The organism is Streptomyces sp. NPDC002138, from assembly GCF_040296485.1.
Classification (GTDB): Bacteria; Actinomycetota; Actinomycetes; order Streptomycetales; family Streptomycetaceae; genus Streptomyces.
The window spans coordinates 56,130-113,103 of the sequence record NZ_JBEOXE010000008.1; the positions used below are offsets into that span (position 1 = coordinate 56,130).

Consider the following 56,974-nt stretch of genomic DNA (forward strand, 5'->3'; position numbering starts at 1 on the left):
CGTCCGCTCCAGCGGCCCCGGCTCGGAGCCCTCGGCGAGGGCGGCGGCCAGCAGCGGGGTGGCGCCCGGCAGCAGGTGCTCCCGCAGCCCGTCGCGGACCATGACGGCCAGCTCCTCGAAGGCGAAGGCCGCCGTGCGGTAGCCCCGGTCGGCCGTCCAGGCGGCCGTGGTCCCGGAGCGCGCGCGGACCGCCGCGAAGGCGGCGCTGACGGCCGCGTCGGTACGGCGCAGCTTCAGCAGGTCGTGCCGCCACAGCCGGCGCACGTCGTTGGTGATGCGGACGTCGAGGCTGAACTTGGCGAAGAGGTCGGCCGCCGGCCCGGGCAGGTACACGGTCCGCAGCGAGGCCGTCGGATGACCGGGACGGGCGCCGTCGCCCAGCCGCAGCAGCCGCCCGTCGGCGAAGGCGGCCCGCAGCTCCGGGCTCGCGCCGGTCAGCTCCAGCTGCCAGGGGTGCGCCGGCAGCAGCACGTAGCCCGGGGGGACGGGCGGCGCCCCGGCGGCGTCGGCGAGCGCCTCGAACAGCCGGGCCGCGGGCGCGCCGCCCTCCTCGAGCAGCTGGTCCGCGCGCAGCCCGAGGAAGGCGAGCGGGAACCGGGCGTGCGCCTCGGGGGCGTAGGGCAGCCAGGACCGGGCCGGAGCCCCGCCGCGGGCCTTGGGCGCGGGGTGGTGGGGGTGCCCCATCAGCAGCGACTGCTCGGAGCGCACGTACGGATCGTCCGCCGCCGTCGCCCGCGCGCGGGCGGCGAGCAGCGCGCCGATCGCGGCGCGGCTGTCGGCGATCTCGGCGGGCAGCTCGTCGTTCGGGACGCCCGTGTACCGGCGCAGCTCGTCGGCGGTGAGTTTGACCAGGTCGGTGTGGCTCAGCGGGTGCCAGCCGTCGGCCGCCCGCAGCTCGGGCCCGGTGGGGCGGCGCCCGGCGCGCACGCGCAGCAGCCGCCCGCTGCCGCGCAGCCGGTAGGCGCCGTCCTCGTCCGGGTCGGGGTCGGCGGCCTCGCGCAGCAGGCAGTTCAGGAGCGGCGCCGCGGCGTACTCGTCGGCGGTGACGGCGGGGGCGGCGGGCGGCGCGGCGGCGGTGAATTCCAAGGGTCCACGGACTTCCCTCTAGGTCCGGCAGTGATCTTCAGTATCGACGATCCGAGCGGCCGCGGGGGCGTTCGGGTGATGATGGCCCCGGCAACCCGACGACCGGACACGTTCCCGTGACGTGAGGGAACGCGAGCGAAGGAGTACCGCCCTGTACCCCAGTGGCCATGCCCCCGGATCCGCCGCCGAGGACGCCGTCGCCGCCCGGCTGGACGACGTACGGCCGGGGCTCGGCCCCGTCTACGCGGCGACGCTGCGCGGGGCGCGGGCGGCCGTCCTGACCCGGCTCTGGCGGGCCCTCGCCCACGAACCGCTGCCGTGGGTGGTGCGGCGCGAGGTGTCCGGCGACGCGCTGACCGTGCTGCTCGCCGACGGCGCCCGGCTGCGCGGGCCGCTCCCCGACCCGTACGCGACCGTCGCCTACGTCCGCGAGCTGGACCTCGACGGCAGGACACACCACCGGGCAGCGGACCTGATGGCGGCGCTCCGGGTGCCGCACGGCGCCGCCTTCGCGGCTGAGCTGGACGGCAGTACGGCCTCCCTCGCGCTCTCCCGGGCCGGTCAGCGGGCCCACCGGGGCGAGGGGCCCCCGGTCGCGGTGTGGGAGTGGGAGCAGCGGGTGGTGGACGGGCACCCCTACCACCCCAACTGCCGCTACCGCCCCGGTTTCTCCGTGGCCGAGGAGCTGGCGTACGCCCCCGAGCACCGGCCGGTCGTGACGCTGGGCCTGCGGGCCGTACGGGCGGACGCGAGCCTGGTCACGGGCGGATGGCCCGCCGCGCTGCGGGACGGGGAGCGCGTGCTGATCCCGGTGCACCCGTGGCAGGAGGAGCACGTGCCCGGGCTCCCCGGGGCGGCGGTGCGGGACCTGCCGGGGATCGCGGCGCATCCGCTGATGGCGCTGCGCTCGCTGGCCCCGGTCGCGGGCGGTCCGCTGGACGGCTTCGCCCCGGCGGGCGCCGCCCCGCAGCTGAAGACCGCGCTGAGCACCCGGCTGACCTCGTCCGTGCGGGACATCTCGGCGTATTCGATCGAGACGGCGGCGGCGGTGTCGGCCTTCGCCGACGCGCTGGCCGCCCGGCTCGACGGGCGGCTGCACGTCACCCGGACCCTGGGCGCGGTCACCGCGCACAGCCCAGACCTGGCGGCCGTGCTGCGCGAGCCGCCGGAGCGGTACGCCGACACCGGCGCGGGCGAACGGGTCGTGCCGGTGGGGGCCCTCGTGGGCACCCTGAGGGCACGCTCACCCGCGTGGCGGGCCGCCTTCGCGCGGCTCGCGCTGTCGGTGTGCCTGCGGGTGCTCGACCTCGGCGTGGCCCTGGAGGCGCACGGTCAGAACCTGCTGGTGGTCCTCTCGGCCGACGGGGAGCCGCTGCGGCTGGTCTACCGGGACCTCGCGGACATCCGGATCAGCCCGGCCCGGCTGGCCGCGCACGGGATCCCGGCGCCGCCCCTGGCGGGCCGGCTGGTCACGGACGACGAGAGCGTGCTGCGCCGCAAGCTGTTGGGTTCGCTGGTGACCGGGGCACTGGCGTCGCTGGCGGGCTCGGCCCGCTCGCTCGCCGCGGACCTGGCCGCCGCCACCCCGGCGCTCGAGCGCACCCCGGACACGGCGGCGCTGCTGTCCGGGCCGCTGCCGACGAAGGCGCTCACCCTGATGCGGCTGAGCCCGGAGACCCCGGGCGACCTGTGGACCACCCTCGGCCATCCGTCGGAGTGCTCGGGGCTCGTCCCGCGACCCTGAGCCGGGAACCTCCGGCGGGCCGCGCGGGCGGTCCGCGGGCGCCGGGAAGTGGGCCGTTCGGGGGGAGCCGGGCCGGTGAGCGGCCCTGTCCCCCGGGCGATCGGGGGCGGCGATGGCACTAGTGGGACATGAGCCTCGATCGCCGTCACGTCCTCGCCGGTGCCGCCGCGGCCGTCCTCGCCTCCGTCGGCGCGACCCGGCCACCGGGAATCCGGGCCGGGCGGCGCGCCGCGGATTTCGAGGCGCTCGCCCGGGACCTGGACGGGCGGGTGGTGCTGCCCGGCCGGCCGGACTACGCCGAGGCGCGCCGGCTCTTCCAGCCGCGCTACGACGCGATCGCTCCCGGCGCGGTCGCCTACCCCGCGCATCCGGGGGACGTCGCGACCTGCGTGGCCTTCGCCCGCCGGTCGGCGGTGGCCGTGGTCCCGCGCGGCGGCGGGCACAGCTACGCGGGCTATTCGACGGGCCCCGGCCTGGTCATCGACGTCGGCGCGCTGGCGGGTGTCGAGACCGGGACCGGGGGCGCCAGGGTGGGCGCCGGAGCCCGGCTCGGTGACGTGAACGCGCGCCTGGCGGAGCGGGGCGTGGCCGTGCCCACCGGGCTGTGTCCCTCCGTCGGGATCGCGGGGCTGACCCTCGGCGGTGGTCTCGGGGTCACCAGCCGGGCCTTCGGGACGACCAGCGACCAGCTCACCGGGATCCAGGTCGTCACCCCTGACGCGGTCGTGCGCGAGGTGGACGCGCGGGCGGACCCGGACCTGTTCTGGGCGCTGCGCGGGGGCGGCGGCGGGAACTTCGGGGTGGTCACCGAGTTCCGGTTCCGCACCCGTCCGGCCGGTGACTGCGCCCTCGCCGAACTGCACTGGTCGTGGGCGGACTCCGCCGCGTTGCTGCGCGGCTGGCAGCGGTGGCTGGGCGCGCTGGCGGACCCGTTCTGGAGCCAGGTGGAGTTCGTGGCCGAGCCCGGTACGGCTCCGGGGCCCGCGGCGGTGCGGGTGCTGTGCCTCGACGGGCGCCGGGCGCTGGAGGAGCAGGTGTCGCGGCTGGCGGACGCGGTCGGGATCCGGCCCCGCGACAGCCATGTGGAGGTGCTGGGCTACGGCGAGACGATGCGGACGATGTCCGGCTGCCGGGACGAGACGCCGGCCGGCTGCCGGCTGCCGGGCCGGCTGCCCGGGCACGATCCGCTGGGGCACCTCGGCCGGGACGACTACGCGGCCCGCTCGGACTTCTGGCCCGCGGCGGGGCTCCCCGAGGACGCGGTGGCGGCCGCGCTGGACGGCGTACGGCGCTACGCCTCGGCGGTGCCCCCGGGCGGGCGGGGCGTGGTGCAGTTCGACGGGGTGTGCGGGGGAGCCGTGGGCCGGGTGGACCCGGCGGCGACGGCCTTCGTGCACCGGGGGGCCGGTTTCCTGGCCCAGTACCTCGCGTACTGGCCCCGGGCGGCCACGCCGACGGAGGTGGGGCGGCACCAGGCCTGGCTGGACGGGCTCTGGCAGCGGCTGCGGCCGTGGGCGGGCGGGCGCGCGTACCAGAACTACACGGATCCCCGGCTCGGAAACTGGCGCGAGGCGTACTACGGGGGCAACCTCGCTCGTTTGACAGAGGTCAAGCGCGCCTACGATCCCGGCCGTCTCTTCGACTTCCCGCAGGCGGTCTAGTGCGCGCGCTCCCCGAGGTACCCCGCTTCGGATCCGGTCAACAGCGAGAAGAGGAATTCAGCATGCGGTGTGGTGCGATGCTGCGTCGGACGCTTGTCGTGGTGGCCGCGGCCTCCGTGGTGGTGGGCATCGGGCAGGTGCCCGCCGGGGCGGGGGGCTCCGGGGCGCCCGCGCGGGGCGCCCGCCCCTGGACGGCCGGCGAGGCCCAGGCCTTCTGGACTCCGGAGCGGATGGCGTCGGCCACGGTCATGGGCCGCGACTCCGCCCTCCGCGGGGTGGCCGGGCCGGGTGACGGACAGGACTTCGACGGGATCCCGGTGGTCGGCCGGCTGTTCGTGATGAAGGAGGGCGGGGCCTACTTCTGCACCGCCAGCGTGGTCGCCTCCCCGCACCACGACCTGGTGCTCGGGGCGGCGCACTGCCTGTTGGGGGCCGACACCCGGCAGGTGGCGTTCGTCCCGCACTACACGGCCAAGACCCCCCGTCCGTACGGGATGTTCCCCGTGCTGAAGGTGCATGTGGACCCGCGCTACCAGCAGCAGGGACCCGATCTCGGGGCCACCCTCGACGTGGCCTTCGCCCGGGTCGGGCCGAACAGCCAGGGCGGCGTCGTGGAGGAGCTGGTCGGCGGGAACCGTCTGATCACGGGCGACGGGTACGAGCACGACGAGGTGCGGCTGATCGGCTATCCGGCGTCGGCCGACCGGCCCCGGGTGTGCGTCAACCGGACGACCCGGTTCACCAGCAACGACCCGGCCAGCCCCGGATCGTTCCTGCGGATCGACTGCACCGGGTACCCAGGCGGCACCAGCGGCGGCCCGTTCCTGAAGAACTTCGACCGGTTCACCAACACCGGTGACGTGGTCGGGGTCATCGGCGGCTGGAAGACGGGCGGCCCCGGACCGGACACCTCCTACAGCGCCTACTTCGGCACGGACGTCAGGAACCTGTACCGGTCGGCGGTCGACGCGGCGCGATGAGCCCGTACGGGCGCCGGGTGCGCCGCGGGTTCCCGACGGTCCGCGGGGTCTGCGGCAGACCCGGCGCGATCACGGTGTCCGGCGGCGGCAGCTCCAGGCGCCGCCGCAGGTCGGCGAGGGCCGCGTGCACCGGGGCGAGGATCACCTCGGCCCGGGGGTGGACGTTGCCCAGGGCGTGCGCGGTGGTCTCGATGGCCTCGGCGGCGTCCTCGGCGGCGGTCCGGCTCCAGCCGCCGGGGAAGGCGGCGTCGTACAGATGACAGGCCGCGTCGGCGACGGCGTCGGCCCGCTCGCCGAGCCCGGGCGCCGCGACCGAGGGCAGTTCCACGCCAGTGTCCATACCGGTCTCAACGACGGCGCCCCGTCCGGGGGAACGCGCCCGAGGGGCGGCCCGGGCGGATGGTTCGCGGCGTGACGGGGCGCCGGTCCCGCAGGGCCTCCTCGAACGCGGCGGCGGGGTAGGGGGTGCGCTGGTCCCCGGAGCGCAGACGGCGCAGGAACGCGTTCAGGAGCAGCGCGGTCGGAGCCTGCCGGTCGAGGACCGCGGCCACCTCCGGCGCGACGCCGGGCGGCCGGTTCCCCGCCGTCCAGTCCCTCAGGAAGTCCAGGTGGTCGCGGTCGCCGCGCAGGGACGCGGTCAGGTGGTAGCGGAGCAGCCCGCTGCCGGTGACGAGGGCGTCGTACCCGAGGTGGCGGGCGTGGAAGGCCCGCTCGCGGGCGCTGCGGGCTCTCGGGTCATGTGGCCCCACTCCAGGAGGGGCGGAAACCGGGTGGCCCGGGGGCCGGTGTGCGTGGTGGGGTGGGGCGGGTCCGGTGGGTGACGAAGGGGGCGCGATGACGGGGTTGCCGTTCGGGGACGGGCTGCGGGCGGAGTTGGGGGCGCCGCACCGGGCAAGGCGGCTGGAGAGCAGCCCGCGTTCACGGGTGTGGCGGGTCGAACTGGACTCCGGGCCCGCCGTGGTCAAGCAGCTCGTCGCCGGGGCCGGGGCGCGCGAGCGGTACCAGCGCGAGGTGGCCGCGCTGCGGCTGGCGGGGCGGCGGGGCGCCGGGCCCGTGGTGCCCGCGCTGCTCGGAGCCGACCCGGGCGAGCGGGTCCTCGTGCTGGAGCACCTCGAGCACGGGCGGCCCGGACCCGAGTGGATCGTGGCGTACGCGGCGGCGCTGGCCCGGCTGCACGCCTGCGGCGCGGACGGCGACGCGGGCCTCGGGGGGCTGCCGGGGTGGCGGGGGCCGGGCCCGGCGGACGTCGCGGCGTTCCTCGGGTTCGCCGGGGAGCTGGGGGCCGCCGTCCCGGCCGGGGCGGAGGACCAGATGTACGCCCTGGTGGACCGGCTCGGCGCCGCTCCGGCGGACTCGCTGCTGCACGGCGATCCGTGTCCCGGCAACGACATGCACACCCCGGCGGGGATCCGGTTCGTGGACTTCGAGCAGGCCTGCCTGGGCAGCGGTCTGATGGAACTGGCGTACCTGCGGATCGGGTTCCCCACCTGCCGGTTCGTGACCGCCGCGGCCGCGCCGCTGCTGGCGCGGGCCGAGGCCGCCTACCGCGCGGTGTGGCGGGAGGAGCGGGGGCGGGAACTGCCGGACGGCCTCGCCGACGCCTGCGCGGGCTGGCTGCTGCGCGGGGACGCGCTGGTGCAGCGGGCCGAGCGCGAGAGCGTGGACCACTTGGCGCGGGCGGTGCGCCGGGACTGGAAGTGGGGCGAGGTCACGGCCCGTCGCCGGCTGGCCCACCGGCTGGAGGTCGTCGCCGCGCTGGGCGCGGAGCACCCGGAGCTGTCCGCCCTGGGCACCCTGGCGGGCGCCATCCGGGAGCGCATGCGGGAGCGCTGGCCGCGCCAGGCCCCCCTGCCGTCGGCGCGCCCGTAGCCCTCCCGACCGCACGCCGGCCGCCTCAGCCCGCCCCGCCACCCCGGACGGCACCCCAGACGGCCCGCGCCAGCACCCCGGCGTCCCGGCGCGCGTCGACGACCAGGTCGCAGGCTGCGCGCAGGGTTTCCACGTGGCGCTCGTGCGCACCGCGCCGGTGGTCGACGTAGTTGGTCAGCAGGACGTCGAGGGGGAAATCGCCGTCCAGGCACTTGCGGCGGATCTTGCGGACCAGCCGCAGGTCGGCCGGGAGGTCCACGAAGACGTCGAAGCGGGCGCAGGGCTCGCCCGGGCTGACGTGCCGGGCGAAGAGGCCCTCGACGACGACCACGCGGGCCGCCGCGAGGGCGCGGGTCGTGTCCTCCTCGAGGCGGGGCGTGTCGAGCGACCGGGGGTCTCCGGTGTCCAGGCGGAGGGTGCCCGCGGGGTCGGGGCGCCAGAGCCCGCGCTCCGGGGTGGCGGCGTAGTAGTCGTCGCCGTGCAGCACCCGGACGGGACCCCGCGGCGCGGTGGCCGCCAGGGCGGTGGCCAGGGTGGTCTTGCCCGCCCCCGCGCCTCCGGTCAGGGTCAGCAGCAGCGGCCGCCTCACGCCGCCCACTGGATCCACAGCGGCAGCAGGAGCAGGGCCGCGACCGAGCTCTTGATGACCAGGGCGGCCGAGAGGTCGACGCCGATGTCGTAGCGCTGGGCGAAGATGAAGAGGTTCTGCGGGGTGGGCATCGCGGCGATCAGGACCAGGTACTTCAGCCAGTCGCCGCCGACGCCGAACAGGCCGCCGCAGACGGCCCAGGCGAGCAGCGGGAAGCCCAGGCACTTGAAGGCGATCAGCGCGATCTCCTCGCGGGTCGTGCCCCGGACGTCGAGGCCGAGCCCGCCCAGGTGCAGGCCGAGGGCGAACAGCGCGACCGGCGAGGCGCTGTCGCCGACGAAGGCGAAGCCGTCGAGGACCACCTTGGGGACCGGCAGGGAGACCAGGTTGAGCAGAATGCCCGCGTTGCAGGCGAGCACGAGCGGGGTGGTCAGCGAGGCGCCGACCGCGCGGGCGAGCCGCTTCCCGGTGCCGACGCCGGTGGTGGCCGCGCCGTCCTCCGCGTGGCCGTCCGCGTGGCCGTCCGCGAGGTCGTCCGCGCGCCCCAGCTCCATGATGGAGATGACGACCAGGGACAGCACACAGACCTGGAACAACAGCACCGGGAAGATCGGCGCCGCGTCACCGAACACCGTGATGAAGACGGGGACCGCGAAATAGGCGGTGTTGACCTGGACGCCCGCCATGATGCGCAGGGCCACCCCGCGCGGCTCCCGCACCCCCGAGGCCCGGGCGGCCAGCCCGACCACCAGCACGGCGAGCGCGGCGGTGGCCGCGTAGCCGGACAGCGCGCGCCAGTTGAACAGGGCGCCGAGATCGCTCGCGTAGATGTTGCCGAAGAGGTAGCAGGGGACGGCGAAGAGGAACGCGTAGTCAGCGAAGGCCTTGGAGGCCTCGGCCGGCACCACCTTCCGTCTGGCCAGCACCGCCCCGCAGCCGAACGCCAGCAGCACCGGCAGCAGTTTCTCCAGCGTGGCCACCGAACCCATGTGCCCCGACCCCCGGCGCTCGCGTTGTTCCTCGTGGGCGTCGGACCGCGGCGCCCCGGTGACCCTACTCTCCTCAAGATCGCGACGGGACGGCCTACCCTGGTCGGATCATGCGAAGCGAAGAGACGTCCGGTCCCCCGCGCGGGCTGAGCGCGGTCCTGCGGACCCCGGCCAGGGCCGCGGAGCCCTTGTTCGCACAGGCCCCCAGGCGCTGGCAGCGCCGGCTGCCGTACGCGGTCGTCGCGGTGGCCCTGCTCACGCTGCTGCCGGTGACGGTCGCCGTCCTCACCAACGACTACAAGGCGGGGGGCGGCTGGGCGGGCGCGCTGGGGGTGGCCCAGACCGTGCCGCTGCTGCTGGCGCTGACCCGGCCGCTGGCCGCCTGGGCCGTCGCCCTCGCGGCGGACACCGTCGGCGCGCTCGTCCTGATCCACGCGGACGGCACCGCCGGGCAGTCCTGGCCGTGGACCCCCATGGTCATCCTCGGCTACCTGCTGCTGATGGCCTGCCTGGGGCTGCGCGAGTCGATCCGGACGCTGGTGGGGGTGTGGCTGACGACCGGGGCGGTCGGGGCGCTGCTCGGCTTCCTCGAGCCGGGCGGGGTGACGAACACGCACGCCCTGCTGTTCGTCCTGGCCGGGGTGATGCTGGTGGTCACCGGCGCGCTGCGCGGAGTGGGCGACGCGCAGCGGCGGGTCGCCGAGCAGGAGAGCATCAGCGAGGCCGAACGCGCCGGGCGCACGCTGCTGGAGGAGCGGGCCAGGATCGCCCGGGAGCTGCACGACGTGGTCGCGCACCACATGTCGGTGATCACGGTGCAGGCCGATTCGGCGCCGTACCGGCTGCCGGACATGTCCGAGGACGTACGCCAGGAGTTCGGGGCGATCGCGGCGGGCGCGCGGGAGTCGCTGAGCGAGATGCGGCGGCTGCTGGTGGTGCTGCGGGGCGACGGTCCGGACGGCGAGCGGGCGCCGCAGCCGGGGCTGGCGCGGCTGCAGCAGCTGGTGGAGGCGACCGTGCGGGCGGGCCTGCCGGTGGAGCTGTCGATGACGGCGGAGGCGGCGCGGGCGGCGGAGGCGGTGCCCGCGGTGGACCTGTCGGCGTACCGGATCGTGCAGGAGGCGCTGGCCAATGTGGTGCGGCACGCGCCGGGGGCCACGACGCGGGTGGCGGTGCGCCACGACGCGGCCGGCTCGGGCGAGGTGCTGGTGCTGGTGGTCAACGGGCGGGCCCGGAGCGCGGCGGTGGAGCTGGAGAGTTCGGGCACGGGACACGGTCTGGTCGGGATGCGCGAGCGCGTACGGTTGACGGGCGGGACGCTGGACACCGGTCCGCTTCCCGACGGCGGCTTCCGGGTCGCCGCCCGCCTGCCGTTGCACTCCCCTGCCGAGGACTCCAGTTGACCATCCGCGTGATCATCGTCGACGACCAGGCCATGGTGCGCGCGGGGTTCGCCGCGCTGCTGTCGGCGCAGGCCGACATCGACGTCGTGGGCGAGGCTCCCGACGGGCGGCGCGGCATCGAGGTGGCGCGGACCACGCACCCCGACGTGGTGCTGATGGACGTGCGGATGCCGGAGATGGACGGGCTGACGGCGGCCCGCGCGCTGCTGGGCCCCGCGCCCGGGGTGGTGCACCGGCCGAAGGTGCTGATGCTGACCACCTTCGACATCGACGACTACGTGTACGAGGCGCTCCGCGCGGGCGCCTCCGGATTCCTCCTCAAGGACGCCCCGCCCGCCGATCTGATCGCCGCGGTCCGGGTGGTGGCCTCGGGCGAGGCGCTGCTGGCGCCGTCGGTGACCCGGCGGCTGATCGCGGACTTCGTGCAGCAGCGGCCCGCGCCCCGCAAGGATCCGGCGCTGCGGCTGAACGGGCTGACCCCGCGCGAGACCGAGGTGCTGGAGCTGATCGCGCGCGGGCTGTCGAACCAGGAGATCGCCGGGCACCTGGTGCTGGCCGAGCAGACGGTCAAGACCCACATCGGACGGGTGCTGGGCAAGCTCGACCTGCGCGACCGGGCCCAGGCCGTCATCTTCGCCTACGAGGCGGGCGTGGTCCGGCCGGGCGACGGCGTCTGACCGCCGCGCCGCGCCCGCCGAAGGACGGGCCCGGCCTCTCCTCCACCCCCTACCCAGGTATGACATCGCACTTGGCTCCCTGGTGCGATGTCCGGTTCGACACCTTCTTCCTACCTTCCTCCTCGAGACGAGGAGAGGTGAAGGGGCATGCGCCGCTTGGGGAGGACGCTGGTCGCCGCCGTGCTGACGGTGACCGTGATCACGGGGACCGCCGGATGGGCGTCCGCCGATACGCAGCGGGCGGTGACCGGACCGCTCCCGGGCACCGCCGCCTGGCGGGCGGAGCCCGGCCCCGCGGCCGGTGCGGGCGTACGGCCGGTGCGGGGGCTGCCCGACCCGGAGAGCGCCGGTCCGCGCGAGGTGGCGCGGTTCTTCGCCGCCCTGGATCCGGACGAGGCGCGGGCGCTGGTACGCCGTCACCCCCTGGTCGCCGGCAATCTGGACGGGGTACCCGTAGCCCTCAGGTATCTGGCCAACCGGATCGCGATCCTGGCCTCCGGTGAGGCCCGGTACCTCTCCCTCGCCGGGGCGGGCCGGCAGATCCTCGCCTTCGACCCGCGCGGGCGCGGCCAGGTCGCCGAGGTCTTCGGCGACCTGACGCACGCGGAACACGTGGCCGTGGTCGTGCCGGGTTCCGACAACGACGCGAGTACGTACGACCGCAAGCGCGCGCCGTACAGCGGGCCGGGCGGGATGGCGAGGGCGCTGCGCGCCTCCACCGGCGACACCACCGCCGTGGTGGCCTGGACGGGCTACACCACCCCGGTCGGGGTGGGGCTGGACGCGGCCCAGGGGCATCTCGCGGAGTCCGGGGCGGCCCGGCTGACCCGGTTCCTCTCCGGGCTCGACGCGGTGGGCGCGGCGGATCCCGCGCTGTTCTGCCACAGCTACGGCTCGGTGGTGTGCGGGCTCGCCGCCCGGTACGCGGATGCCAGGGACATCGTGGTGCTCGGCTCCCCCGGCATGCGCGCGGACAATGTGGCGGGGCTGCGCACCCGGGCCCGGGTGTGGGCCGCCAAGGGCCCCTCCGACTGGATCGACGACGTACCGAACGTCGAGTTCGCCGGGCTCGGGCACGGCGCCGACCCCACGTCGGCCGGATTCGGCGCCCGCCGGGTCCCCGCCGCCGACGCCGAGGGCCACACCGGCTACTTCGTACCCGGCACCCAGTCCCTGGCGGCCTTCGCCGCGATCGCGACGGGAGCGGCCCGATGAGCACCGGCGTGATCGCTCCCGCGCTCGGTGCGCTGCGGCGGACGGCCGGGCGGATCGAGCGGGACACCCCCGCCCACCGCGACCGCGCGATCGACGCGCTGCGCGCCCTCGCGCTGCTGGCCGTCCCCACCGGGCACTGGCTGCTGGGCGGGTTCACGCTGGACGGCGCGGGCGCGCTGCACAACGCGAGCCCGCTGTCCTCCTTCGCCTCGCTCGCGCCCGCCAGTTGGGTGCTCCAGATGCTCGGCATCTTCTTCCTGGTCGGCGGCTACGCCTCGGTGCTCTCCTACCACCGCCGCAAGGGCTCCGCGGGTGCCTGGCTGCGGGGCCGGCTCGCCCGGCTGGGGCGCCCGGTGCTGGGCGTCACCGCCGTGTGGGCGGTGGCGGCCCCGCTGCTGTACACGGCGGGGGTGCCCCTGACGACCCTGCGGACCGGGGCGACGCTGGTGGTCCAGCCGCTGTGGTTCGTCGGGGTGTACGCGGCGGTGACCGCCCTGACGCCGTACTGCGTGCGCGCCGCGCGGCGGCTCGGCGGCTGGGCGGCGGCGCCGCTGCTCGCGTCCGTCGCCCTGGTGGACTTCCTGCGGTACGGGCCGTTCGCGGACGCCGTGCCGTCCTGGCTGGCGCTGGTGAACATCCTGCCGGGCTGGCTGTTCGCCTATCAGCTCGGCGTCTCGTGGGGCGAGGGCCGGATCGGGCGGCGCGGGGCCTGGCTGCTGTGCGCGGGCGGGACGGCGCTGTTCGCGGCCCTGCTGGTGGTGTTCCACTACCCGGCGTCGATGGTCGGCGTACCGGGTGCGGCCCGCACCAACTCGCACCCGCCGTCGCTGCTGGTCCTGGCGCTGGCCGCGGCGCAGTCGGGGGCGGCGATCCTGGTCCGCGACCGGCTCGCGCGGCTGCTGGCCCGCCCGGCCCTGTGGGCTCCGGTGGTCGTCGTCAACCTGTGCGCGATGACCGTCCTGTGCTGGCACCAGAGCGCGATGCTCGCGGCGGCCGTGCCCGCGGCGGCCCTGGGCGCAATCCCGGGGCTGACCACGGCCCCGGACTCGCTGCTGTGGATCGTGCAACGCCTGGCCTGGATGCCGGTGTTCGCGGCCCTGCTCGTCCTGATCGCCCGGTACACGAGGCGGTTCGAGGCCCCGTGGACCAGGACGACGGTGGCGCGGCGCACGGCGGCGGGGCTGCTGTCGGCGGGGTTCGCCGTCTTCGCCCTCGGTCTCGCGTAGCCCTGCCCGCGTCCGCCGAGTCAGGGGGGGGCGGGCGGGCCGGGGTTCAGGAGATCGAGGCCGCCACGACGGCCGCGACCGCGAGGTTGCAGGAGGCGGTGACCCAGACGGCCGGGTGCGGCTGCGGGTCGACCACGATCGCGCCGAGCTTGCCGGGGGTGAACAGGTCGAGGACCAGGAAGGCCAGCCCCATGAGGATCAGGCCCAGCACGCCGAAGGCCGCGGTGTTCAGCAGGCCCTTGCCGAAGTCGTCGTAGGTGGTCCAGATCGAGGTGAACACGATCCCGCCGACGCCGAGCAGCGCGGAGCTGAGCTGCAGGGCCGCGTTGCGGTTGCGCTCCTCCCAGATCTGCTTGCGCAGCGCACCGGGCGTCAGGACGTCCACGAGGACGATGCCGAGGATCAGCAGCACGAGGCCGAGGGCGCCGAAGGCGCTGGTGCGGCCGAGGCCGTTGACGATGTCGCTCATGAGAAGGGCCTGTCTCCGCGTGGGTGGAAAGGGGATGCGAGGTGCCGCGTGGGGAAAGGGAAACCTATCGCACGGCTGTCCTGGCCGGGATGGGGAGGCGGGGATGGCTCGGGTACCGGTTCCGGCGCGGATACGGGCCGCGCGGCCGGGCGAGGCGGCGGCGCTCGGCGCGCTGGTCCTGCGCTCGAAGGCGTACTGGGGGTACGACGAGGAGTTCCTGGCCGCCTGCGCGCCGCAGATGCGGATTCGGGCCGGGGAGATCGGCGCGCGCCGTGTGGTGGTGGCCGAGGCGGAGGGGCCCGGCCGGGCCGTGCTGGGCGTGGCCTCGCTCGAAGGGCGCTCCCCCGTCGCGGCGTTGGGTCTGCTGTTCGTGGAACCGGAGGCGATCGGCCGGGGCGTGGGGCGGCTGCTGTACCGGGACGCGGTGCGCCGGGCCCGGGAGCTGGGCTGCCACACGCTGCTGATCGACGCCGACCCGCACGCGGCCGGGTTCTACCGCGCGATGGGGGCGCTGCCCCGCCCCGACGCCGATCCGCCGCCGGGGCTGGTGCGGTTCGAGGTGCGGCTCGGCGGAGCGCCGCCCTGGGTGGCGGCCTGGACCGGGGGCCGCTCGGCGGTACACGTGGGGAACGTCGCCGAGTACAACGCGCAGTTCGGCGACGCCTCCCTGGACGGGGAGCAGCTCGCGGCGCACCACTACGCGGCGCTGGCCGCCTTCTACGGTCCCCGGCCCGCCGCGCTGGTGCTGCCGCTGCCGGTGCCCGTCTGGTGGGTGGAGCTGGTCGGGCGGCAGCTGGACTGGGCGGGGGTGGAGGTCCACGACGGGCTGGCGCCGGACCGTACCGGTCTTTCGGCAGCCGTACGGGCGCGGTCCGCGCTGGCCGCCCGGCTGACCGGGTCGGAGGCGGCGCTGCTGCCGTGGGGGCAGAGCGCGGACTTCGCCCGGCTGGCGGGGCGCGGGCCGTGGCGGCCGGAAGTGCTGCGGTACGAGTCCAAGGCGGCCTCGCACGCGCTGTTCACCCGGATCGCGCAGGCGGGTGGCCACCCCGGTGTGGCGGTGCCCCGGCAGTGGCGGGTGGCGGGGCGCCTGGCGGCGGCCCGGCTGGTGGCGGCGCGGGCCCGGGCCGGTCGGGGCACGGTGCTCAAGTCCGCGCACGGGGTGGGTGGTTCGGGTACGCGGGTGCTCACGCCCGGGGACGTACGGGCGGCGGGCGGGGTGCTGGCGGCGCTGCGCGGGCTGCCGCGCGGGCCGTTGCTGGCCGAGGAGTTCGCGCACGATCCGGGCGGGGCGGTGCGCGATCTGACGTACGACGCCTTCGTGGACGCGGCGGGCCGGGTCCACGAGGTGGGCGGGGCGGTGATGGACGTGGCGGGCACCGGTTACCGGGGGGCCACGGTCGGGCCGGGGGTGGTGCCGGACTGGGCGGAGCAGCCGCTGTCGGCCTTCGGGGAGGCGGTGGGCCGCGAGCTGGCGGGGGCGGGCTACAGGGGCTGGTTCGACGTGGACTTCGTGGCCGCCGGGGAGGGCCGGATCGCGCCGACCGAGACGAACCTGCGGCTGACGGGGCCCTCGGCGGCCTTCGTCGTCAAGGCCCGGCTCGACGAACTGCGCGGCGGGGACCACCTGGTACGGATCGTGGACCGGGTGGAGCTGGGGGCGCGGCTGCCGGAGGCCCTGGCCGGGGAGCTGTGCGCCGCGCTGACCCGCGGCTGCGCGGCCCTCGGCGCCGTCTTCGTCCCGGCCATCCCGACGGCCGCCTTCGACCCCTCCCCCTGGCTGGGGGTCCTGGTGGCCGCGCACACCCGGGCAGCGGTGGACGCGGCCGAGGCGCTGGTCCGGGCGGAGGCGGCCGGGGTCGGGGCGATGTTCGACACCCCCTAGGCCTTCCCCTCACCCCCGCGCGCGGGGGTCCCGGTCGGCGGCGGCGGAGTCGGAGGGGGCGGGGGCGGGCGGGGTCCGGGTGGCGTAGACGGCGAGGACCGCGGCGGCGATCATCAGCGGGATGTTGAAGGCGTAGACGAGGGCGGCCTGGCGGGGCCAGTCCCGCTTGGCGGCGAGCCGGTAGAAGTTGTCCTGCGGCCACCAGGACACCAGCAGGTAGACGAGGGCCAGGTGCGCGGCCGTGGTGAGGGCGCGCCCGCGGCCCTGACGGAGCATCCGGGGACGGCCGCCGAGCAGGACCATCACCCCGAGGCCGAAGGACAGCCACTCGCAGACGTACAGCCCCGTGAAGAGGTCCGCGTAACCGTCGGGGACGCCGGTGAGGTCGGTCGAGCCGGGCCACAGGACGCCCGTGAGGGACAGGGCGAGCATGCCGATCAGGAGGGCCCCGCAGCCGACCCCGCAGGAGAGGGGCACTTCACCGCCGGAGCCGCCGGAGGCCGTGTACTTGCCCGTGCCGCGGGCGGCCCGCGCGGGGGCCGGGGTGACGGGCAGCGGGAGGGCTTCGCGGTCCTCCCGGCCGGCCCGGTCGCGCGGCAGGGAGCGCAGCCTGACCACCGTCCCCGGTATCTCCTCCGCGGGCAGACGGGAGGAGAGGAACCGGCCCAGCGCGGCGGCGCCCGGCAGCCGCGCCTCGGCGGACGCGTCGGCGGACGCCTCCGCGAACGGACCGGCGCCGGCCCGGTCCGCGGATCCCGCGGAACCGGACCCGGATTCGGCCGCGGGCGCGGGCACGGAGTCACCGGTGCCCGCGGGCGAGCCGGGGCCGGGCGGGGCGACGTACGCGACGAGGCGGACCTTCACCGGGCCGTCGGGTATGCCGCGCACCAGCACCCCGCCGATCCCCGGGTGGCGGCGGATGGCGGACTCGATCGGGTAGGGGTCGAGGGTGTCGCGGCCGACCGGGATCAGGTCCCGGATGCGGCCCGCGAACTCCAGCAGCCCGTCCCCGCGTTCGCGGGCCAGGTCCCCGGTCACGAGGGGCTCGCCGCCGTCCGGCGGGGTGAGCCGGATCTCGCCCCCGGCCCGCTCCACCCGGCAGCCCGGGAAGGGGGCGCCGAGCAGGCTGACGCCCTCGGGCCGCGCCACCGGCCGCGGCAGCCGAGACAGTTCGAACCACGTCCCCGCGCCGGCCGTCTCGGTCAGCCCGTAGACATTGACCACGCGGGCACCCGGCCGCAACAGGGCGTGGAGTGCGGCCTGTTCGTCCAGGTAGAGGCGGTCTCCGGTGACCGTGACCAGCCGTACGGACCAGGTGTCGGGGTCGAAGTCGGGGCCGGGCCCGCGGCGGGCGGCGGGCGCGCCCCCGGCCGTGAGCAGCCGGGGCGCGGTCCAGGGGTCGGTGTGGACGACGGAGACCCGCTCGGCGCGGATCACGGCGCGCAGCTCCTCGTGGCTCCAGGCCGGGCCCGGCGGCAGGACGAGGGAGCCGCCGGTGCACAGGGCCCGGGTCCAGCCGGTGGCGAAGCCGGTGAGGTCGGGGCGGGCGGTGATCAGGTGCCGGTCCTCGGGGGTCAGCCCGGCGATCTCGGCCCAGCCGTCGTGGGCGGCGAGCAGCCGGGCGTGGCCGAGGGCGACCGGGCGCGGTCGCGCGCCCGCGGTGAAGACGACCGCGGCCCGGTCGCCGGGGGCGGGGTCGGGCGACCGCTCCGGCCCGGCGGGCCGAGCGGCGATCCGCCCGGCCTCGGTGTCGAGGCAGATGACGTGCGGGCCGGTCCCCTCGTCGAACCGGGCCCGCAGCTCGCTGTGGGTGAGCAGGGCGAACGGCGCGGCCTGCGCCAGGTGGCGCCGCGCCGCGCCGGGGGCTTCGGGGTCGAGGAGCGTGTAGGCTCCGCCTGCCTTGAGTACGGCGAGCAGCGCGGTCACGGCTTCGGCCGGGTGGGCGGTGCCGATGGCGACGGTCTCCCCGGGCGGGAGGCCGGCGGCGAGCAGGTGGGCCGCCAGGCGGCTGGAGCGCTCGTCCAGGGTCCGGTAGTCGAGGACGGCCGGTCCGCAGACGACGGCCGGCGCGTCCGGGGTCAGCGACGCCCAGTGGCGGAAGCGGTGGAGCACGCTGTCAGCGGGTTCCCGATTCATGTCCCGATGATGCCATCGGGCACCGACGGCGTACGAGGGTCCGCGCACGGCCGCACGGCCGTCCGGGAGGAAAGGGAACGGCGAGAGAAAGAGGGGCGAAGGGTGCGAAACGCCTCGAACGAACGCCGAACTCCACCACCCCTTGACCTCAAGTTTGATTGAGGTCTTAACGTTCCTTCCATGTCTATGGAAATGACCGCCTGGTCCTCGCTGCACAACGCGCTCAACGCCCAGCAGGAACGCCGGGCCCCCACCCGCGAGAGCCTGCGCCGGGTCGTCGCCTTCGCCCGCCCGCACCGCCGCGGGCTGCTGCTCTTCCTCCTGCTGAGCATCGTCACCGCACTCCTCGCGGTCGCCACCCCGGTGCTCGCCAGCCGCGTCGTCGAGGCGATCGTCGGCGGCCGGGACAGCGGTACGGTCACCCGGCTCGCCCTGCTCATCGCGCTGATCGCGGTGGTGGAGGCGGGTCTGGGCCTGTTCACCCGGAGGCTCTCGGCCACCCTGGGCGAGGGGCTGATCCTCGATCTGCGCACGGCGGTCTTCGACCACGTGCAGCGGATGCCGGTCGCCTTCTTCACCCGGACCCGGACCGGAGCCCTGGTCAGCCGCCTCAACAACGACGTCATCGGCGCCCAGCGGGCGTTCAGCAACACCCTGTCCGGGGTGGTCGGCAATACGGTGACCCTGCTGCTGACGCTGGCCGTGATGCTGAGCATCTCCTGGCAGATCACCCTGCTCGCGCTGGTGCTGCTGCCGATCTTCGTGATCCCGGCCCGGCGTACGGGCGCCCGCATGGCGCGGATGCAGCGCGAGGCGGCGGCCCTGAACGCATCCATGGGCACCCAGATGACCGAGCGGTTCTCCGCGCCGGGCGCGACGCTGGTCAAGCTGTTCGGGCGGCCCTCCGACGAGTCGGCCGAGTTCGCGGCCCGCGCGGCCCGGGTCCGGGACATCGGGATCCGTACCGCCGTCGCCCAGTCCGCCTTCATCACCGCCCTCACCCTGGTCTCGGCGCTCGCGCTGGCCCTGGTCTACGGTCTCGGCGGGTACTACGCGCTGCGCGGCACCCTGGACGCCGGTTCCGTGGTGGCGCTGGCCCTGCTGCTGACCCGGCTGTACGCGCCGCTGACCTCACTCGCCGGGGCGCGGGTCGAGGTGATGAGCGCGCTCGTCAGCTTCGAGCGGGTCTTCGAGATCCTCGACCTCGAGCCGCTGATCGCCGAGAAGCCGGACGCCCGCCGGGTGCCGGAGGGCCCGGTGACGGTGGAGTTCGACGGGGTCTCCTTCGGCTACCCGTCCGCCGACAAGGTCTCGCTCGCCTCGCTGGAGGAGGTGGCGACGCTGGACACCCGGGGCGGTACGCAGGTGCTGCACGAGGTGTCGTTCCGCGCCGAGGCGGGGCAGATGATCGCACTGGTGGGTTCGTCGGGCGCCGGCAAGTCCACGATCGCGCAGCTCCTGCCCCGGCTGTACGACGCCGACGCGGGCGCGGTCCGGCTGAACGGGGTCGACGTGCGCGACCTGACCGCCGATTCGATCCGTGACACGCTCGGCATGGTCACCCAGGACGGGCACCTGTTCCACGAGTCGGTCCGCGCGAACCTGCTGCTGGCCCGGCCGGACGCCACCGAGGAGGACGTCTGGGAGGCCCTGCGCCGCTCGCGGCTGGACGGGCTGGTCGCCTCGCTGCCGGACGGGCTGGACACGGTGGTCGGCGAGCGCGGCTACCGGCTCTCCGGCGGCGAACGCCAGCGGCTGACCATCGCCCGGCTGCTGCTGGCCCGCCAGCGCGTGGTGATCCTCGACGAGGCCACCGCCCACCTGGACTCCACGTCCGAGGCGGCCGTGCAGGAGGCGCTCGGCGAGGCACTCGCGGGGCGGACGGCCGTGGTGATCGCGCACCGGCTGTCGACCGTGCAGGCGGCCGACCTGATCCTGGTGGTCGAGGAGGGCCGGATCGTGGAACGCGGCACGCATGCCGAGCTGCTGGCCGTGGGCGGCCGGTACGAGGAGCTGTACCGGACCCAGTTCGCGGCGGCGGACACCACCGCCGCGGGCACCGCCGCGAACACCCCCGCGGGCAAGGCCGTCACGGGCGCGTGAGCGCCACGGCCTACGCCTCCGCGGACGGCAACCCGGCCGCCACGGCGAGCTGTTGCTCGCCGGGGGTGCCGAGCAGCCGTACGGGGACCTCGTCCAGCCAGGCGTTCGGCGCGAGCCACCAGTCGGCCGCGCCCCAGGGGTCGTGGTCCGCGTCCAGCAGCCGGTTCACCTCGCGGACGACGGGGACGGGCTGCCCGTCGGCGGCGAACTGGAAGACCGGCAGCCGGACGAACCCGCCCGCCGCGCGCAGCCGGATGAGGCCGGGCGCGTAGGGGTCGCAGCCGCCCTCCAGCGCCTCCGCGTCGCCGATGGACGGCTCGGCGAGCAGCCGGTCGCGCACCTCGCCCAGCACCGGCCCGACCATGCGGTGCCCGTCCAGGACGAGGACGGCCAGGTCCTCCGCGCTGAATCCGAGGTGGCGGGCGGCGGGGGCGGAGGCGGCCGGGGCGAGCCGGCTCTCGCCCGGGAACCGGTCGGGCAGCTGCTCGCCCAGCAGCCGGGCGGCCAACAGCGCGGCGCGTTCGGCGACTTCGCCGGTGGCCAGCCGTAAGGAGGCCAGGAGCAGGGCGAGTTGACGCAGGGCCGGCGGGGCGAGGCGGGGATGGAGGTCATCCCATTCGGCGGCCGCGACGGCCAGCCGCGTATAGGGGTTCGTCACGTGGACATCCGTTCACTGATCGTTGGTCCCCGACCGCGGCGGGGCCGTACCGGCTCGCGCGGCCGGACCGTCCCGGCCCGCCGCTCGTCCCTCGCTCCCCCACGGACCGCCCCACGACCGGGCGGTGGAGTGAGCGACATGGCGGAAGGATCGCACCGCACGCGCACCCCGACAAGCCGCCCGCGCGCCACGTCCCGGCCACCTGTGGCTCATGGCTCGCCCTGGTGCGGACGGGCCCGCAGGGCGTGCCCGTGCCGGACCCCTTCCAGGAAGGCCGCCTCGTACGCCCGGTCGCCCAGGGCCCCGCGCGCGGTGCGCTCGTACTCCTCGCGCACGGCCCGCAGTTCGGGTGTGCCGCGCTGCGGGTGTCCGACCGCCTGCCAGTAGGCGTGGCCCGTTCCGTAGGCGCGGGCGGCGCCGAGGCCGTCGCCCTGGGCGGCGCGGGCGGCGGCGAGCAGGTCCAGGCCGAGGGCGGTCCCGAAGCTGTCGCCCAGTTCGCGCTTGCTCTCCAGCATCGCGCGGGCGTGCGCGGCGGATTCGGCCGGGCGGCTCTCCAGCAGGGAGATCAGGGAGAGCTGGTAGTGGGCGTAGGCCCGTGTCCAGTGCTCCTCGCGGGCGGCGCAGCCGGAGCGCAGCAGCTCGGCCTCGGCGCGGGCGTCGGTGAACAGGCCCATGCCGGTGAGGGCGAAGACGCGTACGAGGTGGCAGCGCAGCCGGGCCGGTGAGTCGAAGGGGGTGCCGGGGGCCACGTCGAGGGCGTTCTCGGCCACGATGCGCGCCGCGAGCGGCCGGCCGGCCAGGAGGTGGCTCAGGCCGAGCAGGTAGGCGGCGTCCAGGGCGAGCCGCGGATCGCCCTGCGGACCCCCGCTCGGGTCCTCGTCCGGGTCCTCGTCCGGGTCGGCGTCGGGATCGCCGTGCCGGCCGGTTGCGCCGCCGTCGCGCGCGGCTCCGTACGCGCCGCCCTCGGGATCGGGGAGACCGGCGGGGCCCGGGGTCATCGCCAGGGCCTCGCAGCCGACGGCGAGTTGGTGCGCGGGGTCCTTCTCCCCCTGAAGCAGCAGGGTGACCCCGAGGGCCCACAGGGCGCGCGCCCGCACCGCGCGGGTGACCCCCTCGGGGGGCGCGGCGGTCAGGGCCCGCTCCAGGTAGGCGCGGGCGGCGTGCAGGTAGCCGCAGCAGGCCCAGAAGAAGCCGAGCCGGCCCGCCATGTCGAGCGCCCGGGCGGGATCGGTGGCCAGGTAGAAGTCCAGGGCCGCGCACACGTCTCCGTGCGCCGCGCCGATCCGCCGGTATCCGGCGCGCTGCCCGGGGCCGAGCCACTCCCGCTCGGCCCGGCGCACCAGCGCGAGGAAGTGGGCGGCGTGCCGGGCCCGCAGGACGTCCCGTTCGCCGATCTCCACGAGCCACATCGCGCCGTACTCGCGGATGGTGTCGAGCATGCGGTACGAGCCGTCGCCGCCGCGCCGGACGACGGACTTGGCGACGAGGGCGGCCAGCAGCGGCGGTACGTCCGCCTCGGCGAGCGGGGCCGCGGAGCAGACGGCGCGGGCCGCCGCCTCGTCGAAGGGGCCGCCGAAGACGGACAGGCGCAGCCAGAGCAGGCGTTCGCGCGGCTCGCACCACTCGTGGCTCCAGCCGATGGCGGTGCGCAGCGCGCGGTGGCGCGGCGGCTGGACGGGCCGGCCGGTGGCCAGCGCGCCGATCCGGCGGGCCAGCCGGTCGGCGAGTTCCTCGACGGTGTGGTCCGTCAACTGGGCGGCGGCGAGTTCCAGCGCGAGGGGGATCCCCTGGAGGCGTCCGCAGATGAACCGGGCGGCGGCGAGCCGCTCCTCGGACCACGGGGTGGGCGTGCGGGGCGCGGCCTCGGCGGCCCGGGCGCGGAAGAGGACGAGCGCGTCCCCGGCCCCCGCCGCGTGCGGGAGCGGGCCGATCTCCATGACGTGCTCCCCCGGGAGCCCGAGGGGCTGGCGGCTGGTGAGCAGCAGCACGAGGTGCGGGGCGGCGGCGAGGAACTCGCGGGCGAGGGTGCGCACCGCGGGGACGAGGTGCTCGCAGCAGTCGAGGACGAGCAGCAGGCGGCGTTCACCGATCCACTCCCCCACGGCGTCCACGAGGGACCGGGACGTGTGGTCGGCGAGGCCGAGCGCCTCGGCGACGGTGTCGGCGAGCAGCCGGGCGTCGGGGATGGGCGACAGGTCGGCCCAGTGGATCCCGTCGGGGAACTCCTGGCGACCGCCGCCGCCGCCGAGCGGCGGATCGGGTGGCGCGTCGGGCCGGGTGGCGGCCGGGGGCTCGGGCGGTTCCCCCGGCCGGGGACCGGCCGCGGGCGCCTCGGCCGCTCCGGCCGTGGCGTCCCGCGCACGGCGGGTCAGGGCCTGCCGGGCCAGGCGGCTCTTGCCGACCCCGCCCGGCCCGGTCAGGGTGACCAGTCGGTGGGCACCCAACGCGTGGTCGAGCGCGGCCAGTTCACTGTGGCGCCCGACGAAGGACGCGGGCCCGCCCTCGGGCCCATCGGCTTGTGCCAGCACGGGGACAGTGTGGCCCACCGGAGGGGCCCCCGCGGCCGGTCGCGGCCCGGCGGCCCGCCACCGGCGTGGCGGGCCCGGGGGCCCGCCGCCTACGGGGCGAGCACGTCCAGCTCCTCCAGGGCCCCCGCGGCGATCTCCCGGGTCAGCGCCTCGGCGCGGGCCGCGTCCCCTTCCCGTACCGCCTCGGCCACCCGCACGTGCAGGGTGACGGCGGCCGGATCGGGGTCGTGGAACATGACCGCGTGCTGGGTACGGCCGGTCAGCACCTCGGCGACGACATCGCCCAGGCGCGCGAACATCTCGTTGCCGGAGGCGTCGAGCACCGTCCGGTGGAAGGCCACGTCGTGGTGGAGGTAGCCCTCCAGCTGGTGACCGCGCGAGGTGCGCACCATGCCGAGGGCGGCTTCGGTGAGGGCCGCGCACTGCTCGGGGGTGGCACGGACGGCGGCGAGACCGGCCGCCACGGGTTCGATCGCCGAGCGCAGCACGGTCAGGGAGCGCAGCTGGCGGGGCCGGTCGGCACCGGCCAGGCGCCAGCGGATCACCCGCGGGTCGTAGACGTTCCACTCCTCGGCCGGACGCACGGTGACGCCGACCCGGCGGCGGGATTCGACGAGCGCCATGGCTTCCAGCACCCGGACGGCCTCGCGGACCACCGTGCGGGAGGCGCCGAACTCCTGGGCCACCTCGTCGGTGCGCAGCACGCTGCCCGGCGGGTGCTCGCCCGCGGTGATGGCGAGGCCGAGGGCGTCGAGCACATGTGCGTGGAGTCCCCGCACGGGACCGCCCTCGGTTGTCATGGCGCAAGCGTACGGGGTGGGCGCGGGAGGCCGACGGTCGGGAAAAGATGTGATGTTTTACCGATGAACCCTTGAATAAGTACTACTTAATAGGTTTCAGTGGTGCCAGATGTCGATGAGGACATCGCCGAGAACAGCGAGGTACCCCCATGGGCTACGGAGTGAGCACCGCGCGCGTCATCGTGGTGATGGGTGTGGCAGGCACGGGGAAGACGACCGTGGGGCAGCTGCTCGCCACCGCGCTCGCCCTCCCCTACGCGGAAGGCGACGCCTTCCACCCGGCGGCCAACGTCGCGAAGATGGCGTCCGGTGTCCCGCTGGACGACACCGACCGGTGGCCGTGGCTCGACGCCATCGGCGAATGGGCCCGCTGCCGCGGCGACCGGGGCGGGGTGGTCTCGGCCTCCTCGCTCAAGCGTGCGTACCGCGACCGGCTGCGCGCCGCCGCGCCCGGCGCGGTCTTCGTCCACCTCACCGGCAAGCGGCCGCTGATCGAACGCCGGATGGCCGCCCGGACCGGGCATTTCATGCCCACCACGCTGCTCGACTCGCAGTTCGCCGCGCTCGAACCGCTCCAGGAGGACGAACCGGGCGTCGCCGTCGACGTGTCCGGCTCCCCCGAGGAGATCACCGCCCGGGCGCTGTCCGCCCTCCGGCCGATCGGGCTTCCCGGCCCATGGTCCGCCGCCCCCACCACCCGCCTCGAAAGCTAAGGAACCGTCACCGTGACCCGTCTCAGCGCCGAGACGCTGGCAGCGGCCGCCGCCCCGATCACCTCGGCGGGCAACGCACAGCTGGGCATCGCCGTCCTCGCGGGCATCGCCCTCATCATCCTGCTCATCACCCGCCTCAAGATGCACGCCTTCCTCGCGCTGACCATCGGGTCCCTGGCCCTCGGGGTCTTCGCTGGCGCGCCGCTCGACAAGACGATCACCAGCTTCACCGCGGGCCTCGGCTCCACGGTGGCGGGGGTCGGCGTCCTGATCGCGCTCGGCGCCATCCTCGGCAAGCTGCTCGCCGACTCCGGCGGCGCGGACGAGATCGTGGACACGATCCTCGCCCGGGCCAAGGGGCGGGCCATGCCCTGGGCCATGGTGCTGATCGCGTCCGTGATCGGGCTGCCGCTGTTCTTCGAGGTCGGCATCGTGCTGCTGATCCCGGTCGTGCTGCTGGTGGCCAAGCGGGGCAACTACTCGCTGATGCGGATCGGCATCCCGGCGCTGGCCGGTCTCTCCGTGATGCACGGTCTGATCCCGCCGCACCCCGGCCCGCTGGTCGCGATCGACGCGCTGCACGCCAACCTCGGCGTCACCCTCGCGCTCGGGGTGGTCGTCGCGATCCCGACCGTGATCATCGCGGGGCCGCTGTTCTCCCGGTACGCCGCCCGGTGGGTGGACATCCAGGCGCCCGCACACCTCACCACCGCGCCGTCCGAGGCTCCCGCGGACCGCGAGCACCGTCCGCGCTTCGGCGCGACCGTGGCCACGGTGCTGCTGCCGGTGGTCCTGATGCTGGTGAAGGCGCTCGTCGACATCGTGGTCGACGACAAGGCCAACGGGGTGCAGAAGGTCACCGACATCGTCGGTTCGCCGCTGATCGCCCTGCTCTCGGCCGTCCTCGTGGGCATGTTCACGCTGGGCCGCGCGGCGGGCTTCACCCGGGCCCGGCTGTCGGTGACGGTGGAGAAGTCCCTGGCACCGATCGCGGGCATCCTGCTCATCGTGGGCGCGGGCGGCGGCTTCAAGCAGACGCTGATCGACGCGGGCGTGGGCCAGATGATCCTGGACCTGTCCAAGAGCTGGTCGATCCCGGCCCTGCTGCTGGCCTGGCTGATCGCGGTCGCCATCCGGCTGGCGACGGGCTCGGCCACCGTCGCCACGATCTCGGCGGCCGGTCTGGTCGCCCCCCTCGCCGCCGGGATGTCCACCACCGAGACCGCGCTGCTGGTCCTGGCGATCGGCGCGGGCTCGCTCTTCTTCAGTCACGTCAACGACGCCGGGTTCTGGCTGGTGAAGGAGTACTTCGGGATGACCGTCGGGCAGACCGTCAAGACCTGGTCGGTGATGGAGACCATCATCTCGGTGGTCGGCCTGGGGTTCGTCCTGCTGCTGTCGCTGGTCCTCTAGCCGCTGTCGCTGGTCCTGTAGCCGCCCCGATCCCGCCCCGCGACCACCCCCGGCGGCCCCTCAGGCGAAGGCCGCCGCGCGGAAGGCGGCCCGGACCGGGGCGTCCGCGGTGGGCGCGAGCAGGAGCGCCCAGCGGTCCTGGCGCGGGGAGACCCACAGGTCGGCGCCGCCCGGGCCGTGGTGGGTCCAGGTGTCCTGTCTGCGGTCGGTGCCGGGCGCCGGATGCCACAGCAGCCCGCGGGCGGGGGTGATCTCCCCGGTGCGGATCCGCAGGGATTCGGCGATCCAGGCCCGGGTGAGCGGCTGGTCCGGTCCCGCGAGCAGGTGGCGCAGGAAGCGGCTGAGGTCCTCGACGGTCGAGTGCACCCGCCCGGAACCGGTGAGGGCGGTCCGGAGCATGCCGAGCGGGTGCCAGACGCGGGTGGCCGCCAGGTCGGCGAGCAGGTGGCCGGTGAGGTGTTCGGCGATGCCGCCGAGCGTGGCGCAGGAGCCGTGGTCCGCCGCGTGGGTGAGCAGGTGGTGCGCGGTGGCCCCGCCGGTGGCCTCGTCGCAGTAGCCGCTGAGCGGGGTGTGCAGGCTCAGGGCGCCCTCGGCCACCAGGGTGCCGATGACCGGCCAGAGGGCGAGGACGGGGCCGAGGCCGTCGGCCTCGAAGGGGGTCTGCGGCGGGCCGGAGCCCGCGAGGGTGCCGTCCCGGTCGCCGATCGCCCACACTGCGCCGGGTCCCGCGCCGGCCTCGGCGGCCGCCCGGAGCTCCTCCACGCGGGGCCGCGGCCGCTCGGCGTGTTCGGGCTGCTCGGCGTGCTGGTCGGACTGCGGCGTCAACGGCGTCGGACTCATCGGCTTCCCGGCTTTCCGGTCCTGGACGGCGGCGATCCGGTCACGTTAGCCACAGCCGGGTCGCGGTACGGGCGCGCCGCCCCGGCGTCCGCGCGAGCCACCCGAATGCGCGTACCGGCGGGGCGGGGTGCCGGGCACCCCGCCCCGCCGCCGGGCTCAGCCCTTGTCGGGGCGGTCGGTCACCCGCAGGGTGTTCAGCAGCGGCTTGCCGAAGCCGCTGTGCGTGACGAAGCGGATGTTCAGCGCTCCGTCGGTGACGGTGACCGTGTACGTCCTGGTCAGCGCCGTGTAGGTGCCCGCCTCCAGGGCGATGTCGAGCGAGGGCAGCACCTGGACGCCCTCGGCCAAGACGTCGAAGACGCGCTTGTCCGGCTTGGTGGAGGAGAGCTCGGCGAAGCCGAGTTCCACCGTGTAGGTGCCGTTGGGCACCTGGTCGAAGCGGTACTCGTACATGCCCTCGCGGGCGCTCCGGAACAGCCGCTGGTCCTCCGTGCCGAGGATGGCGCGGCCGGTGGACTTGACCGTCGAGGCGCCCTGGTAGCCGTAGGACCCGGCGGTGTACTTCCGGTCCGGGGACCAGGTGTCGCCGAGCGTGTCGGTGGCGGTGCGGTCGGAGCCCGCGTCCACGGCCGCCTGGTAGCGCGGCACGATCACCTTGACCGGGACGGTCAGCACCGGGGTGCGGCCGCTGGCCGAGCCGATCTTCAGGTCGGCGCTCAGCACCGTGCCCGGGGCCAGGCCCGTCGTGTCGACGGCGAGGGTCAGCCGCGCCGTCGCCCCGGTCGGCAGGTCGCCGGTGGCGGGCGTGGCGGTCAGCCAGGGCGCGTCCTCGGTCACCGTGAAGGCGGTGCCCAGGCCCGGGTTGGTCAGGTCGAGGGCGCGGGTCCGCTGCTGGTCCGGCGGGACCACGACCTCGACGGCGGCCTTGGCCGGGGTGACGCGGGCGGTGCGCAGGGAACGGTCCAGCAGGGTGACATCGGCGGCCTTGACGTCCACGGTCGCCCGCGCGCCCTCGTACGACGGGGCCGTCAGCGTGACGTCGGCGGCGCCGGAGGGACTCTGGACGACGTACCCGCCGTCCGCCCCGGTGGTCGCGGTGACGGCCGTGGCGCCGGAGCCGACGGTCACGGTGGCGCCCGCGACCGCGTTGCCGTCGTTGGCGTCGCGCACCCGGCCGGCCACCACGCCGCTCTTGGTGGTGCGGAACGCGACGGAGAGACCGTCGGTGAGGACCGCCGTGTTGTAGGAGTACCGGAAGGCGTCCGTGCCCGTCGCGTTCTCCACGCCGATGGTGGCGCTGGAGCCGCCCTTGATCCCGGCGCCGCCGGTGTTCTTGTAGGAGTAGGTCACCTGGCCGTCCTCACCGATCGCCGCCGAGAACGAGAACTTCTCGCCCTGCGCCGACCAGTGGGCGACGTCGCGCCACTCGATGACGTACGCGCGGTGCGGAGCGGCGCCGGTGACCCCGGTGAAGACGCCCGAGCCGGTGCCCGCCGCGCCGACGACCAGGTCGTCCCAGAAGGGGTAGAGGGCCGCGTTCGGCGTGCCGGCGCTCGGGATGTCGCCGTTGATGTCCCCGGTGTTGTTGCCGCCGAAGCTGACGGTTCCGTTGGTGCCGATCCAGACCTGCCCGTACGTCTTCCCGTACAGCGGGAGCGCGAAGGGCAGGTCGACGCGCTCGGTGGTGTTGTCCCCGGTCAGCGCGAGCTGGTGGTCCCCGGCGGCAAACGGGCGCCCGTTCGCGGCGGTGCAGGCGTAGCCGTAGGTGTCGGTGCGGTCGGGGAGGTTGACCGTCACCGTGGTGTCACCGGCGACGGTGACCCGGCTGGTGCCCCCGGTGAGGCAGCGCGAGGAGTGGGCCGCGCTCACGTCGTACGTACCGTGCGGCAGGGTGACCTGGAAGCGGCCCTGGTCGTCGGCGGTCGCGGTCACCGGGGTGTCGGCGATGGTGACGACGGCGCCCGCGGCGGGTCCGGCCGCGGAGGCGACCGTACCGGTGAGCGTGCCGGAGGGGGCCCGGCTGAGGGTGAAGTCGCTGGTGACGGTGGCGCTCTCGGTGACCTGCGCGGTGGCCGTGGCCCGGCCGAAGCCGAACTTCGCGGCGGTCAGGGCGTAGTCGCCGACGCTCAGCGAGGCGAAGCGGTAGGTGCCGTCGGCCGCGGTGGTCGCCGTACGGTCGATCGGGCCGTGCGCGGTGACCGTGACGCCCGCGACGGGGCCGCCGTCGGTGCGAACGGTGCCCGCCAGCGCGCCGACCGCGCCGCGCGGGGCGGCCCGGACGGCGGCGAGGGCGTCGAGCCGGCCCTCGCCGAAGACGTTGTTGTCGGCGGCGCTGCCGCCGCAGCTGGTGTCGCCGGTGTCCTGTGCGGCGCCGTCGAGCAGGGCCTCGGTCCGCGCGACGTCGCCTTCGAGGGCGGGCGCGGCGGACCACATCAGGGCGACGGTGGCCGCGGTGTGCGGGGAGGCCATGGAGGTGCCGGAGAAGGATTCGTAGGCGCCGCCGGGGACCGAGGAGCGGACGTTGACGCCGGGGGCGGAGAGGTCGGGCTTGGTGATGCCGCCGGGACCGGCGCCGCGCGAGGAGAACGACGCGATGGCGTTGTCGATGTCGAAGGCGCCGGAGCTGTAGGAGTGGGCGTAGTCACCGGGCGAGCCGCTGGTGGCGCAGCCGGGCCCGGAGTTCCCGTTGGAGAAGGCGGGGAAGATGCCCGCCGCGCGCCAGGTGTCGACGATCTGCTGGTACCAGTCGTCGTGCACCGCGCTGCCCCACGAGTTGTTCACGATGTCCGGGGCGAGGTCGGGCCGCGGGTTCCGCCCGTTCAGGTCGGTCGGGGCCACCACCCACTGGCCGGAGGCGAGGAGGGAGGCCTCGGAGCAGGAGTTGGTCTCGCAGCCCTTGGCGGCGATCCACCGGGCGCCGGGTGCCACGCCGATCCTGTTGGCGCCGCCGTCGTCGCCGACCATGGTGCCCATCGTGTGGGTGCCGTGGTCGTTGTTGTCGCAGGGGGCCGCGGTGGCGCAGACCCCGGCGGGGTCGTACCAGTTGTAGTTGTGGTCGTAGCTGCCGTCGGCGGCGCGCCCGCGGTACTGGTTGGCCACGGCGGGATGCGTGTAGTCCACGCCGCTGTCGATGTTCGCGATGACGATGCCCTCGCCGCGCACGCCGAGCTGGTCCCAGACCTGGGGGGCCTTGATCCGGTCGATGTTCCACTCGACGGCGTCAGCGGCGGTCTTCTCCCGCTTGCCCTCGGCGGGCTTGGGGAGGCCGACCGCGTCGTCGGCGTCGATCCGGGAGACCTCGGGGCGCTGGGCGAGGGTGCCCGCGAGCTTCTCGCCGCCGACGACGCGGACGGCGTTCACGATCCAGTACGAGGTGTACTCGGCCCCGGCTCCGTCGAGGGCCTTCAGCAGTGCGGCCTGGGTGCGGGCGGCGTGGTCCTTCTTGGCCTTGAGCACCGCCTCGGCCTTGCCGGTCCGGGAGGGCGCCTTCCCGGCTGCCGTCAGATCGGCGGCGCTGTCGAGGTAGACCCAGAAGGCGGCCTTGCCGCCGTCGAGCCGGGTGCGGAGCGTGGCCTCGATCTTCTGCTCGGCGGCGCTCCTGGACGGGCCGGGCTCGGGGGCGGCGGCCGCGACGCCCGCGCCCAGTGGAAGGAGCAGGAGCGAGGTGAGCGCGGCGAGTACCGCGCGTAAGGGCCTGTTCGGCTGTGCCACGTGGGGTCTCCTCGTACGACGTGTGCAGGTGTGTGCAGGGTGTGCGGGAAGGACGTGCGTGACGTGCGCGGGTCATGGTGATCCTGTCGCCATGTCCATTACAAGGGAGCGTTTTGCGCCGCTCCGGTGCGCCGGGTGGCCCGTAGGGCCGGGGCGCGTCAGCCTGGGAGGCATGGACTCGCCCGGCGCTCCCGACCCGAACGGCTCCCCCGGCCCGAACGTGCGCCTCGCCTCCGCGCGCGGGCGGTGGATCCTGCTCGCCACGGTGCTCGGCTCCTCCATGGCGCTGCTGGACTCGACCGTCGTCAATGTCGCCCTGCCCCGGATCGGGCAGGACCTCGGCGCGGATCTGGCCGTGCTCCAGTGGACGGTCAACGCCTACCTGCTCACGCTCGCCGGGCTGATCCTGGTCGGCGGGGCGCTGGGCGACCGCTACGGGCGGCGGCGGATCTTCGTGCTCGGCGTGACGTGGTTCGCCCTCGGCTCGCTGCTGTGCGGGATCGCCCCGAACGCGGGGATCCTGATCGCGGCCCGCGCGCTCCAGGGCGTCGGCGGAGCGCTGCTCGCCCCCGGCTCGCTCGCGCTGATCCAGGGCTCGCTGCACCCCGCGGACCGGGCCCGGGCCGTCGGCCTGTGGTCCGGGTTCGGCGGGGTGGGCGCGGCCGTGGGGCCCTTCGTCGGCGGCTGGCTGGTGGACGGGCCGGGCTGGCGCTGGGTGTTCCTGCTGAACGTGCCGGTGGCCGCGTTCTGCGTGCCGGTCGCGCTGCGGCACGTACCGGAGTCCAGGGATCCGCGGGCGCACGGGCGGTTCGACGTCGCCGGGGCGGTGCTGGGCGCGGCCGCGCTCGCCCTGGTGACGTACGCGCTGATCGAGGCCCGGACGGGCTCGGCCCTGGTGGTGGCGGCCGCGATCGCCGGGGGGGCGCTGGCCGTGGCCTTCGTCGTGCTGGAGCGGCGGCGGGCGGATCCGATGGTGCCGCCGGACATCTTCGCCTCGCGCCAGTTCACCGCCGTCAATCTGGTGACCCTGTGCGTCTACGCGGCCTTCGGCGGTTTCTTCTTCCTCTCCGTGCTCCAGCTCCAGGTGGTCGCCGGGTACTCGGCGCTGGCCGCCGGGGCCGCGCTGCTGCCGACGACCGCGCTGATGCTGCTGCTGTCGGCCCGTTCCGGGGAGCTGGGCGAGCGGATCGGGCCGCGGATCCCGCTGACCGTGGGGCCGCTGCTGTGCGCCACGGGGATGCTGCTGATGCTGCGGGTGGGCCCGGGGGCCTCGTACGTGGCGGACGTGCTCCCCGCGCTGCTGGTGCTCGGGGCGGGCATGGTCACCCTGGTGGCCCCCCTGACCGCGACCGTACTGGCCTCAGTGGACCCGGGCCGCGCGGGCCTGGCCAGCGGGATCAACAACGCGGCGGCCCGGGCGGCCGGCCTGCTCGCCGTGGCCGCGCTGCCGCTGCTGGCCGGGATGGGGCCGGACTCCTACCGCTCGGCCGGGCAGTTCGACGCCGCCTTCGGCCGGGCGATGCCCTGGTGCGCGGGGGTGCTGGTGCTCGGCGCCCTGGTGGCGTGGGCGACCGTACGCTCCCCCGCGCCCGGGTCGGCCCGGCCGCAGTGCCACACGCAGTGCGCGGTGACCGCACCGCCGCTCGAGCCTCCCCAGGCGGCCCGGCGGCCGGACTCACCAGCCTGACGGGGCGGGCGGGACCACGACCGGCGGGCGGTCGTCGCAGGTGATCGTGTTGGGCAGCTCCCAGGGCGCGAGCCAGGGGCCGGTGGCGCCCCCGCCGTCGTTGCCCCCGAGGTCGGTCAGGGAGAACTCCGATCCGGTGGCGGGGAAGTGGAAGGAGCCGCAGTTGTTGACGCCGACGGCGCCGACGTTGCGCGCGTCGACATTCTCGAAGGTCGCGGAGCCCGCCGCGCGGGCGCTGAGCACCGAGGGGTTGTAGAGCCAGGAGTACTGCGAGGTCAGCGTAGGGCGCCCGTACCTTCGCGGCAAGACTCCTGCCAATAATATTCAGGTGCCTGTTGCATTCTTGCGGGAATCTGTGGTGTGGCGGACCTCGGGATGGGCTCGTACGGTGGAGACTCCTGACCCACCTGCGCCAGGAGACCCATGTGCTGGAGCGCGACGGCCGATCTGACCGCCGGTGCGGCGATCACCGCCGCCGGGCTGGCCTGCCTGGCCCGCGCGCGCCGGGCCCGTGATCTGCCGGTGGCCGCGCTGCCGCTGCTGCTGGGCCTCCACCAGATGGTGGAGGCCGCGCTCTGGCACTCCGGCGGTGGCCGCGGGCCCGCCACCACCGCCTGGGCGGTGATCGCCCTGCCGCTCCTGGCGGTGTGGGTCCCGCTGGGCGTCCTGCTCGCGGCGGGCCCGGGGGCGGCCCCGGCGCTGCGCCGACGGCTCCTCGTACCGGCGGCCGTGGGTCTGGCCACCGCGGCGGTGCTCGCGTACGGCCTGGCCACCCGCCCGGTGACCGCCGAGATCCGCGGGCACGTCATCGGCTACGGGGTGAGCGTGCCGTACGCCCCGCTCGTGCTCGGCGGCTATCTGTTCGCCACCCTCGGGTCGCTCCTGCTGGCCGGGGACCGCCTGCTGCGCGTCCTCGGGGCGGTGATGGCCGCCGGGTCGGCGCTCTGCGCGCTGGTGTGGCGCCTGGAGTTCGCCTCCACCTGGTGCGCCTTCGCCGCGGCCGCCTCCCTGCTCGTGCTGGGCTGGGTGCGCCGCGACGACGGCGGCCGGGGTCACTGGTTCTTGGCGCCCAGGACGAAGAGCAGGTAGACGAAGAAGGCGAAGAGGTGACCGACGAAGAGGTACATGGTCAGCCGGATGATCAGGCCGCGCGGGAACTTCGACTCGATGCGCTTGAGGGCCGCGGGCCGCTCGGCGGGCACGGGCGGCGCCTCCGCCTGCACCGGAACCTGCACCGGAACCGACGCCGGCACGTCCACGGGCAGCTCTGACGAGACCTCTGACGACACGTTCTCTCCTCGGGACATGGTGCGACTCCTCTGCTCTCCGTGGCGCGTGGTGGTCGCGCTCAGTGGTGCGTGCCGGGCGTGCCGCCGAGGCACAGCCCGGCGAGGCTGCTCTGCAGCAGGGTGTGGACGAACAGCAGGTCGGCGCCGCCCTCGGCGGCCGCGCCGATCCGGTGCGGGGTGAGCGAATCGAAGTGCGCGCTGTCCCCCGGCTCCAGCTCGTGCCGGGTCTCCCCCAAGTGCAGCCGCAGCCGCCCCTTCAGCACGTACAGCCACTCCTCGCCGGGATGTACGCGGACCAGGTCGCCCTGCTCGCGGGCGTACGGCACGTGCACGCGCAGGGCCTGCATCCCCCGCCCCGAGCCGCCCGCCTGCCAGTACGTCCAGCCGTCGGCCTCGCGGGCACCCGGCCCCCCGGCCCGTACGATGGGATCGGCGACGGCGGGGGTCTCCCCGAGCAGCTCCGAGACCGTCGTACCGTAGGTGCGGGCGAGTTCCAGCAGCAGCGGCAGCGAGGGCTGCCGGCGGCCGGTCTCCAGGCGGGACAGGTGGGCGGGCGAGAGCCGGGCCCGCGCGGCGGCGGCCTCCAGGGTCAGTCCGGCGCGGCGGCGCAGATCGCGCAGCTGCGGGGCGACCGTGGTGGACGGCTCTTCGGGAGCGGCGGGCACCTCGTCGTCGGGGCCGGACGCGGGTCCGGGGCCGGGGTTCATGCCTCGATTGAGCCAGAAACTTACCTGGGTGGCAATTCTCTTTACCTCAGAGGCAAAACCCTGCTCAATCCGCCTCCTCCGCCCCCTCGTCGGCCCCCTCCCCTCCGTCCCGCGCCCCGGCCCCCACCGTCCCGACGCCCTGGGCCAGCACGTTCTCCAGCGTGTCCGCCTGCGCCGCCGATTTGTCAGGGCGGTAACGGACCACGCGCGCGAAGCGCAGCGCCACCCCGCCCGGATAGCGCGAGGACCGCTGGAGTCCGTCGTAGGCGATCTCCACCACCAGCTCGGGACGGACCCGCACCGTGTAGCCGTCGTCGTCGACGGCCAGCTCGCCCAGCTTCTCGGTCTGCCAGCGCAGCACCTCGTCCGTGAGCCCCTTGAACGTCTTGCCGAGCATCACGAACGCCCCGTCGGCGGCCCGCGCCCCCAGGTGCAGGTTCGACAGCAGACCGGTGCGCCGCCCGTTGCCGCGCTCCACCGCGAGCACCACCAGATCGAGGGTGTGCACCGGTTTCACCTTCAGCCAGTGTTTGCCGCGCCGCCCGGCCGCATAGACGGAATCGAGGGCCTTGACCATCACGCCCTCGTGGCCCCGGGCCAGCGCCGCGGCCGAGAACTCCGCGGCGGCCGCGCCCTGCGCCGCCGGATCCTCGACGGCCAGCCGGCGCACCCGCGAGGCCTCGGGCACCAGGGCGGCCAGCGCCGCGTACCGCTCGCGCACCGGCAGGTCCAGCAGCGGTTCCCCGTCGACGGCCAGCACATCGAAGAAACAGGGGGTCACCGGCAGGGCCAGCCGGGCTGCGGCCACGTCCATCCGGGAGCCGACCCGGCTCGCGACCTCCTGGAAGGGCACCGGCCGCCCGTCCGCCGCGAGCGCGATCACCTCGCCGTCCAGGACGAACCGGTCGCCCGGCAGCGACCGGGCCAGCTCCACCACCTCGGGCAGCCGGTCCGTGATCTCGTCCAGGGACCTGGTGAAGACGCCCACGTCGGCGCCGTCCCGGTGCACCTGCACCCGGATCCCGTCCAGCTTCTCCTCCACCGCGCACGGCCCGAGCGCCGCCACCGCCTCGGCCACCGACTTCGCGGTGTTCGCGAGCATCGGCTGTACGGGCCTGCCCACGCGGAGCGTGAAGGCGCCCAGCGCCCCCGCGCCGTCGGCCAACACCGCCTCGGCCACCCGGGGCAGCGACCCGTCCAGCATCACCGCCCGCCGCAGCGCGGTCTGCGGCACCCCGGCGGCCACCGCGACGGCGGCCAGGGCCACCGCGTCCAGCGCCCCCTGGCGCACCTCGCCGGAGAGCAGGCTGCGCAGGAACCGCTGCTCGTCGGGGGTCGCCGCGCCCAGCAGCTCCGCGAGGATCCGTCGCCGCTCCGCCTGCGCGCCGGCCCCCCCGACCCCGGCCAGCGCGGTCACCGCCGCGTCCACCGCGCGCACGGTCAGCGTGGCCTCCCCTGCGGCCCCGGTCTCGGCGCCCAGGGCCCGCCAGCCGACACCCGGACGGCCCTGCGGCAGCCGCCCGGCGAGGTAGGAGATCACCAGGCCGGCCTCGTCGGCGGGGGCGGCCGCGAAGAGCGCGGCCAGCAGCGCCACCTTCTCGGACCGGGCGGAGGTTCCGGCCACTTCCCTGGACACCCGTGCGACGTCGGCCAGCAGCATGGGGACATCCTCCCGCGGCCGGGCGTACTGCGCCCGCGGTACGCCCGGCGGGCGGAGTAGTCCTCGAGGAGGTGCGGAGGTCCGCCCGTGGGCGCTCCGGCCGGGCCGTCCGTGCGTTTAGGGTTCCCGTATGAAGCTCCGACTGCCCCGGCGCCGCCGAAGCCGCCTGCTCGCGGGCGCCGCCGCGCTCGCCGTCGTCGCGGGCGCCGGTACCTGGACCGCCACGGCCTCGGCCGACGACGGCCCGGCCGTGCACCGCCAGGACCGCGTGCTCGACATGCCCGGCGCCGCCATCGACACCTCGTACTTCACCGCGGGCGGCGGCGCCAAACGGCCCGCCGTGCTGCTCGCCCACGGATTCGGCGGCAGCAAGGACGACGTCCGGGCGCAGGCCGAGCAGCTCGCGCGCGACGGGTACGCGGTCATGACCTGGTCGGCGCGCGGCTTCGGCCGCTCCGGCGGCAAGATCGGCCTCAACGATCCCGAGTTCGAGGTCAAGGACGTCTCCCGGCTCATCGACTGGCTCGCCACCCGGCCCGAGGTCCGGCTCGACGCGGCCGGGGATCCGCGCGTGGGCGTGAGCGGCGCCTCGTACGGCGGCGCCGTCTCGCTGCTGGCCGCGGCCTACGACCAGCGGGTCGACGCGATCGCTCCGGAGATCACCTACTGGAACCTCGCGGACTCGCTCTTCCCGAACGACGTCTTCAAGAAGCTCTGGGCCGGGGTCTTCTTCACGACCGGTTCCACGGGCGGCATGCAGCCCGCGGGCGGCGCCGGGACCGCGACCACGGGAGCTGCCGGGGCCGCCGGGCCGGCGGATCCGCTCGCCACGCCCGGCTGCGGCCGCTTCCAGCCGGACCTGTGCGCGATGTACGAGCGGGTGGCGGTGGCGGGCAAGCCCGACCAGCAGGCCCGTGAACTGCTGGAACGGCGCAGCCCGTCCGCGGTCGGGGACCGGATCAAGGCGCCGGCCCTGCTCGTGCAGGGGCAGGCCGATTCCCTCTTCCCGCTCAGCCAGTCCGACGCCATGGCCACCGCGCTCGCGAAGAACGGCGCGCCCGTCGCGGTGGACTGGGCGGCGGGCGGTCACGACGGCGGGATGCCGGAGCAGGACCGGATCCAGGGCCGGGTCACCGCCTGGTTCGACCGCTACCTCAAGCAGGACGCCTCGGTGGACACCGGCCCGCAGTTCCGGGTCTCGCGCACCGGAGGAATCGATTCGACGGACGGCACGGTCAAGCTGCGCGGCGCGTCCGACGACCGTTACCCCGGGCTGATCTCGGGCGGACGGAAGATCGAGCTGACGGGGACCGAACAGTCCTTCGCCAACCCGGCGGGCGGCGCGCCCCCCGCGCTCTCCTCACTCCCGGGCTTCGGCGGCCAGCTCGCCGGGCTCGGGGCGAGCTTCGCCCTGGACTTCCCCGGGCAGTACGCGCGCTTCGAGTCGAAGCCGCTGGAGAAGGAACTGCGGATCACCGGCACCCCCACCGTCACTCTCAAGGTGAGGTCGAGCGCCGCGGACGGTTCGGCGGTGCTCTTCGGGAAGGTGTACGACGTCGGGCCCGACGGACGGCAGCAGGTGCTGCCGAGCCAGCTCGTGGCACCGGTGCGGGTGCAGAACGCGGGGCAGGGCGCCGAGGTGAAGCTGGCGCTCCCGGCCGTCGACCACGGCGTCCAGCCCGGCCACCGGCTGCGCCTGGTCGTCGCGGCGACCGACCTGGGGTACGCCACCCCGGTCGCCCCGGCGACGTACACGGTGTCCACGGCGGACGGGATCCTCACGGTGCCGGTCGCGGCGGACGTGCGCACCGCGTCGGCGGGGCTGCCCGCCTGGACCTGGTGGCTGCCGCTCGGCGCGGCCGCGCTGGCCGCCGCGCTGCTCGGCATCCGGCGCCGGGGCGGCGGCTCCGGGACCCCGGGCGGGGCTCCGGCTCCGGCGCCGAAGCACGAGGCCGCGCTGGCCGACGTACCGCTCGAGATCACCGGACTGACCAAGCGGTACGCGAAGGCGAAGGACCGCTACGCGGTCCGGGACCTGTCCATGCGGGTGGAGAAGGGCCAGGTGCTGGGGCTCCTCGGGCCCAACGGCGCCGGAAAGACCACCACGCTGCGGATGCTGATGGGCCTGATCTCGCCGGACGCGGGCGAGATCCGGGTCTTCGGACACGCCGTGCGCGCCGGGGCTCCGGTGCTGTCGCGGGTCGGCGCGTTCGTCGAAGGCGCGGGTTTCCTGCCGCACCTGTCGGGTCGCGCCAATCTGGAGCTGTACTGGCAGGCCACCGGCCGTCCGGCCACGGACTCCCACATGGCGGAGGCCCTGGAGATCGCCGGGCTGGGCGACGCGCTGGAGCGCGCGGTCCGGACGTACTCGCAGGGCATGCGGCAGCGGCTCGCCATCGCGCAGGCCATGCTCGGCATGCCGGACCTGCTGATCCTCGACGAGCCGACGAACGGTCTGGACCCGCCGCAGATCCGCGAGATGCGGGACGTGATGATCCGTTACGCGGCGGCCGGCCGGACCGTCATCGTCTCCAGCCACCTGCTGTCGGAGGTCGAGCAGACCTGTACGCACCTGGTGGTCATGGACCGGGGACGGCTCGTCCAGGCCGGGCCCGTCGCCGAGATCACCGGCGGCGGGGACACCCTGCTGGTGACCCTGGCCGGGCCGGTCGCCGACGCGGCCGTCGAGAAGGTGGCGGCCCTGGAGGGGGTGGAGTCCGTGGTCGCGGCCGAGGACGGCCTGCTCGTCCGGCTGGACGGCGCCACGGCCACCGCGCTCATCACCGAACTCGTCCGGCTGGAGGTGCCGGTGACCGGAGTGGGCCCGCACCGGCGGCTCGAGGACGCGTTCCTGACCCTGATCGGAGGTGCGGCGTGAGCGCGGTACAGGAGGTGGGCGCTGCGCGGGAGGTGGCGCCCGGATACCAGGCGGGGCGGACGCTGCCGCTGCGGGTCGAGGCCCTGCGGCAGTGGCGCAGGCGCCGCACCCTGGTGATGGGCGGGGTGCTGGCCGCACTGCCCTTCATCATGATCATCGCGTTCGCGGTGGGCGGCTCCCAGGGCGGCGGGGGCCGGGACGGCCGGATCACCCTCATCGACACGGCGACGGCGTCCGGCGCGAACTTCGCCGCGACCTGCCTCTTCGTCTCGGCGGGCTTCCTGCTGGTGGTCCCGGTCGCGCTGTTCTGCGGGGACACGGTCGCCTCGGAGGCGAGCTGGTCCTCGCTGCGCTACCTGCTGGCCTCGCCGGTGCCCCGGGCGCGGCTGCTGTGGAGCAAGCTGGTGGTGGCGCTCGGGTTCAGCCTGGCGGCGATGGTGCTGCTGCCGGTGGTGGCGCTGGCGGCGGGCACCGCCGCCTACGGGTGGGGGCCGCTGAAACTGCCGACCGGCGGTGAGCTGGCGGCCGGTGACACGCTGCCGCGCCTCGCCCTGGTGGTCGCCTTCATCTTCGTGTCGCAGCTGGTCACGGCCGGGCTGGCGTTCTGGCTCTCCACCCGGACGGACGCGCCGCTGGGCGCGGTCGGCGGGGCGGTCGGGCTGACCATCGTCGGGAACGTACTGGACGCGGTGACCGCGCTCGGATCGTGGCGGGAGTTCCTGCCCGCGCACTGGCAGTTCGCGTGGGCCGACGCCCTGCAGCCGCACCTGGAGTGGGGCGGGATGGTGAAGGGGGCCGCGGTGTCGGTCTCGTACGCGCTGGTGCTGTTCGCCCTCGCCTTCCGGGGGTTCGCCCGCAAGGACATCGTGTCCTGAGGCCGCGGCGGGCGCGCCCGCCGGCCCCTCGTCGCCCCGCGTACGCCGTCTCCCCCGCCCGGGGGAGGCGGCGTACGAGCGTCCGGCCTCATCCTGGACACCTCGGCATCCTGGACACCTCGGCGAGCCCGTCACTCGTCGAGGGTGACGACCTTCCGGCGGCCGAGGTCGGGCATGTCGCGCAGGGGCAGGCCGTCGCCGGGGCGCTCCAGTTCGAGCACGACGACCTCGTTCTCGCCGGTGTGCCAGAGGGGCCCGGGGGCGTAGAGGGTGCGCTGCGGGCCGCGCGGGGTGTCGTAGTGGCCGAGCAGGAATCCGTTCAGCCAGATCAGGCCGGTCCCCCAGGAGGAGAGGTCGAGGAACCCGTCGGCGGGGGCGGGGATGGTGAACGCGAAGCGGTGGAAGGCGGGGTCGTGGAAGGCGGGGGCGGGGAGGGCGGCGGCGGGGGGCGTCCGGCTCGGGGACTGCTCCGGCGGGGTCCAGTCCAGGGCGGTGAGGTCGGTGAGCGGCAGCGGCCTGATCTCCCACTCGAACAGGTGCTGGTGGCCGTGCCGCACCCCGCGCCAGATGCCCTTGCGGTCGTCGAGCAGCGGTCCGTAGTTCACCCGGCCCTGGGCGCGGACGAGCACGTCGAGGACGACTCCTGCCTCGCCGACCGGGAGGTCGAGGCCCTCGTCGGGGGCGTTGCGGTCCAGGATGCCGAGCGGCACGCCGTCGGCGAAGACGTACGCGCGGTCGCCGAGCCCGTCGATCCGGACGGGCATCGCGGGCCGGGGCCCTGTGAGGGTGGTCCGGTAGTGGATCAGGCCGAAGTCCTGGCCGAGCTTCTCCATGGGCTCTGGCGCCGGTCGGTGCACGACCGTGGAGAGCGCGTCGAGGTGGGCGGCGAGCGGGGCACGGCCGGACGGCGCGGCGAGGGCGGGCGCGAGCCGGGGCGGGGGTACGGGCAGCGGGCCGTCGGGCAGTGGCGCGTACCTTCCGATGACCTCGCGGAACGCGTGGAACTTGGCGGTCAGTTCACCGGCCTCGCCGATGGGGGCGTCGTAGTCGTAACTGGTGACGGTCGGCTGGTAGCCGGGTTCCCCGGGCCGGGATCCGGTGTGGTTGGCGCCCGCCCAGAAGCCGAAGTTGGTACCGCCGTGGGCCATGTAGAGGTTGACGGAGGCGCCGGTGGCGAGGAGTTCGTCGAGGGAGGCCGCCACCTCCTCGACGGCGCGGACGTGGTGGTCCTCGCCCCAGTGGTCGAACCAGCCGAGCCAGAACTCCATCGCGGCCAGCGGTCCGGTCTTCTGGTAGCGGCGCAGCACCTCCAGGCGTTCGGCCGGGCGCGCGCCGAAGGTGGCGGTGGCGAGCCGGCCGGGGACCATGCCGCCCTGCAGCATCGCGTCCTCGGGGCCGTCGGCGGTGAACAGCAGACAGTCCACGCCGCGTGCGAGCAGAGCCTCCTCGATGTGGGCGCGGTAGCGGCGGTCGTCGCCGTACGAGCCGTACTCGTTCTCGATCTGTACGGCGACCACGGGGCCGCCCCGGCTCGCGAGCAGCGGGCGCAGTTCGGGCAGCACGAGGTCGAACCAGCCGTCCACCTCGGCCTCGAAGCGCGGGTCGGAGCAGCGCAGGCGCAGCCCGTCCTGGGCGAGCAGCCGGGCGGGCAGGCCGCCGAAGTCCCATTCGGCGCAGATGTACGGGCCGGGGCGGACGATGGCGTCGAGGCCGAGGCCCTGGGCGATGCGCAGGAAGCGGGCGAGGTCACGGGGGCCGGTGAAGTCGGCCTTGCCGGGTGCGGTCTCGTGGAAGTTCCAGGGGACGTAGGTGTCCACGGTGTTGGCGCCCAGGCCGCGCAGCCTGGTGAGGCGGTCCTCCCACAGGTCCGGGTGGACCCGGAAGTAGTGCAGGGCCCCGGAGATGACGCGGTGGGGGCGCCCTGCGCGCCGGAATCCGTCCTGGTCGTGCGTGAGCATGCGCTGACTCCCGTGCGGTGCGGTGCGAGGGGTGCCGGACGCTGCCGAATATATGAACGTGTCGCGCACGCCGTCAACGTCGAGTTGATCGCAATCGATCGAATCGATCGTTCCGGCGCTCTGGGTTCCCTATGATGACGGGAGCGTGCGGGCCGACCGAGCCTGCCGGGCAGAGCCCAGGGGGACCCCTTGAGACCACATGTAGACCAGCGCCAGGCGCAGGTGCTCGCGCTCGTCCGGGCCCGGGGCAGCGTCCGGGTGGCGGACGTGGCCCGGGAGCTGGACGTCTCCCCCGTCACGCTGCGCCGGGACATCGAGGCGATGGCCGCCCGGGGCGAGATCCAGCGGTTGCACGGGGTGATCAGCCGGGTCGAGCCGACGGGCCCGGAGGGGCCGGTTCCGGGGCACGCGGCGGAACCCGGGGCGCGGGGTGCGGGGGGTGCGTCCGGACCGGGTGACGGCGCGGGGCTGGTGGTCGGGATGGTCGTGCCGACCACCGAGTATTACTACGCGGAGGTGGTCCGCGGCGCCCGGGAGGTGGTCGAGGCGCGCGGCGCGCGGCTGACCGTGGGGCTGACCCGATACCTGCCGGGCGAGGACCGGACCCAGGCCGACCGGCTGCTCTCGACGGGGGCGGACGGGCTGCTGCTGACACCGAACTGGGACACCGGATCACCGGGGCCCGGCGAGGGCGCGTGGACCGCCGAGCTGCCGGTTCCCACCGTCCTGGTCGAGCGGTGGGCGCCGCCCGGGCATCCGGCGGCGGCGCTGGACCGGGTGGTGTCGGACCATGCCCACGGGGCGGCGCGGGCGGTCCAGCACCTGGTAGAGCTGGGGCACCGGCGGATCGCGCTGGCCTGCCAGGAGACGCCGACGAGCGCGCGGCTGCGGGCCGGGTACGAGGCGGCCGTCGCCGCCCTGGGCCTGGAACCGGCGCCGCCGTGGCCGCCGGCCGGACCGGGTACGCCGCCGGTCGCGTCCCTGTCGGTGGCGGACCGGTTCGCGCGGACGCTGGAGTACCTGTGCGAGGCGGTCGCCGCGGGCGGGGCCACGGGCGGGGTCACGGCCGCGCTGATCCACAGCGACACCGACGCGATCATGCTGATCCCGCGGCTCCAGGCGCGGGGGGTGCGGGTACCGGAGGACCTGGCGGTGATCACGTACGACGACGAGGTGGCGGGGCTGGCGGACGTACCGCTCTCGGCCGTCGCCCCGGCCAAGCGGGAGGTCGGGGCGCGGGCGGCGGAGCTGCTGCTGGACCGGCTGTCGGGGGCCGACGAGACGGCGTACGGGCCGCACGGCAGCCCCCGGCAGCATCTGGAGCTGCTCCCCCGGCTGACCATCCGCTCATGAAGGACGGGATTGAATGATTGTTTCGATCGAGTTGTGCGTTCGCTCTTGACGGTGTGCGTATTCGCACAAAAGATGGGCCGCGTTCTCCCATCCGCCGCCCGCAGCGGTCGTCCGTAGGAGTCGAACCATGTCGCGCAGCCTGCCTTCCCGCCTGCCCTCCTCCCGCTTGTCCCGCCTCGCCCTCACCGCCTCTGTCGCCTCGCTGGCCGTCCTCGCCACCGCGTGCGGCGGCACGGCGGGGTCGGAGTCGGGGTCCGCGGCCGAGCCGGTGGGGTCGGCCGATCAGCCGGTCACCCTCACCTACTGGTCCTCCAGCGCGGGCGCCCAGCAGACCGCGGACGCCTTCAACAAGACGCACAAGAACATCCGGGTGACGTTCTCGGCCGTCCCCGGCGGCCCGGACGGGGCGGCCAAACTCTCCAACGCGGTCAAGGGCGGCAACGCACCGGACGTCGCGACGATGGACTACTCCTCGCTCCCCGAGTTCGCGAGCGGCGGCAACCTGGAGGACCTGAGCGCGACCTCCGGGAAGCTCGTCGCCGAGAAGTTCCCGAAGGCGGTCCAGTCGCTGGTGAGCCTCGGCGGCAGGACGTGGGCGGTGCCCTTCGACGTCACCCCGCTCGAACTCTTCTACCGCAAGGACATCTTCGAGAAGCACGGCGTGGCCGTGCCGACGACCTGGGAGGAGTACAAGCAGGCCGCGGAGAAGCTCAACAAGGCCGATCCGTCGGTCCGGATCACCAACTTCGGCGGCGGCGACCCGGCCGTGCTCGCCGGGCTCTCCTGGCAGGCGGGCGCCCAGTGGTACGGCACGGAGGGCGACAAGTGGAAGGTCGCCATCGACGACCCGGCGTCGCGGAAGGTGGCCTCGTACTGGAACGGCCTGCTGACCTCGGGCCTCGCGTCGAAGACCCCGCTGTGGGGCGAGGGCGAGGCGAAGGAACGCTCCTCCGGTCAGGTCGCGACCGTCATCGGCGCCGCCTGGACGGCCGGGACGTTCCTCGCGAGTTACCCGGACCTCACGGGCAAGTGGGGCATCGCCCCGCTGCCCACCTGGGACGGGAAGCCCGCCACGGGCATGTACGGAGGCACCTCCTACATCGTGCCCAAGGGCAGCAAGCACACCAAGGCCGCGGCGGAGTTCATCGCCTGGGTCACCACCGACCCGGAGGCCGTCAAGGCACGGCTCAGCTCGCTGAAGGCTCCCAGCAGCGCCCTGCCGGCCAACCCGGAGATGCGGGTGGCGGCGGCGAAGCTGTTCGACGCCTCGTACTTCGCCGGGCAGGACCCGTACGCCCTGGCCGGCGCGGCGGCCGACACCATCGTGCCCGGCTGGACCTGGGGCCCGACGCACCTCCAGGTCAACGCGGCTCAGAACGCGGCCGGGGCGGACCAGCTCAAGGCCCTGAGCGAGGGCCAGGCGGCCGCCGAGAAGGCCATCAAGGACCGCGGCCTGGGCCTGGTCGGCTGATGCCGCGGCCCACCACCCCGCGCCCCCACCCCACCCCGGACCACCCACCCGGCCCCAGAGCCCCCGAGCCCCCGGCCGGAGCGCACCCGGCGCCTCCTCCGGTCCGGCCCCAGGCGACCACCCACGGTCACGGGGGCCCGGACGGGGCGGGCGGGGCGGACGGGGCGGACGGGCCGGGCAGGACCGACGGGCCGAACAGGCCGGACACGCCGGCCGGGCCGGACGTCATGAGAACGGCCACCGGGAGCCGGTCCGCCCCCGCCCCCGTGCTCTTCATGGCTCCCTTCTTCCTCCTCTTCGCCCTCGTCACCGTCGCCCCCATCGCCTACGCCGCCTGGCTGAGCCTGTTCCACGACGAGCAGTCCGGCCTCGGCTTCGGCGGTACGCGGCGCGTGTTCAGCGGATTCGGGAACTTCACCAAGGCCCTCACCGATCCCCTCTTCCTGGCCTCGTTCCGCCACGTGGCCGTCTACTGCCTGCTCTACATCCCGGTCATGGTCGGCGGCGCCCTGCTGCTCGCCCTCCTGCTGGATTCCTCCCTCGCCCGGGCCAAACGGTTCTTCCAGATCGCGTTCTACCTGCCCCACGCCGTCCCCGGCCTGATCGCGGCCATGATCTGGCTGTACCTCTACACCCCTGGGCTGAGCCCCGTACTGGACGTGCTCGACGGCGCCGGGCTCTCCTGGAACTTCTTCGGCCGCGACGAGGCCCTGCTGTCCGTGGTCAACATCTCGGCCTGGCAGTGGATGGGCTACAACATGATCATTTTCTTCGCCGGGCTCCAGGCCGTGCCGCGCGAGACCCTGGAGGCCGCCACCATGGACGGCGCCGGAGCCATCCGTACCGCTCTCCAGGTCAAGGTGCCGAGCATCCGCCCCACCCTCATCCTGACCGTGCTGTTCACCTGCGTCGGCGCCGTCCAGCTCTTCGACGCACCGCAGTTGCTGCACCTGCGGGCCAACGAGATGGGCGAGTCCTGGTCGCCGACGATGTACATCTTCAGCGCCGCGTTCAAGAGCCACGACTACGGCCTCGCCGCCGCGGGCGCGCTCCTCCTCGCCCTGGTCGCGGGAGCCGCTTCGTACGTCGTCACCACGCTCGGCAACCGCTGGAGGGACGCATGACCGACACGCTCACCCGGGCTCCCGCACGGCGCGGGCCCTCCGGGCTCCTCTCCAAGGCCGCCGTCAACGCCGCCCTGCTGCTGGTCGCCGCCTACACCCTGATGCCCCTCGCCTGGCTGGTCACGGCGGCCACCAAGAACCGGCGCGACCTGTTCGCCACCGAGCCCTACTCCTTCGGTGACTTCAACCTCCTCGCCAACCTCCGCGACGTCTTCGCCTACAACGACGGCATCTTCGGCCGCTGGCTCGGCAACAGCCTGCTCTACACGGTGGTCGGGTCCGTCCTCTCCGCCCTCATCAGCGTGGCCTGCGGATACGCCTTCCACGCCTACGACTTCCGGCACAAGGAACGGCTCTTCGGCGTCGTCCTCGCCGGGGTCCTGGTGCCCGCGACCGTACTCCAGCTCCCCCTCTACCTGATGGCCTCGGCCGCCGGAGCCGTCAACACCTACTGGGCCTATCTGGTGCCCGCCCTCGTCAACCCCTTCGGCGTCTATCTGGCCCGGGTGTTCGCCGAGGGCTACGTGCCCGACGAGGTGCTCGCCGCCGCCCGGATGGACGGGGCGAGTGAACTGCGGGTCTTCGCCCACGTGTCGTTCCCCATGCTCTGGCCCGGGTTTGTGACCATCTTCCTGTTCACCTTCACGGCGATCTGGAACAACTTCTACGGTGCGCTGACCATGCTCAACGACGAGCGTCTCTACCCGGTCAGCCTCGGCCTGTTCATGTGGAACCGCAGCGTCTATCAGCAGCCCGAGCTGTACCCCCTCGTCATCACCGGTTCGCTCGTCGCCGTCGTCCCGCTGGTGCTGGCCTTCCTGGGTCTCCAGCGGTTCTGGCGCTCGGGTCTCACAGCGGGAGCCGTCAAGTGATCCACCGCCCCGTCACCCTGCTCGCCATGAGCGCCGGCACCCGGGCCGCCGTCCTGGGCGATCCGGGCACCCTGTCCGCACTGCACCGGGTCGCCGACGTCGACCCCGACCTCCTCCTCACCGACTTCGCGGACGGCTCCGCCCTCCCGGCGCACCGGCTGGGCGAGACCGAGGTACTGCTCACCGGCTGGGGCTGCCCGCCGCTGGACGCGGCGGCGCTGGCCCGGATGCCCCGTCTCCGCGCCGTGGTCCACGCGGCCGGCAGCGTCAAACACCATGTGACCGAGGCCTGCTGGGAACGCGGGCTGCTCGTCTCCAGCGCGGCCGCCGCCAACGCGGTGCCCGTCGCCGAGTACACGCTCGCCGCGATCCTCTTCGCCAACAAGCGGGTCCTGGAATCGGCCCACCTCTACCGCGCCACCCGCGGCCACATCGACCTGCTGAACCGCTATCCGGCCATCGGCAACTACCGGCGCACGGTCGGTCTGGTCGGCGCCTCGCTGATCGGCCGGCGGGTCCTGGAGCTGCTCCGCCCCTTCGACCTGCGGGTGCTCGTCCACGATCCGTACGCCGACCCGGCCGAGCTGGAGGCGATGGGCGCCGAGGCCGCCGCCCTGGACGAGCTGTTGTCCCGCAGTGACGTGGTCAGCCTGCACGCCCCCGCCCTCCCCCAGACCCACCATCTGCTGGACGCCCCCCGGCTCGCCCTGATGCGGGACGGGGCCACGCTCGTCAACACCGCCCGCGGCTCGCTGGTCGACACCGCGGCCCTGACCGAGGAACTGGTCGCCGGCCGGCTGCACGCCGTCCTCGATCACACCGAGCCCGAAGTACTGCCCGGCACCTCCCCCCTGTTCAATCTGCCGAACGTCCTGCTCACCCCCCATGTCGCGGGGTCGCTGGGCGGGGAGCTGGACCGCCTGGCGGCCACCGCCGTCGAGGAGTTGGAGCGGTACGCCCTGGGGCTCGGCTTCCGCTACGCCGTCGATCCGGGCCGTCTGGCCTACTCGGCGTGAACCGCCTCCTTCCCCGCCGCTCGCACCAGCCCGGCCAGGTACGCGCGGCCCGCGGCGAGCCGGCCCGGCAGTTCCTCGGCGCCGGGGTACCAGCGTCTCTCGTACTCCCAGCAGAGCCAGCCTCCGGGCGGCGCGGTGGCCACCGCCTCGGCGAGCGGCAGCGCCCCGCGGCCCAGCCCCAGCGGGGTCAGATCCTCCGCCGACGCCACGTCCTTGACCTGTATGTATCCCAGGTGCCCGGCCAGTTCCCGGCTGGAGCGCGCCGGGCTCTCACCGCCGAGCCAGGTGTGCAGTACATCCCAGAGCGCGCCCGCGCCGGGATGGCCGACCCGGTCCAGCACGCGCGCGGCGGCGGCCCCGGTGCGGTGGGAGTCGTGGGTCTCCAGCAGGATCCGGACGCCCTGCCGCTCGGCGAGCGGCGCGGCGGCGGCGAGCCGACGGACCGCGATCGCATCGGCCTCGACGGCCGCCAGGGTGCCACCACCGGGGAAGACCCGGACGAAGGGGGCACCGAGGTCGGCGGCCAGGGCAATCAGCGCGCTCAGTTCCGCCAGGACGGGTTCGTCGGGGCCCTCGGCCGCGACCCGGGCGTAGCCCGCGACCGTGAGGATCCCGACCCCGGCGGCGGCGAACGCGCGGACCGCGGCGGCCCGGTCGGTGGCCGGGGAGCCGGGGTGGAGGGGCTCCTCGGGATGGGTGCGGAGCTCCACTCCGTCGTATCCGTGCGCGGCGGCGAGGGCGGCGGCTTCCGCGAGCGGGGTGCCCGGCAGCCCGAGGGTGGAGAAGGCGTATTTCATGGCCGGCTCCCGGCGGGTGGGGGCGCGGTGGAACCGCGCACCATCAGTTCGGTGGGCAGGGTGGTGATGCCGCCGGGCGGGGGCAGTCGGCGGCCGGTGACCAACTGCGCGGCGAGCACGCCCGCTTCACGCAGCGGCACCCGGACGGTGGTGAGGGCGGGGGCCGTGTCCACGCAGAAGGGCAGGTCGTCGAAGCCCGCGACGGACACGTCCTCGGGAATCCGTATGCCCTCTTCCCGCAGGGCCGCGGCGACTCCGGTCGCGACCGTGTCGTTGGCGGCGACGACCGCGGTGAAGGACGCTCCGCGGCGGAGCAGTTCGCGGGTGGCGTCATAACCGGCGGGGCGGTCGAAGCTCGCGTGGACGGTCAGCGGCTCGCAAGCCGTCGCGAGCGCGGGGTCCTGTCGGTGCAGGGCGGCGCGGTGGCCGGCGAGCCGCTCACGCGTGGTGCTCAGTCCGGGCGGTCCGGCGACATAGGCGATCCGGCGGTGGCCCAGGCTCAGGAGGTGCTCCGCGAGGCGGAACGCGCCTCCGTGGTCGTCGAACATGACGGTGGCGACGGGCAGGGCGGCCGGTACGGGGAGCGGGGGTCGGCCGCACAGCACCACCGGGGTGCCGGCAGCGGCGATCCGGGTGACGCGGGCGGTCAGCGCGGCGGTGTGGGCGGCTTCCTCCACCGCGCCGCCGGTGAGCACGACGCCACCGGCCCGCTGGCCTTCCAGCAGCGTCAGGTAGGCCAGCTCGGCCGCGGGCTCGCCCTCGGTGTTGCAGACCACCGCGAGCCGACGGTTCCCGGGGTGGCCGCTCTCGGGGCCGAGCGCGCTCTGGAGGGAACCGGCGAGGATGCCGAAGAAGCTGTCGCCCACGTCGTGGACGAGGACGCCGACGAGGTCGGAGGTGGCCGCGGCGAGGGCGCGCGCCGGGCCGTTGGCCACATAGCCGAGCTCCTCGATCGCCCGCTCCACCCGGGTCCGGGTGCCTCCGGCCACCGGATAGCCGCCGTTGAGTACGCGCGAGACCGTCGCGGGCGACACGCCCGCCTGCTCCGCGACCTCTGCCAGGGTTACCGCCATCGTCCCGCCCCTTTCGTCCTGCCCGGGTCATCGTCTCATCCGGTGTGTGGATCTCCATGGTCGCAAATTTAGAAAGCGCTTTCTATCACCCGAAAGAGTCTTGTCGCGGCGAGATGTGGAGCCCTAGCCTGGTGGCAGTGAAAGCGCTTTCTATCGCGTCTTCCCACCAGCATCCGATTGACGAAGGAGGAGCCACCGTGGAGCGCAGGACGATCAAGATCGCCATGAACGGCGTGACGGGGCGGATGGGGTACCGCCAGCATCTGGTCCGTTCCCTGCTCGCGCTGCGCGAGCAGGGAGGCCTGGACCTGGGCGACGGCACCGTGCTCTGGCCCGAGCCGGTGCTGGTGGGCCGCCGGGAGGCGGCGCTCCGGTCCCTGGCGGAGAAGCACGGCCTGGAGCACGTCAGCACCGACCTCGCCTCGGTCCTCGCCGATCCCGAGGTCGAGATCTACTTCGACGCCCAGGTCACCAGTGCTCGCGAGGCGGCGGTCGGCCGGGCCATCGCGGCGGGCAAGCACGTGTACTGCGAGAAGCCGACCGCCCTCACCTACGCGTCCTCACTGCGCCTGGCCCGGCTCGCCGCGGCCGCCGGGGTCAAGCACGGCGTGGTCCAGGACAAGCTCTTCCTGCCGGGGCTGCTCAAGCTGAAGCGGCTCATCGACGGCGGGTTCTTCGGTGAGATCCTCTCGATCCGGGGCGAGTTCGGCTACTGGGTGTTCGAAGGGGACTGGCAGCCCGCCCAGCGGCCCTCCTGGAACTACCGGTCGCAGGACGGCGGAGGGATCGTGGCCGACATGTTCCCCCACTGGGAGTACCTGCTGCACGAGCTCTTCGGGCGGGTCCGCTCGGTGCAGGCACTCACCCGCACGCACATCGGCCGCCGCTGGGACGAGGACGGCAAGCCCTACGAGGCCACGGCGGATGACGCCGCGTACGGGACCTTCGAGCTGGAGGGCGGCGCCGTCGCCCAGATCAACTCCTCGTGGGCGGTGCGGGTCCACCGGGACGAGCTGGTGGAGTTCCAGGTCGACGGCACGCACGGTTCGGCGGTGGCCGGTCTGCGCGACTGCCGCGTCCAGCACCGGGCGGCGACCCCCAAGCCCGTCTGGAACCCGGATCTGCCCCAGACCGAGCCGTTCCGTGCCCAGTGGCAGCAGGTCCCGGACAACGCCCCCTGGGACAACGCCTTCAAGGCGCAGTGGGAGCTGTTCCTGAGACACGTCGTGCGCGACGAGCCCTGGCAGTGGGACCTGCTCGCGGGAGCGCGGGGGGTGCAGCTGGCCGACCTGGGCCTGCGCTCCTCGGCGGAGGGCCGACGCCTGCCGGTTCCGGAGGTGACGCTGTGAGCATCCGGCTGCCCTCGGCGGACGGCGGGCTCCGCGTCCACGAACCGTGTACCGATCCGCTGCGGCCGCTCACCTTTCCCCCGGCCCGCAGCCGCAGGTTCTACTCCGCCGCGCACGTGGTCGCCGATCCGACCGCCACCCGCGCGGGCACCGGCACCGGCACCGGTCCCGTGGTCGACTGGGAGGCCACGCTCGCGTTCCGTCACCGGTTGTGGGCGCAGGGGCTGGGCGTGGCCGAGGCCATGGACACCGCCCAGCGCGGGATGGGGCTGGACTGGCCGGCCGCCGCGGAGCTGATCCGCCGGTCCGCCGCGGACGCCCTGGCGGCGGGCGGCCGGATCGTCTGCGGCGCGGGTACGGACCAGCTCCCGCGAGGGGAGCACACCCTCGCCGTGATCATCGCCGCCTACGAGGAACAACTGGCGCACGTCGAGGCGTGCGGCGCCCCGGCGGTGCTGATGGCCTCGCGGGCGCTGGCCGGCGCGGCCCGGGGTCCGGAGGACTACCTGGAGGTGTACGGGAGGCTGTTGCGGCAGAGCGCCCGCCCGGTCGTCCTGCACTGGCTGGGGCCCATGTTCGATCCCGAGCTGGCGGGCTACTGGGGGCACCACGGTCTGGACGAGGCCACCGAGGTGTTCCTGAAGATCATCGCCGAATATCCGGACAAGGTGGACGGCGTCAAGGTGTCGCTGCTGGAAGCCGACCGCGAGGTCGACCTCCGCCGACGGCTCCCCGCCACGGTCCGCTGCTACACGGGCGACGACTACCACTACCCGGAACTGATCGCGGGGGACGGGCAGCACGCGAGCGACGCGCTCCTCGGCATCTTCGATCCGATCGCGCCCCTGGCCGCGCGGGCGGCGGCGGCCCTGGACCGGGGGGACAGCGCGGGCTTCCGGGCGCTGCTGGACCCCACGGTGGGGTTGTCGCGCCACCTGTTCGCTCCGCCGACGCGCTACTACAAGACCGGGGTGGTCCTCCTGGCCTGGCTGGCCGGGTATCAGGACCACTTCGCCATGGTGGGCGGCCTCGAGTCGGCGCGCTCGCTCCTCCATCTCGCCACCGCCTACGCACAGGCGGACCTGCTGGGCCTGTTCCCGGATCCCGCGAGAGCCGAAGACCGGATGAGAAGCCTTCTCGCGCTCCACGGAGTGGCGTCGTGAAGGGGGCGCCGGCCCGGCTGAGCCTCAATCAGGAGACGATCCGGCAGTGGTCCGTGCCCGAGCTGGTGGCCGGATGCGAGGCCGCCGGGGTGACCGCCGTCGGGCTGTGGCGCGATCCGGTGCGGGCCTTCGGGGTGCGGGAGACCGCGAAGCTCGTCGCGGGGGCGGGGATCCGGGTCAGTTCGCTGTGCCGCGGCGGATTCTTCACCGCCGCCGATCCCGAGGGGCGGGCGGCCGCGCTCGACGACAACCGCCGGGCCGTGGCCGAAGCGGCGGAGCTGGGCGCCGACACCTTGGTGCTGGTCGCGGGTGGACTACCCGAGGGGGACCGGGACCTGGCCGGGGCGCGGCGGCGGATCGCCGGGATCCTGGGTGAGCTGGCGCCGTGGGCGGCGGCGCACGGGGTGCGTCTGGGCATCGAGCCGCTGCACCCGATGTTCGCCTCGGACCGCTGTGTGGTCTCCACCCTCGGCCAGGCCCTGGACCTCGCCGAGCAGTTCCCGGCCGAGCAGGTCGGGGTGGTGGCGGACTCCTACCACCTGTGGTGGGACGAGCGGCTCCCCGCGGAGCTGCGCAGAGCGGGGGACGGCGGGCGGATCGTCTCCGTGCAGGTGGCCGACTGGGTCACCCCCCTCCCCGAGGGCGTACTGATGGGCCGGGGGCAGCTCGGTGACGGGAGCATCGATCTGCGGGGCTTCCGCGAGCTCGCCGACGCGGCCGGGTACCGGGGGCCGGTCGAGGTGGAGATCTTCCAGCCGGGCCTGTGGGCCCGGGACGGCGCGGACGTGCTGCGGGAGGTGATCGAGCGCTACCGCGCGCATGTCGAGTGACCGGTCGGTCGATGGCCCCTGGAGCGACGAGTCGATGGATCCACGGGCCGAAAGGAGTTGGCGATGACGGATGTGTGGAGTCGGCGTGCCTTCCTCTCCACCGCGGGCGGTGGGGCGTTCCTGCTCGGGACTCCCGCCGGGCGGCCCGCCGCCCGGGCCTCGGGGGACGTTCATGACGGCATGCGGGCGGTGTGGCGCGGTCTCGTGCTGGGAGGTGAACTGCCCACCGAGGAAGAGCCGTTCCGTTCTCGACTGGTCGCCCTGGGCGACCTGAGCGGCGGCTGGCTGACGGCCATGAACCCGGGTGATTCATCGCTCTGGCCCGATCTGGGATTCTCCACGGATCCCGAGATGCTGATGCAGAGCTACTACCGGCTGCGGACGATGGCGGAGGCCTATGTCCGGCCCGGGACCGGGATGACGGGCTCGGGGGCCCTGCGCTCGGCCCTGCTCACCGGGCTGGACCATCTGCACGCGCGGGCCTACCACGCGGGCGGGACGCCGTACGGCAATTGGTACTGCTGGCAGATCGGTGCGCCGCAGGCGCTGCTGGACCTGTGCGTGCTGCTGTACGAGGAGCTGTCCGCGGCGCAGCTCGCCGATTTCTGCGCGGCGGTGGACCACTTCGTGCCGGACACGGTGGTCGGTGCCTACACGGGGACGAGTACCGGTGCGAACCGGGTGGACCTGTGCCGGGTGCTGGCGGTGCGCGGGGTGGTCGGCAAGCAGTCGGCCAAGATCGCGCTGGCCCGGGACGCCCTCGCTCCGGTCTTCCCCTACGTCACCTCGGGCGACGGGCTCTACCGGGACGGGTCGTTCATCCAGCACTCCTGGGTGCCGTATTCGGGTACGTACGGCGCGGTGCTGCTCGGCGGTCTGGGCCTGCTGTCGGGGGTGTTGAAGGGGACGCCCTGGGCTCTCACCGATCCCGGGGCGCAGATCGTGTTCGACGCGGTGGAGCGGGCCTGGGCGCCCTTCCTTTTCAACGGTCTGATCATGGACTGCGTGTCCGGCCGGGCGATCAGCAGGGGGCTGGCCGCGGCGGACGTCCGGCAGGTGCCGCAGGACGACCACGCCCGGGGCCATGCGGTGCTCGCCGGGATACTGCTGCTCGGCGAGGGGGCGAGCGCCGCCGAGCGGGCCCGCTGGCGGTCCCTGGTCAAAGGCTGGATGGCGAGGGACTACTACCGCCGCCCGCTCGCCGACGAGTCCCTTCCCCTGTCCTCCCTGGCCCGGCTGGCCGAGGTCGAGCGCGACCCTGCGGTCCTGGCCGTGGCCGAGCCGGTCGGCCACCGGCTGTTCGGTGCGATGGACCGGGCCACGCACCGGCGGCCCGACTGGGTGGCGTCGCTGGCCATGGCCTCGCGCCGCATCGCCCACTACGAGACCGGTAACGGGGAGAACCTGCGCGGCTGGCACACGGGCAGCGGCATGCTCTCCTGGTGGGGCGCCACCTACGGGAACGGCCAGTACGCGGACGCCTTCTGGCCGACCGTGGACCCGTACCGGCTGCCCGGGACCACCGTTTCGCGCAAGGTGCTGGCCGACGGCGCGGGAGGCGACTGGGGGGCCTCGCGACCGGATGCCGTGTGGGTGGGCGGGTCCACGGACGGGGAGTTCGCCTCGGTCGGCCAGCACCTGCGGGGCCTGTCCAGCACCCTCTCGGCCCGCAAGTCCTGGTTCTTCCTGGCCGACACGATCGTGTGCCTGGGCGCGGGGATCCGGGCCACGGACGGGACCATGGTGGAGAGCGTCGTCGACAACCGCAATCTCGGCGCCTCCGGTACGCACGCGCTGACGGTCGACGGCGCGGTGCAGCCGGCCACACAGGGCTGGTCGGCGGCTTTCCCCTCCCCCGGCTGGGCGCACCTCGCGGGGTTCGGTGGCTATGTCATGTCAGGGGGAGGCACCTTCAAAGCCTTGCGGGAGCAGCGCAGCGGACGGTGGAGCGATGTCAACCGGGGCGGTTCCACCCAGGTGCTCAGCCGCCGCTATCTGACGCTCTGGTACGACCACGGCACCGATCCCACGGCGGGGTCGTATGTCCATCAGATGCTCCCGGGCGCCACCGCGGCCCGGACCGCGGCGCGGGCCGCCGCTCCGGGCTGGCTGACCGTCCTGGCCAACTCGGAGGTGGCCCAGGGGGTGCGGGTCCCGTCCCTGGGGTTCACGGGGGTCAACCTCTGGCAGGGCGGGACGGCCGGAGCCGTGGAGGCGGGCGGGCCGTGTTCGGTGACCATCCGGGAGAGGCCGGACGGGACGGCCACGGTCCGCGTCTCCGATCCGTCCCGGACGCAGACCGCGCTGACCGTGGTGTGGCACCGGCCCGTCGCTGAGGTCGTCTCCCGGTCCTCCGGGGTCGTGTCGGCCGTGCCCGGCGCCGTGCTGCGGCTGGGCTTCGCCGACCTCACCGCGGCGGCGGGAGCCGGTCAGGAGGTGGTGGTGCGGCTGGGCTGACCGATGTCCGGCCGGGTGCCCGCGAGGGCTCGCGGGCACCCGGCCCGCCCGGCCCGCCCGGTTCGAACGGATCCGAACGGGTGACATACCGTGCCCTCCATGGATGAACAGCACAGGGCCGGTGACGGCGAAGGAGCGGGCAGGCGGCGATTCCTCGCGATCGCGACGGGTGCGGCCACGGTGGCCGGGCTCGGCGCCGTGGCCGGCTGCGCGGACACGGCGGGCTCCGCCGACGGAGCGGGCGCGGGTGACGCGCGGGGCGGTGGCCCGAAGCCGTCCGGTTCCGCCGGGGACGGCGGTCCGGCCGGGCCGCACGCCTTCGACGTGAAGGCCGAGAACGCGCGGCCCGGCAACGCCGACTGGGCCGTGACCAAGGCGGGACCCGCGCGCGCGATCGAGGGTTTCGCCGACCGGGTGAGCGTCCTGCCCGGCGAGTCCTTCGGGCTGTACGTCTCCACCACCGCGCCCCGGTTCACCGTCTCCGCCTACCGGATGGGCTGGTACGGCGGAGCGCGGGCCCGCCTGGTGTGGCGGTCGCAGGCGATCACCGGTGCCCGGCAGCCCGAGGCCTCGGTGGAGCAGGGCACCCGGATGGTGCGGGCCCGGTGGGCGCGTACCACCACCGTCGAGACGAAGGACTGGCCCGAGGGCAGCTATCTGCTGCGCCTGGACGCGCAGGGCGGCGAGGGGCAGCGCTTCGTCCCGGTCACCGTGCGGTCCGCGGCGACCAAGGGACGTACCGTCGTCGTCAACGCGGTGGCGACCTGGCAGGCGTACAACAAGTGGGGCGGTTACAGCAGTTACGACGGCCCGAGCGGCGGTTTCGCCTCGCGCTCCCTGTCGGTGACCTTCGACCGGCCGTACGAGTACGACGACGGCGCGGGGCTGTTCCTGGTCTACGAGGCCCCGCTGATCGCGCTGGCCGAGCGGCTCGGCATACCGCTCGCCTACACCACGACCACGGACGTGGCTCGTGAGAAGCGGCTGCTGGAGGGGGCTTCGGCCGTCCTCTCGCTCGGGCACGACGAGTACTGGTCGCCCGAGCAGCGCGCGCACATCACGGCCGCCCGGGACGCGGGGAGCAACATCGCGATACTCGGGGCGAACTGCTGCTACCGCCGCATCCGCCTGGAGGCGAGCGACCTGGGCCCGGACCGTACGGTCGTCTGCTACAAGACGTCCTACGAGCAGGACCCGGGCTTCAAGCGCGGCCACCCGGCGACCGTGGACTTCCGCACCGCCCCCGGGGCGGACCCGGAGAGCTCGCTGCTGGGCGTGATCTACGACGGCTATCCGGTGGACGCCCCGTACGTGGTGACCAACCCCGGGCACTGGCTCTTCGAGGGCACGGGGGTGCGGACGACCGATCGCTTTCCGCACCTGGTGGGAGTGGAGTACGACAAGGTCAGCACCGGTTTCCCCACCCCACGGCCGATCGAGATACTGGCCCACTCCCCCGTGGTGTGCGAGGGGCGGCCCAGCCACCAGGACACCGCCTACTACACCGCGCCGGGTGGCGCGGGGGTGTTCGCCACCGGCACGATGCGCTGGGTCGAGGCCCTGGACGCGACGGGTGACGGGCACAGCGGCGCCAACCACGGACTGGACGCGCGGGCGGGCGCGCTGACGACCCGGGTGACGGAGAACCTGCTGCGCGTCTTCGCCGCGGGCCCGGCCGGACGGACGCACCCGGCGCAGGACAACGTCAAGGCGGTGTACGGCG

At 74.7% G+C, this 56,974-nt stretch carries 45 protein-coding genes and 1 pseudogene (2 of these 46 only partly in view); 26 read left to right on the top strand and 20 right to left on the bottom strand.

What is annotated here, in order from left to right:
- Positions 1 to 1,086: the 5' portion of an IucA/IucC family protein gene (locus ABT084_RS07345; RefSeq protein ID WP_351039021.1), read on the bottom strand. The gene continues 480 nt to the left of window position 1, outside the view; the window shows 1,086 of its 1,566 coding nt (coding positions 1-1,086); the start codon lies at positions 1,084 to 1,086; its stop codon lies off the left edge, out of view.
- A 121-nt stretch (positions 1,087 to 1,207) separates the two neighbouring features.
- Between ABT084_RS07345 and ABT084_RS07350 the strand changes: the two genes are divergently transcribed.
- From ABT084_RS07350 to ABT084_RS07360, 3 genes are all read left to right on the top strand, one after another.
- Positions 1,208 to 2,830 (top strand): IucA/IucC family protein, encoded by a 1,623-nt coding sequence (locus ABT084_RS07350; RefSeq protein WP_502968857.1) that lies wholly within the window; start codon positions 1,208 to 1,210, stop codon positions 2,828 to 2,830.
- A 128-nt stretch (positions 2,831 to 2,958) separates the two neighbouring features.
- Positions 2,959 to 4,491: an FAD-binding oxidoreductase gene (locus ABT084_RS07355; protein ID WP_351039023.1), complete on the top strand. Its 1,533-nt coding sequence runs from the start codon at positions 2,959 to 2,961 to the stop codon at positions 4,489 to 4,491.
- A 77-nt stretch (positions 4,492 to 4,568) separates the two neighbouring features.
- Positions 4,569 to 5,471, top strand: a complete 903-nt coding sequence (locus ABT084_RS07360; protein WP_351039026.1) for a S1 family serine peptidase — start codon at positions 4,569 to 4,571, stop codon at positions 5,469 to 5,471.
- On the opposite strand, the gene ABT084_RS07365 is transcribed toward ABT084_RS07360, so the two are convergent.
- Both ABT084_RS07365 and ABT084_RS07370 read right to left on the bottom strand, forming a co-directional pair.
- Positions 5,431 to 5,811 carry a hypothetical protein gene (locus tag ABT084_RS07365; RefSeq protein ID WP_351039029.1) on the bottom strand — a complete coding sequence of 127 codons (381 nt, stop codon included), beginning with the start codon at positions 5,809 to 5,811 and terminating at the stop codon, positions 5,431 to 5,433. The two genes, ABT084_RS07360 and ABT084_RS07365, sit on opposite strands and share 41 nt — an antisense overlap.
- Positions 5,812 to 5,818: 7 nt before the next feature.
- A complete protein-coding gene (locus ABT084_RS07370; protein ID WP_351039031.1) occupies positions 5,819 to 6,220 on the bottom strand; it encodes a hypothetical protein in 402 nt (133 codons plus the stop codon).
- Positions 6,221 to 6,305: 85 nt separating this feature from the next.
- Between ABT084_RS07370 and ABT084_RS07375 the strand changes: the two genes are divergently transcribed.
- Positions 6,306 to 7,340: a phosphotransferase family protein gene (locus ABT084_RS07375; protein ID WP_351039034.1), complete on the top strand. Its 1,035-nt coding sequence runs from the start codon at positions 6,306 to 6,308 to the stop codon at positions 7,338 to 7,340.
- A gap of 25 nt (positions 7,341 to 7,365) precedes the next feature.
- Here ABT084_RS07375 and ABT084_RS07380 read toward each other — a convergent pair whose 3' ends face one another.
- The gene (locus ABT084_RS07380; RefSeq protein WP_351039037.1) at positions 7,366 to 7,929 is read right to left on the bottom strand and encodes a hypothetical protein; all 564 of its coding nucleotides are present in this window, start codon (positions 7,927 to 7,929) and stop codon (positions 7,366 to 7,368) included.
- Positions 7,926 to 8,918 carry an AEC family transporter gene (locus tag ABT084_RS07385; protein WP_351039040.1) on the bottom strand — a complete coding sequence of 331 codons (993 nt, stop codon included), beginning with the start codon at positions 8,916 to 8,918 and terminating at the stop codon, positions 7,926 to 7,928. Before ABT084_RS07385 ends, ABT084_RS07380 begins: the two co-directional genes overlap by 4 nt.
- Before the next feature lie 110 nt (positions 8,919 to 9,028).
- Here ABT084_RS07385 and ABT084_RS07390 point away from each other — a divergent pair, with 110 nt between their 5' ends.
- From ABT084_RS07390 to ABT084_RS07405, 4 genes are all read left to right on the top strand, one after another.
- A complete protein-coding gene (locus tag ABT084_RS07390; RefSeq protein WP_351039043.1) occupies positions 9,029 to 10,321 on the top strand; it encodes a sensor histidine kinase in 1,293 nt (430 codons plus the stop codon).
- The gene (locus ABT084_RS07395; protein WP_351039045.1) at positions 10,318 to 10,998 is read left to right on the top strand and encodes a response regulator; all 681 of its coding nucleotides are present in this window, start codon (positions 10,318 to 10,320) and stop codon (positions 10,996 to 10,998) included. The genes ABT084_RS07390 and ABT084_RS07395 overlap by 4 nt, the downstream gene beginning before the upstream one ends.
- Positions 10,999 to 11,145: 147 nt before the next feature.
- Positions 11,146 to 12,213 carry an alpha/beta hydrolase gene (locus tag ABT084_RS07400; protein WP_351039047.1) on the top strand — a complete coding sequence of 356 codons (1,068 nt, stop codon included), beginning with the start codon at positions 11,146 to 11,148 and terminating at the stop codon, positions 12,211 to 12,213.
- Positions 12,210 to 13,439, top strand: coding sequence for an acyltransferase family protein (locus tag ABT084_RS07405; RefSeq protein ID WP_351039050.1), 1,230 nt, complete (start codon positions 12,210 to 12,212; stop codon positions 13,437 to 13,439). Before ABT084_RS07400 ends, ABT084_RS07405 begins: the two co-directional genes overlap by 4 nt.
- Before the next feature lie 46 nt (positions 13,440 to 13,485).
- Here the strand turns inward: ABT084_RS07405 and ABT084_RS07410 are convergent, their stop codons facing one another.
- Positions 13,486 to 13,908, bottom strand: coding sequence for a DUF350 domain-containing protein (locus tag ABT084_RS07410; RefSeq protein ID WP_351039052.1), 423 nt, complete (start codon positions 13,906 to 13,908; stop codon positions 13,486 to 13,488).
- 103 nt (positions 13,909 to 14,011) lie between these two features.
- On the opposite strand from ABT084_RS07410, the gene ABT084_RS07415 reads away from it, so the two are divergent.
- A complete protein-coding gene (locus ABT084_RS07415) occupies positions 14,012 to 15,790 on the top strand; it encodes a GNAT family N-acetyltransferase (protein ID WP_351039054.1) in 1,779 nt (592 codons plus the stop codon).
- 9 nt (positions 15,791 to 15,799) lie between these two features.
- On the opposite strand, the gene ABT084_RS07420 is transcribed toward ABT084_RS07415, so the two are convergent.
- A complete protein-coding gene (locus tag ABT084_RS07420) occupies positions 15,800 to 17,926 on the bottom strand; it encodes an AMP-binding protein (protein WP_351039057.1) in 2,127 nt (708 codons plus the stop codon).
- Between the two features lie 180 nt (positions 17,927 to 18,106).
- On the opposite strand from ABT084_RS07420, the gene ABT084_RS07425 reads away from it, so the two are divergent.
- On the top strand, positions 18,107 to 20,029 hold the full coding sequence (locus ABT084_RS07425; RefSeq protein ID WP_351039060.1) for an ABC transporter ATP-binding protein: 1,923 nt from the start codon (positions 18,107 to 18,109) through the stop codon (positions 20,027 to 20,029).
- Positions 20,030 to 20,039: 10 nt separating this feature from the next.
- Here ABT084_RS07425 and ABT084_RS07430 read toward each other — a convergent pair whose 3' ends face one another.
- From ABT084_RS07430 to ABT084_RS07440, 3 genes are all read right to left on the bottom strand, one after another.
- Positions 20,040 to 20,687, bottom strand: a complete 648-nt coding sequence (locus ABT084_RS07430) for a hypothetical protein (protein ID WP_351039062.1) — start codon at positions 20,685 to 20,687, stop codon at positions 20,040 to 20,042.
- Positions 20,688 to 20,896: 209 nt separating this feature from the next.
- Entirely contained in the window at positions 20,897 to 23,215 is a 2,319-nt protein-coding gene (locus ABT084_RS07435; protein WP_351039065.1) for an ATP-binding protein, read from the bottom strand.
- Between the two features lie 89 nt (positions 23,216 to 23,304).
- On the bottom strand, positions 23,305 to 24,015 hold the full coding sequence (locus ABT084_RS07440) for a FadR/GntR family transcriptional regulator (RefSeq protein WP_351039067.1): 711 nt from the start codon (positions 24,013 to 24,015) through the stop codon (positions 23,305 to 23,307).
- A gap of 161 nt (positions 24,016 to 24,176) precedes the next feature.
- On the opposite strand from ABT084_RS07440, the gene ABT084_RS07445 reads away from it, so the two are divergent.
- Together ABT084_RS07445 and ABT084_RS07450 are read left to right on the top strand one after the other, a co-directional pair.
- The gene (locus ABT084_RS07445) at positions 24,177 to 24,728 is read left to right on the top strand and encodes a gluconokinase (protein ID WP_351039294.1); all 552 of its coding nucleotides are present in this window, start codon (positions 24,177 to 24,179) and stop codon (positions 24,726 to 24,728) included.
- 12 nt (positions 24,729 to 24,740) lie between these two features.
- Positions 24,741 to 26,141 carry a GntP family permease gene (locus ABT084_RS07450; protein ID WP_351039070.1) on the top strand — a complete coding sequence of 467 codons (1,401 nt, stop codon included), beginning with the start codon at positions 24,741 to 24,743 and terminating at the stop codon, positions 26,139 to 26,141.
- Positions 26,142 to 26,201: 60 nt separating this feature from the next.
- On the opposite strand, the gene ABT084_RS07455 is transcribed toward ABT084_RS07450, so the two are convergent.
- Positions 26,202 to 26,981, bottom strand: a complete 780-nt coding sequence (locus ABT084_RS07455) for a serine hydrolase (RefSeq protein ID WP_351039073.1) — start codon at positions 26,979 to 26,981, stop codon at positions 26,202 to 26,204.
- 156 nt (positions 26,982 to 27,137) lie between these two features.
- On the bottom strand, positions 27,138 to 30,692 hold the full coding sequence (locus ABT084_RS07460; RefSeq protein ID WP_351039076.1) for a S8 family serine peptidase: 3,555 nt from the start codon (positions 30,690 to 30,692) through the stop codon (positions 27,138 to 27,140).
- Between the two features lie 172 nt (positions 30,693 to 30,864).
- Here ABT084_RS07460 and ABT084_RS07465 point away from each other — a divergent pair, with 172 nt between their 5' ends.
- Positions 30,865 to 32,379, top strand: a complete 1,515-nt coding sequence (locus tag ABT084_RS07465) for an MFS transporter (RefSeq protein ID WP_351039079.1) — start codon at positions 30,865 to 30,867, stop codon at positions 32,377 to 32,379.
- Here the strand turns inward: ABT084_RS07465 and ABT084_RS07470 are convergent.
- Positions 32,368 to 32,625, bottom strand: a pseudogene (locus ABT084_RS07470) (glycosyl hydrolase family 28-related protein); the annotation flags it as partial. The gene ABT084_RS07465 and the pseudogene ABT084_RS07470 sit on opposite strands and share 12 nt — an antisense overlap.
- Positions 32,626 to 32,802: 177 nt before the next feature.
- Here ABT084_RS07470 and ABT084_RS07475 point away from each other — a divergent pair.
- On the top strand, positions 32,803 to 33,468 hold the full coding sequence (locus ABT084_RS07475) for a DUF6629 family protein (RefSeq protein ID WP_351039082.1): 666 nt from the start codon (positions 32,803 to 32,805) through the stop codon (positions 33,466 to 33,468).
- Here the strand turns inward: ABT084_RS07475 and ABT084_RS07480 are convergent.
- From ABT084_RS07480 to ABT084_RS07490, 3 genes are all read right to left on the bottom strand, one after another.
- The gene (locus ABT084_RS07480) at positions 33,432 to 33,686 is read right to left on the bottom strand and encodes a DUF6126 family protein (protein WP_351039084.1); all 255 of its coding nucleotides are present in this window, start codon (positions 33,684 to 33,686) and stop codon (positions 33,432 to 33,434) included. The genes ABT084_RS07475 and ABT084_RS07480 overlap by 37 nt on opposite strands.
- Before the next feature lie 41 nt (positions 33,687 to 33,727).
- A complete protein-coding gene (locus ABT084_RS07485; RefSeq protein ID WP_351039087.1) occupies positions 33,728 to 34,375 on the bottom strand; it encodes a helix-turn-helix domain-containing protein in 648 nt (215 codons plus the stop codon).
- 64 nt (positions 34,376 to 34,439) lie between these two features.
- Positions 34,440 to 36,035, bottom strand: coding sequence for an ATP-dependent DNA ligase (locus ABT084_RS07490; RefSeq protein ID WP_351039089.1), 1,596 nt, complete (start codon positions 36,033 to 36,035; stop codon positions 34,440 to 34,442).
- Positions 36,036 to 36,165: 130 nt separating this feature from the next.
- On the opposite strand from ABT084_RS07490, the gene ABT084_RS07495 reads away from it, so the two are divergent.
- Both ABT084_RS07495 and ABT084_RS07500 read left to right on the top strand, forming a co-directional pair.
- The gene (locus tag ABT084_RS07495; protein ID WP_351039092.1) at positions 36,166 to 38,913 is read left to right on the top strand and encodes an alpha/beta fold hydrolase; all 2,748 of its coding nucleotides are present in this window, start codon (positions 36,166 to 36,168) and stop codon (positions 38,911 to 38,913) included.
- Entirely contained in the window at positions 38,910 to 39,788 is an 879-nt protein-coding gene (locus ABT084_RS07500; RefSeq protein ID WP_351039095.1) for an ABC transporter permease, read from the top strand. Before ABT084_RS07495 ends, ABT084_RS07500 begins: the two co-directional genes overlap by 4 nt.
- A gap of 131 nt (positions 39,789 to 39,919) precedes the next feature.
- Here ABT084_RS07500 and ABT084_RS07505 read toward each other — a convergent pair whose 3' ends face one another.
- Positions 39,920 to 41,746, bottom strand: a complete 1,827-nt coding sequence (locus ABT084_RS07505; protein ID WP_351039098.1) for a glycoside hydrolase family 35 protein — start codon at positions 41,744 to 41,746, stop codon at positions 39,920 to 39,922.
- Positions 41,747 to 41,935: 189 nt separating this feature from the next.
- Here ABT084_RS07505 and ABT084_RS07510 point away from each other — a divergent pair, with 189 nt between their 5' ends.
- Both ABT084_RS07510 and ABT084_RS07515 read left to right on the top strand, forming a co-directional pair.
- Positions 41,936 to 43,099 carry a substrate-binding domain-containing protein gene (locus tag ABT084_RS07510; protein WP_351039101.1) on the top strand — a complete coding sequence of 388 codons (1,164 nt, stop codon included), beginning with the start codon at positions 41,936 to 41,938 and terminating at the stop codon, positions 43,097 to 43,099.
- 127 nt (positions 43,100 to 43,226) lie between these two features.
- A complete protein-coding gene (locus tag ABT084_RS07515) occupies positions 43,227 to 44,570 on the top strand; it encodes an ABC transporter substrate-binding protein (protein ID WP_502968858.1) in 1,344 nt (447 codons plus the stop codon).
- Positions 44,571 to 44,697: 127 nt separating this feature from the next.
- Here the strand turns inward: ABT084_RS07515 and ABT084_RS07520 are convergent, their stop codons facing one another.
- Positions 44,698 to 44,847: a hypothetical protein gene (locus ABT084_RS07520; protein ID WP_351039309.1), complete on the bottom strand. Its 150-nt coding sequence runs from the start codon at positions 44,845 to 44,847 to the stop codon at positions 44,698 to 44,700.
- On the opposite strand from ABT084_RS07520, the gene ABT084_RS07525 reads away from it, so the two are divergent.
- The 3 genes from ABT084_RS07525 to ABT084_RS07535 are packed head-to-tail and all read left to right on the top strand — an operon-like array spanning position 44,846 to position 47,582.
- Positions 44,846 to 45,694 (top strand): carbohydrate ABC transporter permease, encoded by an 849-nt coding sequence (locus ABT084_RS07525; protein ID WP_502968861.1) that lies wholly within the window; start codon positions 44,846 to 44,848, stop codon positions 45,692 to 45,694. The genes ABT084_RS07520 and ABT084_RS07525 overlap by 2 nt on opposite strands.
- Positions 45,691 to 46,566 (top strand): carbohydrate ABC transporter permease, encoded by an 876-nt coding sequence (locus tag ABT084_RS07530; protein WP_351039107.1) that lies wholly within the window; start codon positions 45,691 to 45,693, stop codon positions 46,564 to 46,566. The genes ABT084_RS07525 and ABT084_RS07530 overlap by 4 nt, the downstream gene beginning before the upstream one ends.
- Before the next feature lie 26 nt (positions 46,567 to 46,592).
- Entirely contained in the window at positions 46,593 to 47,582 is a 990-nt protein-coding gene (locus ABT084_RS07535) for a hydroxyacid dehydrogenase (protein ID WP_351039300.1), read from the top strand.
- Here the strand turns inward: ABT084_RS07535 and ABT084_RS07540 are convergent.
- Together ABT084_RS07540 and ABT084_RS07545 are read right to left on the bottom strand one after the other, a co-directional pair.
- Positions 47,570 to 48,379, bottom strand: coding sequence for a sugar phosphate isomerase/epimerase family protein (locus ABT084_RS07540; RefSeq protein ID WP_351039110.1), 810 nt, complete (start codon positions 48,377 to 48,379; stop codon positions 47,570 to 47,572). The two genes, ABT084_RS07535 and ABT084_RS07540, sit on opposite strands and share 13 nt — an antisense overlap.
- The gene (locus tag ABT084_RS07545) at positions 48,376 to 49,452 is read right to left on the bottom strand and encodes a LacI family DNA-binding transcriptional regulator (RefSeq protein ID WP_351039113.1); all 1,077 of its coding nucleotides are present in this window, start codon (positions 49,450 to 49,452) and stop codon (positions 48,376 to 48,378) included. The genes ABT084_RS07540 and ABT084_RS07545 overlap by 4 nt, the downstream gene beginning before the upstream one ends.
- A 224-nt stretch (positions 49,453 to 49,676) precedes the next feature.
- On the opposite strand from ABT084_RS07545, the gene ABT084_RS07550 reads away from it, so the two are divergent.
- The 5 genes from ABT084_RS07550 to ABT084_RS07570 all read left to right on the top strand — a co-directional run.
- The gene (locus tag ABT084_RS07550) at positions 49,677 to 50,801 is read left to right on the top strand and encodes a Gfo/Idh/MocA family protein (RefSeq protein ID WP_502968862.1); all 1,125 of its coding nucleotides are present in this window, start codon (positions 49,677 to 49,679) and stop codon (positions 50,799 to 50,801) included.
- Positions 50,798 to 51,964, top strand: a complete 1,167-nt coding sequence (locus tag ABT084_RS07555; RefSeq protein ID WP_351039117.1) for a dihydrodipicolinate synthase family protein — start codon at positions 50,798 to 50,800, stop codon at positions 51,962 to 51,964. The genes ABT084_RS07550 and ABT084_RS07555 overlap by 4 nt, the downstream gene beginning before the upstream one ends.
- Positions 51,961 to 52,794: a sugar phosphate isomerase/epimerase family protein gene (locus ABT084_RS07560; RefSeq protein WP_351039119.1), complete on the top strand. Its 834-nt coding sequence runs from the start codon at positions 51,961 to 51,963 to the stop codon at positions 52,792 to 52,794. The genes ABT084_RS07555 and ABT084_RS07560 overlap by 4 nt, the downstream gene beginning before the upstream one ends.
- Before the next feature lie 63 nt (positions 52,795 to 52,857).
- Positions 52,858 to 55,251 carry a polysaccharide lyase 8 family protein gene (locus ABT084_RS07565; RefSeq protein ID WP_351039122.1) on the top strand — a complete coding sequence of 798 codons (2,394 nt, stop codon included), beginning with the start codon at positions 52,858 to 52,860 and terminating at the stop codon, positions 55,249 to 55,251.
- A gap of 99 nt (positions 55,252 to 55,350) precedes the next feature.
- A protein-coding gene (locus tag ABT084_RS07570) for a N,N-dimethylformamidase beta subunit family domain-containing protein (RefSeq protein ID WP_351039123.1) crosses the window boundary here: on the top strand, positions 55,351 to 56,974 show its 5' portion. It continues 8 nt past the right edge of the window; only the first 1,624 of its 1,632 coding nucleotides appear in the window; its start codon is at positions 55,351 to 55,353; the stop codon falls past the right edge of the window.

Coding starts and splice junctions, on each gene's coding strand:
- ABT084_RS07545 (WP_351039113.1), bottom strand. CDS start 49,452: ATGGCGGTAACCCTGGCAGAGGTCGCGGAGCAGGCGGGCGTGTCGCCC.
- ABT084_RS07535 (WP_351039300.1), top strand. CDS start 46,593: ATGAGCGCCGGCACCCGGGCCGCCGTCCTGGGCGATCCGGGCACCCTG.
- ABT084_RS07540 (WP_351039110.1), bottom strand. CDS start 48,379: ATGAAATACGCCTTCTCCACCCTCGGGCTGCCGGGCACCCCGCTCGCG.
- ABT084_RS07390 (WP_351039043.1), top strand. CDS start 9,029: ATGCGAAGCGAAGAGACGTCCGGTCCCCCGCGCGGGCTGAGCGCGGTC.
- ABT084_RS07455 (WP_351039073.1), bottom strand. CDS start 26,981: ATGAGTCCGACGCCGTTGACGCCGCAGTCCGACCAGCACGCCGAGCAG.
- ABT084_RS07405 (WP_351039050.1), top strand. CDS start 12,210: ATGAGCACCGGCGTGATCGCTCCCGCGCTCGGTGCGCTGCGGCGGACG.
- ABT084_RS07525 (WP_502968861.1), top strand. CDS start 44,846: ATGGCTCCCTTCTTCCTCCTCTTCGCCCTCGTCACCGTCGCCCCCATC.
- ABT084_RS07360 (WP_351039026.1), top strand. CDS start 4,569: ATGCTGCGTCGGACGCTTGTCGTGGTGGCCGCGGCCTCCGTGGTGGTG.
- ABT084_RS07420 (WP_351039057.1), bottom strand. CDS start 17,926: ATGAATCGGGAACCCGCTGACAGCGTGCTCCACCGCTTCCGCCACTGG.
- ABT084_RS07505 (WP_351039098.1), bottom strand. CDS start 41,746: ATGCTCACGCACGACCAGGACGGATTCCGGCGCGCAGGGCGCCCCCAC.
- ABT084_RS07355 (WP_351039023.1), top strand. CDS start 2,959: ATGAGCCTCGATCGCCGTCACGTCCTCGCCGGTGCCGCCGCGGCCGTC.
- ABT084_RS07485 (WP_351039087.1), bottom strand. CDS start 34,375: ATGAACCCCGGCCCCGGACCCGCGTCCGGCCCCGACGACGAGGTGCCC.
- ABT084_RS07415 (WP_351039054.1), top strand. CDS start 14,012: ATGGCTCGGGTACCGGTTCCGGCGCGGATACGGGCCGCGCGGCCGGGC.
- ABT084_RS07480 (WP_351039084.1), bottom strand. CDS start 33,686: ATGTCCCGAGGAGAGAACGTGTCGTCAGAGGTCTCGTCAGAGCTGCCC.
- ABT084_RS07475 (WP_351039082.1), top strand. CDS start 32,803: ATGTGCTGGAGCGCGACGGCCGATCTGACCGCCGGTGCGGCGATCACC.
- ABT084_RS07515 (WP_502968858.1), top strand. CDS start 43,227: ATGTCGCGCAGCCTGCCTTCCCGCCTGCCCTCCTCCCGCTTGTCCCGC.
- ABT084_RS07385 (WP_351039040.1), bottom strand. CDS start 8,918: ATGGGTTCGGTGGCCACGCTGGAGAAACTGCTGCCGGTGCTGCTGGCG.
- ABT084_RS07550 (WP_502968862.1), top strand. CDS start 49,677: ATGAACGGCGTGACGGGGCGGATGGGGTACCGCCAGCATCTGGTCCGT.
- ABT084_RS07495 (WP_351039092.1), top strand. CDS start 36,166: ATGAAGCTCCGACTGCCCCGGCGCCGCCGAAGCCGCCTGCTCGCGGGC.
- ABT084_RS07565 (WP_351039122.1), top strand. CDS start 52,858: ATGACGGATGTGTGGAGTCGGCGTGCCTTCCTCTCCACCGCGGGCGGT.
- ABT084_RS07530 (WP_351039107.1), top strand. CDS start 45,691: ATGACCGACACGCTCACCCGGGCTCCCGCACGGCGCGGGCCCTCCGGG.
- ABT084_RS07425 (WP_351039060.1), top strand. CDS start 18,107: ATGTCTATGGAAATGACCGCCTGGTCCTCGCTGCACAACGCGCTCAAC.
- ABT084_RS07520 (WP_351039309.1), bottom strand. CDS start 44,847: ATGAAGAGCACGGGGGCGGGGGCGGACCGGCTCCCGGTGGCCGTTCTC.
- ABT084_RS07440 (WP_351039067.1), bottom strand. CDS start 24,015: ATGACAACCGAGGGCGGTCCCGTGCGGGGACTCCACGCACATGTGCTC.
- ABT084_RS07465 (WP_351039079.1), top strand. CDS start 30,865: ATGGACTCGCCCGGCGCTCCCGACCCGAACGGCTCCCCCGGCCCGAAC.
- ABT084_RS07365 (WP_351039029.1), bottom strand. CDS start 5,811: ATGGACACTGGCGTGGAACTGCCCTCGGTCGCGGCGCCCGGGCTCGGC.
- ABT084_RS07400 (WP_351039047.1), top strand. CDS start 11,146: ATGCGCCGCTTGGGGAGGACGCTGGTCGCCGCCGTGCTGACGGTGACC.
- ABT084_RS07375 (WP_351039034.1), top strand. CDS start 6,306: ATGACGGGGTTGCCGTTCGGGGACGGGCTGCGGGCGGAGTTGGGGGCG.
- ABT084_RS07490 (WP_351039089.1), bottom strand. CDS start 36,035: ATGCTGCTGGCCGACGTCGCACGGGTGTCCAGGGAAGTGGCCGGAACC.
- ABT084_RS07410 (WP_351039052.1), bottom strand. CDS start 13,908: ATGAGCGACATCGTCAACGGCCTCGGCCGCACCAGCGCCTTCGGCGCC.